Origin of the sequence: Lentzea sokolovensis (assembly GCF_033949975.1) — a bacterium.
In the GTDB taxonomy this organism is placed as follows: domain Bacteria; phylum Actinomycetota; class Actinomycetes; order Mycobacteriales; family Pseudonocardiaceae; genus Lentzea; species Lentzea sokolovensis.
Genome location: NZ_JAXAVU010000003.1, coordinates 1 through 54,147 on the forward strand (window position 1 = coordinate 1; position 54,147 = coordinate 54,147).

39 protein-coding genes and 2 pseudogenes are annotated in these 54,147 nt (G+C 66.8%); 18 read left to right on the plus strand and 23 right to left on the minus strand.

Going from position 1 to position 54,147, the window contains the following annotated elements:
• Both SK854_RS05300 and SK854_RS05305 read right to left on the minus strand, forming a co-directional pair.
• On the minus strand, window positions 1-570 hold a 570-nt coding region (locus SK854_RS05300; protein ID WP_319973845.1), incomplete at its 3' end, for an MFS transporter.
• The gene (locus tag SK854_RS05305; RefSeq protein WP_319973846.1) at window positions 554-1,885 is read right to left on the minus strand and encodes an FAD-dependent oxidoreductase; all 1,332 of its coding nucleotides are present in this window, start codon (window positions 1,883-1,885) and stop codon (window positions 554-556) included. The genes SK854_RS05300 and SK854_RS05305, both read right to left, overlap by 17 nt.
• 98 nt (window positions 1,886-1,983) lie before the next feature.
• Between SK854_RS05305 and SK854_RS05310 the strand changes: the two genes are divergently transcribed.
• Both SK854_RS05310 and SK854_RS05315 read left to right on the plus strand, forming a co-directional pair.
• Entirely contained in the window at window positions 1,984-2,820 is an 837-nt protein-coding gene (locus SK854_RS05310; RefSeq protein WP_319973847.1) for a helix-turn-helix domain-containing GNAT family N-acetyltransferase, read from the plus strand.
• 57 nt (window positions 2,821-2,877) lie between these two features.
• Window positions 2,878-3,894: a flavin-containing monooxygenase gene (locus SK854_RS05315; protein WP_319973848.1), complete on the plus strand. Its 1,017-nt coding sequence runs from the start codon at window positions 2,878-2,880 to the stop codon at window positions 3,892-3,894.
• A 173-nt stretch (window positions 3,895-4,067) separates the two neighbouring features.
• On the opposite strand, the gene SK854_RS05320 is transcribed toward SK854_RS05315, so the two are convergent.
• Both SK854_RS05320 and SK854_RS05325 read right to left on the minus strand, forming a co-directional pair.
• The gene (locus SK854_RS05320; protein WP_319973849.1) at window positions 4,068-4,283 is read right to left on the minus strand and encodes a hypothetical protein; all 216 of its coding nucleotides are present in this window, start codon (window positions 4,281-4,283) and stop codon (window positions 4,068-4,070) included.
• A 154-nt stretch (window positions 4,284-4,437) separates the two neighbouring features.
• Entirely contained in the window at window positions 4,438-5,166 is a 729-nt protein-coding gene (locus SK854_RS05325) for an ankyrin repeat domain-containing protein (protein ID WP_319973850.1), read from the minus strand.
• A 179-nt stretch (window positions 5,167-5,345) separates the two neighbouring features.
• On the opposite strand from SK854_RS05325, the gene SK854_RS05330 reads away from it, so the two are divergent.
• Entirely contained in the window at window positions 5,346-6,230 is an 885-nt protein-coding gene (locus SK854_RS05330) for a ClpX C4-type zinc finger protein (protein ID WP_319973851.1), read from the plus strand.
• 359 nt (window positions 6,231-6,589) lie between these two features.
• Here the strand turns inward: SK854_RS05330 and SK854_RS05335 are convergent, their stop codons facing one another.
• From SK854_RS05335 to SK854_RS05355, 5 genes are all read right to left on the minus strand, one after another.
• On the minus strand, window positions 6,590-6,706 hold the full coding sequence (locus tag SK854_RS05335) for a bacteriocin (protein WP_319973852.1): 117 nt from the start codon (window positions 6,704-6,706) through the stop codon (window positions 6,590-6,592).
• 5 nt (window positions 6,707-6,711) lie between these two features.
• Window positions 6,712-9,009: a peptidase domain-containing ABC transporter gene (locus tag SK854_RS05340; protein WP_319973853.1), complete on the minus strand. Its 2,298-nt coding sequence runs from the start codon at window positions 9,007-9,009 to the stop codon at window positions 6,712-6,714.
• Window positions 9,006-9,194, minus strand: coding sequence for a hypothetical protein (locus tag SK854_RS05345; protein WP_319973854.1), 189 nt, complete (start codon window positions 9,192-9,194; stop codon window positions 9,006-9,008). Before SK854_RS05345 ends, SK854_RS05340 begins: the two co-directional genes overlap by 4 nt.
• A gap of 53 nt (window positions 9,195-9,247) precedes the next feature.
• Window positions 9,248-9,619, minus strand: a complete 372-nt coding sequence (locus SK854_RS05350; protein ID WP_319973855.1) for an ArsR/SmtB family transcription factor — start codon at window positions 9,617-9,619, stop codon at window positions 9,248-9,250.
• A 145-nt stretch (window positions 9,620-9,764) separates the two neighbouring features.
• Window positions 9,765-10,469 (minus strand): DUF169 domain-containing protein, encoded by a 705-nt coding sequence (locus tag SK854_RS05355; protein WP_319973856.1) that lies wholly within the window; start codon window positions 10,467-10,469, stop codon window positions 9,765-9,767.
• 654 nt (window positions 10,470-11,123) lie between these two features.
• Between SK854_RS05355 and SK854_RS05360 the strand changes: the two genes are divergently transcribed.
• The gene (locus SK854_RS05360; protein WP_319973857.1) at window positions 11,124-11,531 is read left to right on the plus strand and encodes a MerR family transcriptional regulator; all 408 of its coding nucleotides are present in this window, start codon (window positions 11,124-11,126) and stop codon (window positions 11,529-11,531) included.
• A 143-nt stretch (window positions 11,532-11,674) separates the two neighbouring features.
• Entirely contained in the window at window positions 11,675-12,538 is an 864-nt protein-coding gene (locus SK854_RS05365; protein WP_319973886.1) for an alkylmercury lyase family protein, read from the plus strand.
• A 382-nt stretch (window positions 12,539-12,920) separates the two neighbouring features.
• Here SK854_RS05365 and SK854_RS05370 read toward each other — a convergent pair.
• Window positions 12,921-13,639, minus strand: a pseudogene (locus SK854_RS05370) (SidA/IucD/PvdA family monooxygenase); the annotation flags it as partial.
• 537 nt (window positions 13,640-14,176) lie between these two features.
• On the opposite strand from SK854_RS05370, the gene SK854_RS05380 reads away from it, so the two are divergent.
• From SK854_RS05380 to SK854_RS05405, 6 genes are all read left to right on the plus strand, one after another.
• Complete coding sequence (locus tag SK854_RS05380) at window positions 14,177-17,206, plus strand: DEAD/DEAH box helicase (protein ID WP_319973860.1); 3,030 nt, start codon at window positions 14,177-14,179, stop codon at window positions 17,204-17,206.
• A gap of 166 nt (window positions 17,207-17,372) precedes the next feature.
• Entirely contained in the window at window positions 17,373-22,310 is a 4,938-nt protein-coding gene (locus SK854_RS05385; protein ID WP_319973861.1) for a hypothetical protein, read from the plus strand.
• A 139-nt stretch (window positions 22,311-22,449) separates the two neighbouring features.
• Window positions 22,450-27,255 (plus strand): NACHT domain-containing protein, encoded by a 4,806-nt coding sequence (locus SK854_RS05390; protein ID WP_319973862.1) that lies wholly within the window; start codon window positions 22,450-22,452, stop codon window positions 27,253-27,255.
• Window positions 27,252-28,262 carry a PDDEXK family nuclease gene (locus tag SK854_RS05395; protein ID WP_319973863.1) on the plus strand — a complete coding sequence of 337 codons (1,011 nt, stop codon included), beginning with the start codon at window positions 27,252-27,254 and terminating at the stop codon, window positions 28,260-28,262. The genes SK854_RS05390 and SK854_RS05395 overlap by 4 nt, the downstream gene beginning before the upstream one ends.
• Before the next feature lie 362 nt (window positions 28,263-28,624).
• Window positions 28,625-32,242, plus strand: a complete 3,618-nt coding sequence (locus SK854_RS05400; protein WP_319973864.1) for a DUF4365 domain-containing protein — start codon at window positions 28,625-28,627, stop codon at window positions 32,240-32,242.
• A 512-nt stretch (window positions 32,243-32,754) separates the two neighbouring features.
• Entirely contained in the window at window positions 32,755-33,027 is a 273-nt protein-coding gene (locus tag SK854_RS05405; RefSeq protein ID WP_319973865.1) for a hypothetical protein, read from the plus strand.
• A 336-nt stretch (window positions 33,028-33,363) separates the two neighbouring features.
• Here SK854_RS05405 and SK854_RS05410 read toward each other — a convergent pair whose 3' ends face one another.
• The 4 genes from SK854_RS05410 to SK854_RS05425 are packed head-to-tail and all read right to left on the minus strand — an operon-like array spanning window position 33,364 to window position 37,878.
• Window positions 33,364-34,260 (minus strand): carbamate kinase, encoded by an 897-nt coding sequence (locus tag SK854_RS05410; protein WP_319973866.1) that lies wholly within the window; start codon window positions 34,258-34,260, stop codon window positions 33,364-33,366.
• Window positions 34,260-35,252 (minus strand): ornithine carbamoyltransferase, encoded by a 993-nt coding sequence (gene argF / locus SK854_RS05415; RefSeq protein ID WP_319973867.1) that lies wholly within the window; start codon window positions 35,250-35,252, stop codon window positions 34,260-34,262. Before argF ends, SK854_RS05410 begins: the two co-directional genes overlap by 1 nt.
• An 11-nt stretch (window positions 35,253-35,263) precedes the next feature.
• On the minus strand, window positions 35,264-36,508 hold the full coding sequence (locus tag SK854_RS05420; protein ID WP_319973868.1) for an arginine deiminase: 1,245 nt from the start codon (window positions 36,506-36,508) through the stop codon (window positions 35,264-35,266).
• The gene (locus tag SK854_RS05425) at window positions 36,505-37,878 is read right to left on the minus strand and encodes an amino acid permease (RefSeq protein ID WP_319973869.1); all 1,374 of its coding nucleotides are present in this window, start codon (window positions 37,876-37,878) and stop codon (window positions 36,505-36,507) included. Before SK854_RS05425 ends, SK854_RS05420 begins: the two co-directional genes overlap by 4 nt.
• A 188-nt stretch (window positions 37,879-38,066) precedes the next feature.
• Between SK854_RS05425 and SK854_RS05430 the strand changes: the two genes are divergently transcribed.
• Window positions 38,067-39,104, plus strand: coding sequence for a zinc-dependent alcohol dehydrogenase family protein (locus SK854_RS05430; RefSeq protein WP_319973870.1), 1,038 nt, complete (start codon window positions 38,067-38,069; stop codon window positions 39,102-39,104).
• 50 nt (window positions 39,105-39,154) lie between these two features.
• On the opposite strand, the gene SK854_RS05435 is transcribed toward SK854_RS05430, so the two are convergent.
• From SK854_RS05435 to SK854_RS05445, 3 genes are read right to left on the minus strand one after another with little or no spacing between them, the layout of a single operon-like run.
• Window positions 39,155-39,370 (minus strand): PLDc N-terminal domain-containing protein, encoded by a 216-nt coding sequence (locus SK854_RS05435; RefSeq protein ID WP_319973871.1) that lies wholly within the window; start codon window positions 39,368-39,370, stop codon window positions 39,155-39,157.
• Between the two features lie 2 nt (window positions 39,371-39,372).
• Window positions 39,373-39,981, minus strand: a complete 609-nt coding sequence (locus SK854_RS05440; protein ID WP_319973872.1) for a CBS domain-containing protein — start codon at window positions 39,979-39,981, stop codon at window positions 39,373-39,375.
• Window positions 39,982-39,991: 10 nt separating this feature from the next.
• Entirely contained in the window at window positions 39,992-40,678 is a 687-nt protein-coding gene (locus tag SK854_RS05445; protein ID WP_319973873.1) for a CBS domain-containing protein, read from the minus strand.
• A gap of 190 nt (window positions 40,679-40,868) precedes the next feature.
• Between SK854_RS05445 and SK854_RS05450 the strand changes: the two genes are divergently transcribed.
• From SK854_RS05450 to SK854_RS05465, 4 genes are read left to right on the plus strand one after another with little or no spacing between them, the layout of a single operon-like run.
• Window positions 40,869-41,864, plus strand: coding sequence for an Acg family FMN-binding oxidoreductase (locus SK854_RS05450; RefSeq protein ID WP_319973874.1), 996 nt, complete (start codon window positions 40,869-40,871; stop codon window positions 41,862-41,864).
• Window positions 41,861-44,107 (plus strand): phosphoenolpyruvate synthase, encoded by a 2,247-nt coding sequence (gene ppsA, locus SK854_RS05455; protein WP_319973875.1) that lies wholly within the window; start codon window positions 41,861-41,863, stop codon window positions 44,105-44,107. Before SK854_RS05450 ends, ppsA begins: the two co-directional genes overlap by 4 nt.
• Before the next feature lie 26 nt (window positions 44,108-44,133).
• The gene (gene gap, locus SK854_RS05460) at window positions 44,134-45,144 is read left to right on the plus strand and encodes a type I glyceraldehyde-3-phosphate dehydrogenase (protein ID WP_319973876.1); all 1,011 of its coding nucleotides are present in this window, start codon (window positions 44,134-44,136) and stop codon (window positions 45,142-45,144) included.
• 43 nt (window positions 45,145-45,187) lie between these two features.
• Window positions 45,188-45,742 (plus strand): DoxX family membrane protein, encoded by a 555-nt coding sequence (locus tag SK854_RS05465; RefSeq protein ID WP_319973877.1) that lies wholly within the window; start codon window positions 45,188-45,190, stop codon window positions 45,740-45,742.
• A gap of 51 nt (window positions 45,743-45,793) precedes the next feature.
• Here SK854_RS05465 and SK854_RS05470 read toward each other — a convergent pair whose 3' ends face one another.
• The 6 genes and pseudogenes from SK854_RS05470 to SK854_RS05495 all read right to left on the minus strand — a co-directional run bounded on the left by SK854_RS05470 (window position 45,794) and on the right by SK854_RS05495 (window position 53,076).
• Window positions 45,794-46,696, minus strand: a complete 903-nt coding sequence (locus SK854_RS05470) for a universal stress protein (protein ID WP_319973878.1) — start codon at window positions 46,694-46,696, stop codon at window positions 45,794-45,796.
• A gap of 5 nt (window positions 46,697-46,701) precedes the next feature.
• Window positions 46,702-47,295, minus strand: coding sequence for an Rv1733c family protein (locus tag SK854_RS05475; RefSeq protein WP_319973879.1), 594 nt, complete (start codon window positions 47,293-47,295; stop codon window positions 46,702-46,704).
• 199 nt (window positions 47,296-47,494) lie between these two features.
• Complete coding sequence (locus tag SK854_RS48200) at window positions 47,495-47,932, minus strand: hemerythrin domain-containing protein (RefSeq protein WP_406601734.1); 438 nt, start codon at window positions 47,930-47,932, stop codon at window positions 47,495-47,497.
• A gap of 81 nt (window positions 47,933-48,013) precedes the next feature.
• A pseudogene (locus SK854_RS05480) lies at window positions 48,014-49,499 on the minus strand (heavy metal translocating P-type ATPase); the annotation flags it as partial.
• Between the two features lie 274 nt (window positions 49,500-49,773).
• The gene (locus SK854_RS05490; protein ID WP_319973882.1) at window positions 49,774-50,256 is read right to left on the minus strand and encodes a universal stress protein; all 483 of its coding nucleotides are present in this window, start codon (window positions 50,254-50,256) and stop codon (window positions 49,774-49,776) included.
• Between the two features lie 240 nt (window positions 50,257-50,496).
• Window positions 50,497-53,076, minus strand: a complete 2,580-nt coding sequence (locus SK854_RS05495; protein ID WP_319973883.1) for a cation-translocating P-type ATPase — start codon at window positions 53,074-53,076, stop codon at window positions 50,497-50,499.
• Between the two features lie 132 nt (window positions 53,077-53,208).
• On the opposite strand from SK854_RS05495, the gene SK854_RS05500 reads away from it, so the two are divergent.
• Together SK854_RS05500 and SK854_RS05505 are read left to right on the plus strand one after the other, a co-directional pair.
• Window positions 53,209-53,634, plus strand: coding sequence for a hypothetical protein (locus SK854_RS05500; RefSeq protein WP_319973884.1), 426 nt, complete (start codon window positions 53,209-53,211; stop codon window positions 53,632-53,634).
• 18 nt (window positions 53,635-53,652) lie between these two features.
• Window positions 53,653-54,120 carry a Crp/Fnr family transcriptional regulator gene (locus SK854_RS05505; protein WP_319973885.1) on the plus strand — a complete coding sequence of 156 codons (468 nt, stop codon included), beginning with the start codon at window positions 53,653-53,655 and terminating at the stop codon, window positions 54,118-54,120.
• The last annotated feature ends 27 nt before the right edge of the window (window positions 54,121-54,147 follow it).

A 54,147-nucleotide genomic window follows, 5' to 3' on the forward strand; every position in this document is an offset into this window, starting at 1 on the left:
CGGAACCGTGGTGACAGCCAGGATTCCGGCCAGCACCAGGTACGTTCCGCGCCAGTCCAGATGCGTGTTCAGCACGGCCGTCAGCGGCGCGAACACCGTGCTGGCCAGCCCCGCCACCAACGTGAGCGCGGTCAGCGCCGACACCCGCCTCGCCCCGAACCAGCGGGTCAGTGCCGCGAACGCGGGAGCGTAGAACACCCCGGCCATCGCGACACCGATCAGCAACCATGCCGCCGTGAACCACGCCAACGACTGCGCGGTCGCCACCATGACGAGCGCGGGGACCGCGATGATCGAACCGGCGGTCATGACGGCGCGAGGACCACGACGATCGAGCAGCTTGCCCACCGGTACTCCGACGAGTCCCGCCACGATCTGGCTCGCGGAGAAACCCGCGGTGATCGCGGCCAACGACCACCCCGTCCGCGCGCCGATCGTCGGCAGCAGCACGGGGAACGCGTAGTAGAGGATCCAACAGCTGATGATCTCGGTGCCGCACAACACGATCAGCACGCGGCGCAGCCCGGCGTCGATGCCGGGCTGCGCCGTTGTTTCAACGTGCGCTGGCAACGAGCCCGATCGTCACGTCGACAGTCTCGGGCGCACTGCAGCATCCGCCGCTGTTCTTCTGCTCCGCCGGCGCATCGAACACACCCGCACCGCCGCACACGCCGGTCTCGGGCAGCACGAGCTCCACTCGTCCCGCCGACTCGTGGTCACCCGCGATCGCCGCCACGACTGATCGCGCCTGCTCGTAGCCGGTCAGCGACAGGAACGTCGGCGCGCGCCCGTAGCTCTTCATGCCGACCAGGTAGACGCCCGGCTCGGGGTGACGCAGCTCGGCTTCCCCGTGCGGGTAGACGGTGCCGCAGGAGTGGACGTTCGGGTCGATCAGCGGTGCGAGCTTCGTCGGCGCCTGCAGCACCGGGTCGAGGTCGAGCCGGATCTCCGACAGCCACGACAGGTCCGGCCGGAACCCGGTCAGCACCACGACCTCGTCGATGCCCTCGACGGTCTGGCCGTCGAACGACTCCAGCGTCAGGCTGCCGTCCGCGGCCCGTTCGACGGATGCTGTGCGGAACCCCGTTACGGTCGCGATGTGACCGGCCTTGGCGGCCTTCTTCGCCCGCAGCCCGAGCGCGCCGCGCGCCGGCAGCTGGTCCGCTTCGCCACCCCCGAAGGCGTTGCCGACCACGCCCCGTCGCAGCAGCCACACGACCTTCGTGCCGGGTTCCTGCTCGGCCAGCTCCCCCAGCGCCACCAGCGCGGTCAGCGCCGAGTGCCCGCTTCCGGCGACCGCGATCCGCTTGCCCGCGTACCGCCCCCGTTCGGCCGCGAGGTCCGGCACCCGGTAGTTGATCCGCACGGCCGCCGCCTTCTCCCCCACCGCAGGCAGGCCGTCACCGCCCAACGGGTTCGGCGATCCCCAGGTGCCAGACGCGTCGATCACCGCACGCGCCGAGATCCGCTCCTCACCGTCGGCGGTCTGCACGTGCACCGTCAACGGCTCGTCCTCACGTCCGGCGTCAACCACCCGGTCCCTGCCGCGCCGCGCGACGCCCACTACCCGTGCACCGAGCCGCACGCGGTCACCGAGCACTTCGGCCAGGGGCCGCAAGTACGAATCCGCCCACTCCGCACCGGTCGGGTACGTGGCACCGTCGGGACGCGCCCAGCCGGTCGGCGTCAGCAGTCGCTCAGCCGCCGGGTCGACCAGTTCACTCCACCGCGAGAACAGTCGGACGTAGTTCCACTGCGCCACGGCAGCACCGGGCCGATCCCCGGCCTCCAGCACCAGCACCTGCTCGCCCCGCTCGACCAGGTGCGCTGCCGCCGACAAACCCGCAGGTCCCGCACCCACCACGACGACTGGCAACTCGTTCACGACATGCCCCTTGTATTGACGGATTTCGAATCAATACCAGGGACTGTATCGACCGGGATCGATTGACGCAACCATCGATCTGTGTCGATACTTTAGGCATGACGACGACAGCGGCATCGCCGGCAGTGCTGCCCCTCGACGACGCCGCGACCTACGCCGACTGGTTCGCGTGTCTCGCCGAACCGACCCGCGTACGGCTGCTCCACGCCATCGCGACCTCGGGACGCGCGATGACCGTCGGCGAACTGACCGACCTTCTCGGCATCAGCCAGTCCACCTGCTCGCACCACGTGCGCAAGCTCGCCGACATCGGCTTCGTGTTGATGCACAAGGAAGGCACCGCCACACATGTCAGCGTGAACCCGTCGTGCTGCACCGGTCTCCCCCACGCCGCCGACATCGTCATGGGCGTGCTTGCGCCCCAACCGTGCTGCCCGGTCAACCTGCCAAAAGACGTGACAGTCCGTGCCATGCGCAGCGACGACTGGACCGCCGTCCGCCGCATCTACGCCGAAGGCATCGCGACCGGCGATGCGACGTTCGAAACCGAAGTCCCCCAACGCAGAACGCTCGACGCCAAGTGGCTGCCCAAGCACCGCTGGATCGCCGAGATCGACGGCGCGGTGTCAGGCTGGGCAGCGGCCACACCGGTGTCCGCACGGGACTGCTACGCGGGTGTCGCCGAGCATTCCGTCTACGTCGGCACCGACTTCCGCGGCCGAGGCGTCGGCAAAGCCTTGCTGCACAAGCTGGTCACCGCCGCCGACACCGCAGGACTCTGGACGTTGCAGACCTCGATCTTCCCCGAGAACCGCGCAAGCCTCGCCCTGCACCACTCGATGGGCTTCCGCACCCTCGGTGTCCGGGAACGCATCGCGCAACACCACGGCGTGTGGCGCGACACCGTCTTCCTCGAACGCCGCACAGCCAACTAACACCCATCTGACCACTCATCCGTCGCCGTACTCGGCGACGGCTACTTCGAGGTGCCCATGAACAGCCACGACGCCATCGTCATCGGCGCCGGCCAATCCGGCCTCGCCGCAGCCCACGCCCTCATCGCACGAGGCCTGCGCCCGCTCGTGCTCGAAGCAGGAGACGAGCCGGTCGGCTCCTGGCCGCACTACTACGACAGCCTCACGCTCTTCTCCCCCGCCCGGTACAGCGCACTGCCCGGGCTGCCGTTCCCCGGCGACCCCGAGCACTACCCGCACCGCGATGAAGTCGTCGACTACCTCCGCAATTACGCCGCACACCTCGACACCGAGATCCGCACCGGCCAGCGCGTCGCCGAGATTGTGAGTGACAACGGCTTTCGAGTCACCACGACGGATGGCACCAGCTTCACCACACCGATCGTCATCGCCGCCACTGGCGGCTTCGGCAACCCGCACCGGCCAGCCGTGCCCGGTCTCGACAACTTCCCCGGTACCGTCCTGCACGCCGCGCAATATCGCTCGCCTGAACCGTTCCACGGACAGCGCGTCATCGTGGTCGGCGCCGGCAACTCCGCCGTCCAGATCGCCGCGGAACTCGCCGACCACGCCCACGTGACCCTCGCGACCCGCAAGCCGGTCAAGTTCTCCGCGCAACGCCCGTTCGGCCACGACCTGCACTTCTGGCTCGACCGCACCGGCCTCGACTATCTCCCGATTGGTCCCTGGCTACCTGATGGCTTCACGACGCCCGTGCTCGACACCGGTCGCTACCGCACTGCCCTCGACCAACGGCGCCCGGACCGCCAGCAGGTGTTCATCGCACTGGAGGACTCGAAGGTCATCTGGCCTGACGAACAGCGCGAACACGTCGACGCGATCATCCTCGCCACCGGGTACCGCCCTGACCTGCCGTACCTGAGCACGCTGGGCACCGCGCATGACCGCGGCGTTTCTCGCCACCACCGCGGACTCGGCTTCGCAGGCCTCGAATGGCAGCGCAGCCTCTCTTCCGCCACCTTGCGAGGCGTCGGACGCGACGCCGCCCACGTGGTGCGCCGCCTGCTCAGGTGAACGAAAGCTGATCGTGGTGGAAGTCAAAGTGCGGCACAGGGAAGTGGTACAGATCCGCCAGAGGACCTGAACTTACGGAAGCAGCAATCCCACCGCCTCTGGGACAGCATTCCGGCCGAAGGCTGCTTTCACTCTCACAATCAAGGTACCGGTGCAATTCTGCGATGGTGCGGTCACACAGAACCACCATCGGCCCGCAGGACATGACGCTCACACTGAGCCAGGAACTCACGAAGTTGACGACCATCGAACAGCTTCGTGCCGGCGTTGAGCAACCTCGAGCAAAACCCCGGTCCGAGATCGCTGGCAACATAAAGTTCTTGTGACACAAGAACTTTGCCATCACCGATCTCTCCCCCACAAAATGCCGCGCCCTTCAGCCTGATCATGACGACGTCGCTGTGACGGGACACGATGGTTGGCACTAGTAGAACCCGTGACCTCCCGTTCGGCAGCAGTGATCCGCCGCATCTGGCACCGGCTGGCCAGGTTGATTGGTGCCAATCACGACTGAGGGGGTTCGTTGTCCGACCCGAGGTTGTGTCAAGCGGGCAGTTCAGGGGCTGACAACCCGCCCTGATCACGTAGCCAGGTCACCAACGTGGTGGCATCGCTGCGGCTTGCCGCGTCCAGGGGCGTGAGGTCTTCCCAGGGCGGAATCCAGTTCACTTCTGCACCGTGGTCGAGTAGGTATTCAGCGCACGTGTGTTGCCCGCCATGGCACGCGCCCCAGAACGCGTGGTTGAGATCGGCTTGGCTCGGCGTGGATGTGGTGAAGAACAGTTCGAGGCGGTCTTGCAGTCCGAGTGTCGCGGCATCGACGAGCGTGGTGTGAGCGCCGCGTTCGACCAGGCGGTGTGCGGCGCTCCATTGTCCGAAGGCTCTGGCGTCCGCGAGCGGGGTACCGCCGCCGATGACCGCGCCGGGTGCGTCGATGTCGGCCCCGGCGTCAAGGAGGGCATCCAGTACAGCAACGTCGTTGCTGCTCGCCGCCCAGTGCAGTGGGGTCTCGGTGTGGCCACCGTGGAATCGGGCATTGACGTCGGCGCCTGCTGACACGAGGGCGGCAACGGTTTCGGGGCCATGCGGGAAATGTCCTGGCCAGTCGGTGGCGACGTGCAGCAGTGTGCGGGACATGTCGCAGTCGCCGAGACGGACGGTGGCCAGAACTGGGTGTTCCGCGAGCAGGTCGACAAGGGCTTGGACGTCGCCGGTGTGGATCGCCTCGACTGCTGTGACAGCGAGCGGGTCCTCGGTGCTGAGCGAGTTCACGGTGGTCCTCCTCGTCCGCCGCCATTCTTGCGCGAACGGCGACGTCGTGGTGGTGGACAGGGTTAGGCAGCACACCGTCCGGGTGGCGGTTCAGCCGCAGTGTCGAGGCCTGGGGACTACTCGACTCCAAGGACAATCGGGGGTTGTCGGCCAATAGTCGACAACCTACCGTTGTCGGCATGGCTGTGGTGAGCGTGCGGGCGCTGGTGGATGCCGTGCAGGAGCGGGCGGGCAGTGACGACCCGCTGGTGTTGCTGGAGGCCGCGGTCGTCGTGGCCGGCGAGACCAGCGAGGCCGCCGACGGCCTCGTCGAGCACTACGTCGGAGCGGCCAGGGCGGTGAACGTGTCGTGGACGGTCATCGGCGAGCGTCTCGGGGTGTCCAAGCAGGCGGCCCGGCAGAAGTTCGCGCACCGTCTGGGGGCTGGCGACCTTGTGGGTGAGGGGGCCGAGTCGATGGTCATGGCGCCGCGGCTGTCGGCATGTCTGCAGGCGGCGCAGGCCGCGGCGGATACCGACGACAGTGTGGTCGGCACACAGCATCTGCTGCTGGGCCTGCTGCAGGTCGGGGCGGCCGCCACCATCCTGGATCGGCTCGGCGTCACCCGTGACCGGGTCCGTGAAGCGGGTGTCCGGCTGTTCGAGCCCGCAGTGCTTGTCGACGGTGAGGGGCTGGAACGCCGAGTTGTGGGAGATGGCGAGGCGGAGTATGCGATCGCCCAGGCGCGGCGGTTGGCGGCGCGGCGTGGGCAGAGCCAGTTCCGGACCGAGCACCTGCTGTTCTGCCTGGCGGTCGATCCGGGTTCGTCGGCCCGTCGGGTTCTCAACGATCTCGGCGTCGATGTCGCCAGGGTGAAGAAGGAGCTCGAGGAGTGGCTCGGTCCCGTTCAGCGTCGGCACCGCCGTTTCGGCAAGGGCAAGGCTGCCGACCGGGCCTGCTCGTTCTGCGGTTGCCAGGACGCGGGCCCGTTGGTCGCCGGACCTGGTGTGTGGATCTGCGGCGACTGCGTCCAGACCAGTGCGGAGATCCTGCGCAGCGACCGAACCGGTCTGCGCACCGGATGAAGGACACAACGAGGCGCCAAGTCGTTCAGCGGTGATCAGGAAGGGCTGGTCCCGGCGACGGGTGCGCTGCGCTGTGTTTTGCGACCTTCTGATCGCGGTCCTCGGACCGCGATCAGAAGTCTCCAAGGGTGTGACGGGGTGCCCACGGTGGCGTTGAGGATCGGCGGGCGCGAAGCCGGACGGTAGCGTGGGCACGCGACATCGCCGCGCGGTGCGCGAACGATGTCGTGCGCCGGGCTGTGGACCCGTGAGGGCCCAACTGCCCGGTGTTGAAGGTGGTGGTGAGCGGGTCAGGTTCAGGCTGACCCGCTCACCACCGCGTCACATCAGCAGGTGATGACCACTAAAGCGGTCCTCTCCTAGCAGAAACAGACGCCGTCGGGCGTGGTCGCGCAAACCGGCTGCACGGCCGCACCGCCGTAGATCTCGTCGAGTTCGGTCTCGGTGAGTTCGATCGTGGTGGTGGTCTCTTCCATGGGAATCACCTCCTTTCCTCGGTCGATGGGACCGGCCTGCGAGGGCCGGGAGCTGTGGGTGGGCCGGCGCCGAGATCACCGAAGTCGCCGTCGCCGTTGTGGTCGGCGCCGCTCATCTGCGCGGCCACGAGTCGCGCGTAGTGCCCGTGAAGGGCCACCAGGTGGGTGTGGGTGCCGGATTCGACGAGCCGCCCCTGGTCCAGGACGACGATGGTGTGGGCGTCCTGGACGGTGCTCAACCGGTGCGCGATGACGACCTGCACGCAGTCCAGCCCGGCGAGGTTGTGGCTGATCCGTGCTTCGGTGGCGGCGTCGAGATGGCTGGTCGCCTCGTCTAGCAGCAGGATCGCGGGTCGGCGCACCAAGGCCCGTGCCAGCGCCAGACGTTGACGTTGGCCGCCTGACAGTCCCACGCCGCGTTGTGCCAGTTGGGTGGCGTACCCGTTGGGCATCGCCAGGATCTCGTCGTGCAGGCAAGCCAGACCGGCGGCCCACGCGACGTCCTGCGCGGTGATGGCTGGGTCGTGCAGGGTGATGTTGTCGTGGATGCTGCCGCTGAACACAAACGGCTCCTGCAGCACGACACCGATCTGGCTGCGCACCACTCGCGCGCTCACCGCGTCCAAGGTGAGGCCGTCGAAGCGGATCTCGCCGTCGGTCGGCGCGTACAGGCCCAGCAGCAGCATGCCCAGGGTGGTCTTGCCCGACCCGGTCGTGCCCACGATCGCGATCCGTTGGCCCGGCTCGATGTGCAGGGACACCGCGTCGAGGACCAGCGGGTTGTAGGTGTCGTAGCGGAAGCTCACCTGTTCCAGGTCGATGCGACCCAGCAAGCGGTGCCCGGTGTGCGGGGACGCCTCGGCTGGTTCGGGTTCGCGGGGCGTGTCCAAGACGTCGGACAGCCGCTGCAATTGCGCCCCGGCCATCTGCAGTCGCTGCCCGTTGGACACCACGGCCGCCAACGGGGTCACGATGGCCGCGGCCAGCCAGGTGATCGCGAGCATCGTCCCCGGTGTCATGGCGTTCGCGAGCACGCGAGTCGCGCACAGCCACAGCACGAGCAGCGGGGTCAGCATCCGCAGTGCGGTCGTGATCGCCTCGATCAACGCGGCCAGGTAGCTGCGGCGCAGCGTGGTGGTCATCCATGCTCGCATCAGCTCAGCCAGGCGGCCCTGGACTCGATCCTCGGCTGCCGCGGCCTTCAGTGTGGTGATGCCTTCGAGGGTTTCCACCAGATGCCCTTGCATCTCCGCTTGAGTGGCCAGGTCGGTGGCCATGCGTTCGCGGACCTGGCGGGTGGTGGCCCACAACAGAGCCACCACGACGGCGAGGACCCCGGCCACGGCCAGCGCCACCGGCACATCCAGGAACGCGAGCACGACCAGGTAGGACAGCACGAGCACGGCGTCGAGCAGGGAACCGAGTGTCTGGCCGGTCATCAGGTCGCGGACCACGGCGATGCTGCCGAAGCGGTTCATGATGTCGCCGGTGCTGCGCTGCTCGAAGTACCGCAACGGCAACCGCAGCAGGTGCGCGGTGAACGCAAGCAGCGCGGTGGTGTCCAACCGGCCTTGCAGGTACACCAGCAAGGAGGATCGCAGGAGACCTGTCGCCAGTTGGGCCAGGGCGACCACGCCGATGCCAATGCCGAGCAGAGTCAGCAGGGACGACGTCCGCAGTGCCACCGTCTCGTCGACCACAGTTCGGGTCGCCAGTGGCATCGCGAGCACCAAGCCTTGCGCCACGATCGTCACGGCAAGCAGTTGCAGCAAGAGCCGGGTGACGCCCGGCAGCCGCAACAAGGAACGTGCATAGCTGTGCCAGAACGGTTCCCGCGTGTTCGCGGCGGGAGCGAACCCGGTGCCAGGGGTCATTGTCAGGGCGACTTTGCCCAGCCCGTCGCGGAAGGCGGTGGGGCTCAGGCGGCGGCGGCCCTGGCTGGGGTCGACGATGTCGACGTGGCGGGCGGTCATGTGCTCGACGACGACGAAGTGGTTGTCGCCCCAGTGGGCGATCAGCGGCAGCGGCAGCTTGGCGATCGCCTCGGGTGTGGCCCGGTATCCGGCCGCCTGCAGGCCCATGGATTTGGCGGCACGTACCAGCGAGCCCGCGCTGACCCCGTCACGGCCGGGCGGGCACACCTCACGCAGTTCGCGCACCGTCGTGGAGTGGCCGTGGTAGCCCAGCACCATCGCCAGGCTGGCCATGCCGCACTCGGCGGTGCTGGCCTGCAGCACCAACGGAAGGCGTCGCCATCGTCGCCGCGCCACGGCGACGAGCGCGGAGATCGGCCCGGTACTCACAGGGTCCGCCCGATGGCGACGGCGAGGACCAGCAGGGCGACGAGTACGAGGCCCAACCCCAGCCATAACAGCCGCAACGCGGCCGGCCGCACCGCGACCGGGAACATGCCGTGGTCGGTTGCGAGGGAATGAGCGGTGTCCTCGGTGAACACCACCCGCTTCTCCGATTGCCGTTTCCTGGTCACCGCTCACCCCCTCCCCGTGGTGCCGCGAACGCCGTACCGTGCGGGCCGTCGCGTCAGCCGATGCCTTCGGCGACCGTCTCGCCCAACTCCACGACGACACCGAGGTTGCGCATGGCGTCGCGGTTCACCGAGTAGTACGCCCAGATCCCGCGTTGCTCGCGGTTGAGCAGCCCCGACCCGACGAGCTGCTTGAGGTGATGACTCACAGTGGACTGGGCCAGGCCCATGGCCATGGTCAGGTCGTAGACGCACACTTCGTGTTCGCTGCCGACCAGCAGGTTCATCAGCTGCACCCGAGCGGGGTGCGCCAACGCCTTGAACAGCGTGGCGATCTGGCCCGCCTCGTCGCTGGACAGCCTCGGGGTGGTCAGCGGCACGCTGCAGTGCGGTGGCCGTGCCGGGTCCACGTACGCCTGCTCGTTCACGCCCCACCCCTCGGATCGATGATCGGCGATCTAATAGATCGAGCCTTCTCGATGTGACCGACGGTAGTGAGGCCGGGCCTATTGCGCAACCCCTTCGTGGGGCGTCGAGCCGGACCGGCCGGCTCGACGCCCCACGACAGGCCGGTCAGGCCAGAGCGGCCTTCTTCGACTGGTAGTAATCGCTCATCGCGGCGTTGGAATCGGCAATGGCCGACAGGGCAGTCACGAACTCGTCGACCTTCGCGCCGGGCAGGACCGCGAGCAGGCGGTCACCGGAGATCTCGGTGAAGGTTCGCATTCCCTTGCACCCCAACGACAGTCGCGGCTCCTGCGCGTTGAGGGCCAACGGCAGCGCGGCGCACCCCGGGCGACCCGAGACCGTCATGGAGTCACCGGTCCAGGCCGCCGTGCCCGCGGCCTCGCTGTAGAGCATCGCCTGGTCCGGGGTCAGCCACATCAGCACGACGTCCGGCGCCACTGGCACATCGGCCAACGGCCCGTACACCGCGCCCTTGCTGCCCGTGGGCACCGAGGGCAGCGACGCGGCCTCAGCCGGGTCGAAGTACCCGACCTGGCTCATCGTCCCCACCGCCGCGCCCAGTTCGCCCTGGGTCTGCTCGGGCAGTTCGAAGCCCATGACCATCGCGCCGACCGGGCAATTGAAGTGCTGCTCCGCGGTGGCGTAGAAGACGCTCTTCTCCCCCGCCCGCCAGAACGAGCAACTCGACGGCACTACCTGGTCGGCATCCGCCACGCCGTCAGGCGCCTGGTCACGGAAGGCCACCGCCACGGGCGGAATGGTCAACGACAACAATTCCACGAGCTTGGCGGCAGATTCATGCTGTTCCACTGTTCATATCCCCTGTCAAGATCATCAGTTCGGGAATGTGAGCGATCGTCGGAGTTCAGGTCCGACGAGCACACGGAGCGGGCACGCGATACCGCGTCCGTGACCTCCGTCCTGTCGGCGCGCACCCGGTGGTGGACCTGTGCGGTGGAGTGAGGGGCACGGGCTGTGTCGACCCGCAGATCGACATGGCCGAGATGACCTCGGCAGTGAGGCAGTGCGGTAGCGCGGCACGCGCACGGAAACGATCAATGTGAGCCCCCTACCCCAGAACGCCCCGAAAGTCTGCCGCCCGCCACGCTCCTGACGCACTCGACCATTTGAGTGCACTTGGACGATTTTCAGGTCGAATTGCTTTTCTGTTCGACTACCCGCATTTCGGGACCGGAACGGCCGCGAAATGCGCACGGCCGCGGTTTCACGATGCCTCCGGATCCGCTGTCGACGAGGGGATACCGGCGGTGACGACCGGCATAGCTCCGCTGCTCCGGCCGTGCGCCACGAGTCTGGGCGGATCGACCCAGGGTCGGCGTCTTTGCGTCACATCGCAATCGGATCCAGCGGATGGCTGGGGTGTGCCGCTGCCGCGCCAGACGAGGTTGGCCACTGTTCGGCACGCTTGACCCTGTACCGCGGTACAGGGTTGAGAATGGGGGCATGCGCAGCGGTGAGGTGGCAACCCACGCGGGGGTGAACCTGCAGACGTTGCGGTACTACGAACGACGCGGCCTGGTCGAGGACCCGCCGCGATCGGCATCGGGGTACCGCTCCTATCCGGCCGAGACGGTCGACATCGTCCGCTTCGTGAAACGAGCCCAAGGGCTGGGTTTCACCCTCGACGCCGTGGCGGAGTTGCTGCACCTGGCCTCGGGCGGCCCCGAGGGCTGCGACGCCGCGCTGACATTGGCCCAGACCAGGAAAACGGAGTTGGACCGAAGGATCGACGACCTGACGCGGATGCGGGACTCTCTCGCCGAACTGGTCGCCACCTGCGATCGCCCACGCACCGACCGGCAATGCCCACTGCTGCAGAGCCTGCACATCGATCGAGACGAGTCCCGATGAAACTGCGGATACTCCACGTACCGGACTGCCCGAACCTCGCACGGCTGGAGGACGCGATCGGCGAAGCCTTGACCGGCACAAGGGGTGACGTCGAACTGGTCCGCCACGTCGTCAACACGCCTGAGGAAGCAGCCGCAGTGGGCATGACCGGTTCGCCAACGCTCCTCGTGGACGGGGTCGATCCGTTCGCCGAACGCGGCGCGGTACCGAGCCTGTCATGTCGCCTGTTCCGCGACGAGCACGGCCGCGTGCGCAACGTCCCGTCGGTCTCCGAACTCCGACGCGGCCTAGGCATCGCCACCGACAAGCTTCCGTCCCTCAGCGACTCGGGTCGTCACCCGCTCGATGAGCGCGGTGCGGAGGTCACGCCCGGCCCTGCGGCGGTCTTGATCACCTGGCGGGAGCGCACGACTCCGACCGATCCTGCCGAACGAGCGGTGCACCATGCCATCCTGCGGGCGTTCGCCACGAACGGCGCACCACCGTCGCCTGCGGAGCTTGACCAGGTCGCCGCACCGTTCGACGTACTCGCCGACAGCGTGCTGGCCCGGTTGCACACGACCGACGTGATCCGACTCGACCCGGACGGGCATATCCAGGTCGCCTACCCTTTCTCAGGAATTCCCACCCGCCACCGGGTCCGCCTCGCCGACGTGGTGGACACCTTCGCGATGTGCGCGATCGACGCCCTGGGCATGCCCGCGATGCTCGACGTCGACGCGGTGATCACCACCTCCGAACCGGCCACCGGCCACCTGATCACCGTGACAGTCACCGACGCGCGGTCTAGGTGGGAACCGGAGACGGTTGTGGCCTTCGTCGGCGCGCGACCGGGCGACGGCCCGTCTGCGGACTCCTGTTGCGACTACCTCAACCTGTTCACCGACCGCCTAACCGCGCAGGCATGGGCAACGGCGCACCCCGGCGTCGCCGGAGAGATCCTGGACGGCACCGACGCCGAAATCCTAGGCCGGAAGATCTTCGGCGAACTGCTCAACGACCGATGACACCATCGGGCGTGCGGCCCGCACCGGTCACGATCTAGCGTTCGACAACATCCCGCTGCGGCCAGCCGGCCACATCACCTCCGTGTATTCCTCGACGTGGTGCACGCGGCCCCTCGCCGAGTCGCGCCGCGAGTCCACAATCTTCAACTTCGCAGGCTCGCCACGTCCGATGCTGTCGCCGAGTTGCATTGGTCCAGCGTCGCGCCAACGCTCACACACGACGGCCTCAGGCCGTTACCTCCGAAGAGCATCGCACACAGATCAACCTGCGGTGATATACCCCGCTGGGGTATTCTGCACGCGCCTTGACTGGACGATGTGAGGTGCAGCGATGGTGTCGGAACTAGCTCACGACAAGGGTGTGGCGGTTCTGTTGGTGGGTCTGCAGCACCGGGTCCAGGTCGAGGCGAACCTCCGACAGCCACGACAGATCCGGCCGGAACCCGGTCAGCACCACGATCTCGTCGACGCCCCTCGACCAGGTGACCGTCGAACGACTCCAGCGTGAGGCTGCCGTCCGCCGCACGTTCGATCGCAGCGGTGCGGAACCGGTGGCGGTCTCGATGTGGCCCGCTTCAACAGCCGTCTTGGCTCGCAGCCCCAACGCGCCGCGCGCCGGCAGTTGATCGGCCTCCACTCCACCAAACGCGTTGCCGACGGCACCGCGGCGCAACAGCCACACGACCTTCGTGCCGGGCTCCTGCTCCGCGAGCTCTGCCAGCACGACCAACGCGGTCAGCGCCGAGTGCCCGCTACCGGCGACCGCGATCCGCTTGCCCGCGTAGCGAGCGCGCTCGGCCACGAGATCCGGCACGCGATAGGTGATCTTCTCTGCGGCAGCCCGCTCGCCCACCGCGGGAAGCCCGTCCCCGCCCAGAGGGTTCGGCGAACCCCACGTACCGGAAGCGTCGATCACCGCGCGCGCCGTGATCCGCTCTTCCCTCTCAGCGGTCTGCACGTGCACGGTCAGCGGCTGGTCCTCACGCCCGGCATCCACGATCCGGTCCCGCCACGCCGTGCCACACCCACCACGCGTGCGCCGAACCGCACCCGGTCACCCAGGACCTCGTCGAGCGGTCGCAGGTAGCTCTCCACCCACTCGATCATCACCCTGCGGGGCACGACGCTCCCGCCCAGCCGCGAACCAAGGAAGTTGAGGAGATCGAACGACTTCGTGGCCGCGTTGAGCAACCTCGCCCAGCCGCGATCTACCGGGCTCGGCAGCCGCGCGACAAGCCGTGCCAGCGCCAGCAACGCACGCATGATCAGGAAACCGAGCAGCATGTGGAACAGCAACTGTCGGTTGCTCCACCGCGTGCCGTTCGAACGGCGCCGAAGCGCAGCACCAGCGGCATCATCCAGCAGCGCGCGGAACGTCGCACGCGCACGCTCGAGGCCTTCGTGAACCGGCTGTCTGTCCACGGTTCCAGTGTGCACCTGCGACAACCACCGCCGCCGCTGAATGCATCTAGCGCAGCTGGTCGGTGGCAAGCACTGTGCTCGAAACGTTGCACCTATTCCTCCTAATAGGTGAACTTGGACTAGCCCGGTTAACGAAAAGACCTGTTCAGATCGATGGCTCGCACACAGGGGGCAAGCGGGGTTCTCCTGTAGCGCGGCCGAACTGGAGGGGCCACGGTGACGGAACTGCAGTCGAACCTCTGGTCGTTCGAGAACATCCGATTCACCCTGTACGAATCGGCGACCACACCTCGATGGCGCAACCCTCAACGCGGCGCCTTGGCGGCTTTGCTCGCCCACTGGTCCCTTCCAAGAACCACACCCGCCTTGATCTCGTTGCCCACCGGCACCGGAAAGTCCGCCATCGCCTTGGCCGCACCGTTTTTGATGTCCGCGAAACGAGTACTTGCCGTTGTCCCTTCGATAGAACTGCGTCAGCAGCTCAGCAGCGCCTTCTGCGATCTCTCCCTGCTGCAACGCATCGGCGCCATCGATGGCGGCGCACCGCGAGTTCTCGAGCTCAAGGCTCGCGTCCAGGACTGGACAGACATCGACCAGTACGAGGTCGTCGTCGCTTCACCTGGAACCATCAGCCCTGTTCACTACATCGACTCGCCGCCACCTGCCGACCTCTTCGACCTGATCATCGTTGACGAGGCACATCACAGCACCGCTCCCACGTGGCGCGCGATCCTCGAGCACTTCGACCAAGCGAAGTCCGTCCTCCTCACGGCAACGCCACGGCGACTTGACGGTCAAAGACTTCCTGGCGAGCACGTCTACCACTACCCCCTGCGACAGGCACTCGAAGAGCACATTTTCAAACCGATCAAGCCGGTCATCGTCGACCAGGCCCACTGGGGAACCCGCGACGAGACCGATCAGGCCGTGTTGGAAGCCATGGTCGAACTTCTCAGAACCGACGAGCACAAGACCAGCACACTGCTGGTACGCGCAGCGTCCAGGCAACGAGCGGCCCAGCTCGCAGAGGTCTACCGGGCCGCCGGCGTCGACATCGAAGTGCTCCACTCAGGACTGTCCGCCGCCCGCCAGAGACAGATCACTTCAGACCTTCGGTCCGGCCGACTACGAGCTGTATCAGTGGTCGGCATGCTGATCGAGGGTTTCGACCTGCCAAGCCTGAGACTCCTCGCTTATCACGACAAGCACCGGTCGTTGCCCGCCACAGCACAACTGATCGGAAGGCTCGCCCGAGTCGACGACAGGTACCCACAACCCTCCGTCCTCGTCACCGCCAAGGACATCGACGTCTTCCCCGAGCTGCAGGGCGTCGTTCGCAACCTGTATGGAGAGGATCAAGACTGGGCAACCGTGCTGCCCGGCATCATCGACGACGAGATCCAAAACCACCGCGAGAACCGTGAGTACGCAAGGCAGTTCGGTGATGCTCCCCCCGACCTCGCTCTCGACGCGGTGCAACCACTTCGCCGAGCCGTGATCCGCGAACTACGCCCACGAATCGACACGACACCCCGCGCGTTCGAGGACGGCGTCATCCACGAAGATCTGCGCGTGGGCAAAGCTCTCAGAGGAAAGCTGATCCTCTACTCGGGCTTGAACCCTGCCGGCACCACCCTCATGGTGATCACGGAGTCCGTCGAGCGGCCGGCATGGCACAACGCACCCGGCCTTGATGCGCCTCGATACCAGCTGCACCTGGTGTCCCGCCGAGACGCCACCAGAACTGACCGTCCCGATCTTCTGTTCGTCAACGTCGAAGACAACGGGCTCGGCCGCGACCTTCTCGACCTCATCGACGTCCGAAAGCGCAGCGACCTCGCCGACCCAGGCACGCTGCAAGCCGCGTTCGACAGCTTGACCAGGCAATCCGTCTCATCCGTCGGCCTACGCAACAACTACGGCGGCTCCACAGGTACAACCAGCTACCGGATGTTCGCCGGCAAAGGCGTCGACCGCGGCCTGCGCGAAGTCGACACCGCCTACGGCTCCCTAGGCCACGCAATGATTCAGGTAGCCGACGACGAAGGCACCTTCACCGCAGGTGTTGCCACAGCCAAAGGCAAGTACTGGGAGACCCGGTACAGCGCACTGCTGCGCTATGAGGCGTTCCTAGACGAACTCGCTGAGCGCTATTGGTTCCCGCCAGGTGCCCAGACAGGCCAGTTGCTCCCCCAGGTCAACCGCGGAACAAGGCTGACGGCATGGCCGATCGAGCTACCGATCGCGGTCGAGCTCGATCCCGCGCTGATCGGGATGGGCTGGACGATCGAAGACGTCGGGCCCCTGGACGCGCTCGATTTCGAAGCAGACATGGTCCAGCCCGGCCGAGACCGTCTCGTACTCCGCGCCCTGATCGCATCGGAGGACACTCGCCGCGTGGTGTGGACCGGAGAGCTCGACCTCACAGCAGAAGCCACCGCTGTTGGAGATGACCTCCTGGTCAGCCGTGGGTACGGCGTGGCCGTCAGCTTGAGCGACCTGCTGACGGATAGGCCTCCCACGATCTTCTTCGGCAATGGCGACACCGTCCACGGCAGCGTCATCGTCAACAGCAGGTCGACGACCCGACCGCTGCCGAACATGGAGTACAGCTCGCTCAGCTGGACTGGAGTGGACCTTGAGGCTGAGACTCGTAAAAAGGCCGCAGAGAACGGCAAAGGGCGGTCCATCCACGAGGAGTTGGAGACCTACCTCAACGGCCAACCGAGACGGGGTCGACACCGATGGATCGTGCACAACGACGGCGGTGGCGAGTTCGCCGACTACGTCGTCATCGAGATCGACGGCACAGCGGTTTCAGTGGGGCTATGGCACGCCAAGTACGCCGGCGGTAAGAAGGCGTCGGTGCGCGTCATAGACCTTCAGGAAGTCGTGGCGCAGGCCATCAAGAGCCGGCGCTGGATCACCGATCCTGGCTTCTGGACCGAGCTCGGCAAACGCCTCACCGGAGCATCAAAGCCAAAGGCGACCGTTGTGCACGGCCGAATCAGTCAACTGCTCGTGATCTGCGGCGCCGCAGACAGGGCAGATCACCTGTCCTTCGCACGAAGCCGCCCACTCGTCCAAGGCACTGTCGCGATAGTCCAACCTGGGCTCAGTTACAAAAAGCACCGCGCTCAGTTGACCGCAGAGAAGTTGTCAGCCGTGCAGGTCCGCGACCTGCTGACGGTCTTCCATGACAGCGTCTTGCAGGTCGCGCGACCTGTGATGCTCTGCTCGTCCTAGAGCTCAACTGTTCATCGAACCAACTAACTGAGCAGCGCGCGGATCGCGAGGACGTACTCTTCGGCACATCGCCAGAGGAAGGTACGTGAATGCAGCGACAACCGAAGGTCTAGCCATACGCAGTATAGGATCCTCAGACCAGAACTCGTGATCGAGGTAGCCGCCGATGGTCAGCAGCAAGGCCGCATCCACTGTGTCGCCAGAAGCCACGGGCGGCGCTGGCACGATCGACGAGTACCGGTTCGCAGCCGTCAACCTGGTGAAGCTCCTACGCGGGGACATAGCCCCGGGACTGCCGGCTCCCATTATGGCTGTCGGGCTGCAACGACGGGAAGCAGGTAACATTCTCGACGACGTCGTCCTTCAGGCGGCACCGGAGAGCAATGCACTACGGATCGAGTACCAGGTCAAGCGAGCCATGTCTCCAGTGCAGTCAGACACCGCATTCATCGACTCACTGAAGCAATGTCTCCAATCATTGGAAGATAATGCGGAGGAGATCGAGTCGGGGCAGCTGCGTCTTGGGTTGGCAACTAGCCCCTCACAGCAACTTAATCAGTTGCGCAAATTGACTGAAATAGCTTGGCAACATCTCACCTTGGAGTCGTTCGAAGCGATTGTCAGGCCCGGTGTAACCGATCGGAAGGTCTGCGACCGTTTCGAGCGCGTTGTCGAATCCGTTGCCGTAGCCCAGCTCAGCCGGGGCAGGTTGCTCAAAACGCTTGACTGCCGATCGCTGGCGCTGACAGTGCTTCGCTCCTTGCAAATCTGGCAATTCGAGATTGGTCAGGACGGCCGGGATACGATCGATGCCGTGGGCCGCCTGGCCGACGTGCTGCCCTCGGACGGACACTCGGCCCTCTCTGTCTTCACGTACCTGGCTGAAATCGCACACGAGGTGGGTCCTAAAGCCGGCCTGATCGACCGGGCGATGCTGCGGGCGAAGCTGATGCGCCGTGAGGTGGCGTTGACGGTCGAACCGAAGCAGCGCGTTGCGTTGGCAAAACTGGCGGCAGCGACGCAGCGGGAGCTCGGCGCCACGACTTGGGCCATCGCTGACCGTCTTGAACTGCCGCGGAAGAAGGCACTCGACCGTATAAAGGCCGCCGTCGAAGCGAACTCCTTTGTCCTGGTCTCCGGCTCGGCCGGTGTCGGTAAGTCCGTCCTGGCCCGACGCGTGATCCACGGTATGACAGCAACAGCGAGCACCGTCATCGTCAACCTAACGGGCCGTAGCCAAGAGACTCTGGCCGATCTCCAAGCCGAACTCGATGTAGAGCTGGCTCCTGCACTGCAGGCGGCTGCCACCACGGGCCCTCGAGTGATGCTCATCGACGGTGCGGAACACGCACTCACCGATAACGCCCGCTTGCTGACCGCCGTGCTTCAGGCCGTGCCGGTCGACCTGGAGAAGGCACCTCCGTGGACCGTCATCGTGACAGCCCGTACGGAGGCTGCAGCAGCGGTAAGCCGCCGCCTTCCGTCCCCGCCGGTGCGGATCGATGTCGGTAGCGCCGATACTGATGAAGTGGACGCGATCGTTAACGCGTTTCCACAGCTGACACCATTGACACGGCACCCGCGAAGCAATCGGCTTCTTCAGCTGCCCTATCTGGTGGATCTGTTGGTCCGGGTCGACGCTGGACTCGATGACCGCCCTCTCGGCGAAGAGGACGTGATGGACCACGTGTGGGAACAGGTGGTCCGCCGCGGTAACGGCGAGCGGCCAGGCGCCGGTACACCTCACGGCAGGGCCGCAGCTTGCTTGGTACTGGCCGAGGCGTCCCTGGACGCGGACGCCGGCTCGACACTGGTTTCCTGCGAAGGTGATGCAGTCAGCGGGTTGATCAGCGACGAGGTACTGATCAGACACCGCAGCCGTCATCGCTTCGCGCACGACATCCTGTTGGACTACGCGGTGGCCAACAGACTGCTGGAGAACGATCATCAACATCGGCTGACCGGGGTTGACGAGCCGCGTCGTCTCATGCGTGCCATCCGGTTGGCGATGCAGCGTCGGCTGGGGGACGCAAAGGTCGGCGGCCCGGCGGTGGTCTGTCAGCAGTGGAGCGAAGTCGTCGAACTCGCCCGGCAGTTGGAGGAACAGGACGGGCCGCGCTGGCGCAACATTCCCTACGAGGCGCTGCTCGCGATGAGCGATCCCCGGCCGTTGCTCGATGCCCTTCGCTCCACCCTATTGACCAACGACGGCGAGCAGCTTCGTCAGCTCCTCAAGGTGACACGCAGTTTTGCGGCAACCCTCGTCAGAGAACCCGAGATCGACGGCTTGCAACTCGATGTCGTACTCGCCGCCCCTATAGCAGACTTCGTCTGCACAGCAGGTCAAGCCTTGCCACAGAAGGCGACCTACCTTGCCGCGGACGTGGTCCATAGGTGGCTACTCGCCGCGTGGCGTGCCTGTGTTCCGATCGAGGTCCACATCACCGACCCACAACAGCTCGCCCAGGTCACTGCTCTGTGGTCAGAGGATGACATCTACGGGGACCGGCTGAAAGCCGTCCTGCCTGCCCTGGCAATGCTCGGCCGGTACCCAACGCCGGAAGCCCAGGCGGTGTTCGACCGTCTGTCCGACCGCAACAGCGAGCTGTCCGTGATCGTCGAGATGTCCGATGTGGCCGCAGCAACGGCGCGAGCAAATCCCGGACTGCTCCTTCTGCTCGCAGGCCGCTATTACCTAGATCAGGATCTCCGTCTCGACCCGGCGGAAACTCCACCTGCTGCAAGGCGCAGACGTGGTCGGCGCAGGCCCAGGTTCGACTCCAGCGAGGAGTTCGAAGGCGGAGTGCGCGACCACACGCCCACCTACTTCAAAGCGCGGAACACTGGCTTCGCGGCACCGCACTACGGTCCCTTCCAAGCGCTGCTGACGATCTCGCCAGAACACGGCCTCCGCCTAATCGGCGCGGTCGTCGACAGCGCCACCGCAGCCAGAACCGCCGTAGAGCGCTCGTTCGAGGACCGCTCGGACCCCAGCTTGACGTTGACGATCCACCGCCCGGCGTGGGCCGAGCCAGTCTCCTACAGCGGCACCGCAGCGACGTGGGGCTGGCTCCGTGGAACAACCAGCGGCGCTTATCCGGCGATGTCGGCCCTCATGGCACTGGGGCAGTGGGCGTTGCAGGAATCGTCTCAGCGTCCCCTCGGTGACGTCCTGGACCAGGTACTGGGAATCAGTCGCAGTTTGGCGATCCCGGCCGTCGCCATGTCGCTGATCACCGCCCGTTTTGAAGCGGTCACCGATGAGTTGGATCCGTTCCTCGTACAGCCGCTTGTGTGGGATTTCGAAGGGGATCCACGGTTGCAGAAAGCCGCAGTCATCCTCGTCGGCCGCGGCGATCTCAAACGTCGGAACCAGCTTCGTGCACTCGGCCATGAACTTGTCGAGCTGACTCGCCGTGAGCTCACGGTGCTTCTGGGCCAGCCGGCAACCGATGATCACCCCAAGATGCTTGTCGCCGCGAAGCGGGCGCGAAGTCTGGACGTCGACGCCTACCGACTGGAGCGGTCATCGGAACGAGAAGGAACGCTGGAGGTGTCCCTCGACTACCCCGAGGAACTCGAACGCGGTCTGAGGCAGCACGGACTGCCGTTCCGACTCCAGCTCCGAGTCGCCAACATCACCACTCGCGCCGTGCAGGCTCGTGACGAGCACCAGGATGCGGATCCGGTCGCCTTGTGGCACGAGCTCATGGACATCTTTCGGCAACTCGATGAGCTTGACAACCCTCATCTCGGGGCCATCCATCCTCGAGGTGAGGTGGCGTCCACCGTTGCCTCAGCGGTGCTGCTGGCGGCCGCTCGCGACGGTGATACCACAGACCGGCAGGTGGTCGAGGACACCGTGCTGACACTTCTTGATGCCGTCGAGCATTCACCTGTCGACGATCGCGACCAGCACGTCGAGGACCGAAGTTCGCAATGGCCGATGGGTGCCGACCGCGCTGCGGCTACAGCCCTTCCCGGTGTGCTTGCGAACGCGGAATTGCGCGATCGATGCGCCCACCTCATTGATCGTATTGAGGCCGCGATCTTGGCCCTGGCCGAGTTCCGTCCCTTCGAAGTGAGGCGGCGGCTTGCCGACGCACTAACCGACGTGCTCACGCTCTCCTGCGACGACGAGCACGAAGCCCGTATCCACTCGCTCACCGTCGCCGTCCTGAAGAAGATCGTCCTCAACGCTGGCATCGGACCCTCGATTGACTACCAACGAAACCGGTTTGAACTGGCGGAGCCCTTGGCAGAGGTTCTCGGGTCAGGTGAGGATCTCCTTCACATCGGCGAGGCCTCGGATGCCCTGTCTGCTCTCAAGTGCACCATCCGCCTAACGTGCGTGCACGGACAGGCTGCAGTGGAGGTGCTGCGAGCGCTAGTGGACTATGACATTCTCGTGTGGCCAAGGCACTACGCCCGACGCCTCTACTCCGACATCAGGCACTGGCGCAGCGAACTTGATCACTATGTCGCCGCACAGGCTCTCGACGGCGACAGTGAACTGCTCGACCGCTACCTCGGCGGTTTCGCCCCTGTCGGAGAAGAACTCCGCGGTCTGCTGACCGAACTCGCGAAGCAGGCCACGACACCCGAACGCGGCGCGCTCCTGCTGGAAACCTACTGGCCGCGCATCCTCGATCACCTGCTCCCGGCCAACCGGAACCTCTGCAGCGACGACGACCGCGAGCATCCGCACCACAGTCACGAGGAGGACCTCGATCGGGCTCTGCTACCTGAGTCTCCAGTGGACAGAGGCTGGCCACTATGGCCACTCGGCACCATTCTGAAGCGTTGGGCGCAGGCGTTCAAAGGTAAGCCCCACGTCGCGGATCACGCCGTCACATGTCTGGCGCAGTACCGCCTGCTCGGCTCACCTACTTCCACGGGCATGGTCCTGGACATTCTGGGCGACAACGTCCGCATGATCCGTCAGGACTGCCGAGCTGTCACCGCTTGGCTGTACGTCATCCTCATCGCCAACAAGGACGCAAGCGTTGGCCATAGGCGCCGACTGCTCAGGCTGCTTGACGAGCTCGCAGATGTCGGAGATACGGACGCCATCGAGCTGCAGCGAGAGCTGGAACTCCAGTAGCCGGAGCCGAGATACCCCTCGGGCATCAAGAGCAATCCTCCCCAAGATCCGTTAATACAAGAGGTTCGGACACATGGTCAGTCGGCACGACGACGGAGCCGGCGCCGCTTCCGCAGGTGGATCCCGTGCCGCCGGAGGCATGCGCTTCCAGGCCGAGGTCTTCGCCTGGTGGGCCGCTCTCGCGGTGTCCGACCAGGGCCCTGGGTTCGACTTGGATCCGGCAAGCCGAATGCAGGCTGTCGGCTGCGAGACGGGCCTGCCCGTCGATGACGTCGGGATCGCGTTGCACGACGGGGGCTTCATCCTCATTCAGGCCAAGCGCGGAATGACTCGTCTCGACGCCGGCTCCAGCGACCTGTGCAAAGCCGTCGACCAGTTGATCGACGCCTTCCGCAGCGGTCTACGCACCAGGGTCGAGGTTCGCGGAGTCGACCTGACGCGAGATCGCCTGGTGATCGCAACCGATGCCACGTCGAGCGGCGCATTCGATGATCTCGCAATGGTCCTTGCCCGTCTGCGGGGCCATCCGGACACGTTGCCATTGAAGGGCGCCGCAAGCACTGACAAACAGCTCACCGTTTGGACGCGTTTCCACAGCATCGTCGAGCAGCGATGGACGGGGGCATCGGGGACAGCGCCCACACAGGAGGAGCTGCGCCGGTTCTACCGCGTCTTGGAGGTCCAGCGGCTTGACTTCAACCCTGACACCGGAATGCACCGCAGGCAGGCAGCTCACCTGCTGGACCGCGCCAATGCCGCGGACGGCACGCTCGACCGCCTGATCAGCCTAGGATTGAAGCTCGCTCATCAACGGTCCTGGCGACTCACCCATCAACTCAGAGCGGCAATGGGCATCCCCTTCGACCCTCTGGCGAATACGCCGAACCAGCCGAGAGGACATGCTTCGTTCGAGTGGTTGCATCACCGCCTCGACGAGGCGGTAGACAACCTAGGTCCCCGGTACAACCGCGAGTTGACCGTCGACGTGCCCGTGGGACGTGTGATGGCCGGATTCGCGCGCTGGGAGGACGCATTGTCGCCGCTGCGCGCCCAATTGCACCAAGCGCACACCGCACTCGGGCGGGCGGCAGCCATGGAACCCGGACAAGGGCGCCTTCACGACCTGCTGGTAGACCTCAAGGCTCTACGTGAGCTGGTCGACGCTCCTGCCGGACCCGACGCTCTACCGGTTGATCTGTGGCGTTCCCGGTGCTCAGCGATGCTCGACTCACTCCGACAAGTACCGGATGATCCCACCCTCCAAAGCCGGGAATCGTCCGACTTTCGCGACACCGTCGACTCCGGCTGGGAAAATCTGGAACAAGCCATCAGGTCGTTGGACGGACCGGCCTTGAAGGCGTGGAACGCACCTACTCTGCTCATCACAGGGGAACACGGCCGAGGCAAGAGCCACCTCCTGGCCGACACGGCCGTCTCCGCGATCAACGACGGCCAACCCGCTGTGCTGCTGCTGGGACAGCACTTCCTCATCACGACGGAACCGTGGGCCCAAGCGACAGCCAACCTAAGATGGCCGGGCACCAGCGACGATTTCCTCGCCGCGATCAACGCTCTGGCCAAGTCCGCGGGTCGCCGGGCACTGCTGATGGTGGACGCCCTCAACGAAGGTGATGGCAGGAGAATCTGGCCAGCACACCTGGCAGGCTTCCTGAAGCAAGTACGTCGGCACGACTGGATCGGCGTGGTTCTGAGCGTGCGGACCATTGCCCAGGATGCCTGCGTTCCCGCCTATGTTCGTGAGGAAGCGCTGGTCGTCCCGCACCTCGGGTTCAACGGTGTGGAATTCGACGCCGTACGGGAGTTCTTCCGCTACTACAAGCTCATCGGCCCAGCCACACCGTTGCTACTGCAAGAGTTTCGGGAACCTTTGTTCCTGGAGCTGTTCTGCCGCACGGCTCAACGACACCCCAGCCTGCTAACCGGCGTCGCACCGGGCCTGAGCTCCGTTCTCGACGAGTACCTCGCCACCAGGGACGAGGTCGTTTCCGAGCGACTGGACACCGACCCGCACGATCGCGTGGTCGTCACCGCCTGCCGTGAGCTGGCCAAGGTCATGCACAGCCAGGGCAGGCGCTGGCTGAGCAGGCAAGAGGCCAAGGAAATCACCGAACGGGTGTGGCCGACCACAGGTGGACACTCCCGCTCGCTGTTCCTGGCACTGCTGACCGAACGAGTTCTCATCGAGAGCTTTATCGGCTGGCGCCAGCAGACACCCGACGAGCAGCCGGTGCAGTTCGCCTACGAGCGCCTTGCCGACCACCTGGTCGCCACCAACCTCATCGACTCGGTGCGGCACAACGGCCGCTACGACCATGACGTATTCACTCGGATCTTGGCAGACCTGAACGCCGGCGACACGACACTCGATGCGCTTACCCTGCTTCTGCCTGAACGCGTCGGAATCGAGCTGACCGACTTCACCGACGTCCTGGCGCCGGAGATGAGCACGATGCTGCCGGACCGGGTGATCACCTCACTACCGCTGCGAGCCCCCGACGCGATCACCGACACCGCGGCCAAACTGCTGGAGCGACGGCTCTTGGGCGATGACCGACAAGCCGCCCGAGCCGCCGCACACATCGCCGTGTCATTGGCGTGCCATCCAAACCACCGCCTCGATCACCAGTGGTTGCACACGACATTGGCAGCGATGCCGATGTGGCGACGGGACATGACCTGGACCGCAGCCACCGCCGGACGACGAGCACAACCAAGCCCTTACGCAAGACTGCTCACGTGGGTCGACGCCGAGGATGACCGCATCCTGGCCGGGCTGAGCGGGGAGTCGGCCCTCGCAAGTGCCGTAACCCTGACATGGGCATTCACCAACTCCGACCGGTTCGTGCGCGACACCGCCACCCGCCGCCTAGTCAAGATCGCCTCAATTCATCCGACCGTGCTGCCCACACTGATCCACCATGCCGCGGAGGTGGACGACCTCTACGTCTTGGAGCGGGTCTGCGCGGCCGCCTACGGCGTCGCACTACGCCGCCTCCCCGACGCCTTCCTGCTCGAGATTGCCACGGCGACCCTTGACACCGTGTTCAGCCAGGATGATCCGCCGCCCCACATCCTGATCCGCGATTACGCGCAGGGCATCGTCCGGCTCGCCCGCCAGCGCGGTCTGCTCACCGACGCCCACTGGGCCCGAGCAGCAGGCCCCTGGTCGAGCCCATGGCCCGGCAGAGACATCCCTGACCAGGACGAGTTGGAACGTCTCTATCCCCTATTCGCCGATGAAAAGCCCGCCCGAGATGGAACGCTGTGGGCCTCGATCCACCTAAGCGCTGGCGAGGGCGGCGACTTCGGCCGCTACATCATCGGAACCAACCATCCCTACAGTTTCCCCTTCACCACCCGGCTTTGTAACGCCCCCGAACAAGAGATCGCCACGGACGAAACTGCGGCATCAGATGACACCGAACCTCCACGTCCCAGCTTGCTGGAGCAGCTCGCCGACGCCCTACCCGAAGATCACCCACTCCACGAAAGCATCACCGACCTACTCGCCTACGCCGAAGGCCTAGCGGAGGACGAGCCACATCAAGAGTCGACCCCTGTTGACGCCAGCCTCGTATGCCGCTTCGTCGTCCTCGGAGTCGCCGACCGCGGCTGGACACCCCAACGCTTCCGCGAACTCGACTACGAACTCGACGAAGAACAGGACGTCGGACGCGCCTCACGCAAGCGGGAACGAATCGGCAAGAAATATCAGTGGCAGGCATGGCACGAAGCCCTCGCCCGGCTCGCCGATACCCATCTGCCTAGCGAGAACAAGAACCGCCAACCCGTTACAGCCGCGCGAATCTCCTTCACCCGCGACATCGATCCCTCGCACCTACTCACAGGAAATCCCGCCAGCCCGGCCAACGACCAGTACATCCCTACAGACGCCTGGTGGCTGCCACTGTCCAGGCCGGAGACACCCAACCTATCCAGCTTCGACCTCCAGTGCGCCTGGGTCGCCGACGACACAGCACTGCTGGACACCAGCGCCCTCGTCGTCGTCCCCGGCGCCACAGCCGCCGACTCACTCGCCGGCCGCACTCTGCGCCTGCGCCACAGCGACGAGTGGATCCTGCTCCACAGCACCGCTGCCTGGTACTGGAACGCCTACGGCCCGGCTCCACGCCTGGACAGCAAGGGCGTCTGGGCAGACCAGGCCGTCGTGTATCACACGGTCCTCATCCGCCGAACCGACGTGGCCGACGTTCTGAGATCTCCGCTCCGGCCCTACGGTCCACACCACTACAACCAGAGCTTCACTGACGGACCGTTCCTCGGCGAGTTTCCCGACCAACCCGCGTTCAACGAACTGCTCGACGACCGCGGACACGAGCATGGGTGGATCACGGATACCAACATCTCCGCACCGGTCCTGCTCACCACGGACCACTACCTGTGGGAAGGCAACATCTACGACTGCTCCCTCACCGACTCGGTGTCCGTGTCCCTTCCCTCAGCGCACCTGCTCAGGCTCCTAGCCCCTGATGCCTTCGCCCGCGACGCTGCCGTGTACGGGGAAGACGGTGAGGTCATCGCCTTCGCTCCCAACGTCTTCGAGCCTGGAAACTCCACACTGCTCATCCGCGCCGACATCCTCCACACCCGCCTTAAGGCCGCCGACCTGACGCTCGGTCAAGTCACCTACCAGGAACGTCGCTCAGCAATAGCCCTGGAGCACGATGTCTGGCCCGGCCAGATCACCCGTACCAGTCTCCATATCCACCAAACCACCTCAGATGGATGGATCGTCGCCGGCACCGTTAATTACGATCACAAGTACCCGCCACGTCGACCACGCAGGGAAGCAAAGCCCAGATATGACAGCGATAGTTTGGGCGGCATCCAGGTGGCTGATCTTGGTAGCGTCCCGTCTTCGAACATCGCATTGCGAGACGATCCGGGAGCCGACCGCCCATGAGACCACCGGGCCACCAGCTGATCACCGAGTCCGAACTCATTGACCTGCTGGCAGAGATATTCGACGCCGAAGGCCTAGATGTAGAGTCAGACCATACGGTGGGACCTCGGATCAGGGTGGATCTACTCGGCCGCGGCGACGGACGCGGGCGTCCGGACATATTGTTCGAGGTCAAGAACATCCCGCCACAAACACGAACACGGCTTGCGGACGCCGTGGAACAGCTTCGCCACTATGGCAAGGAATACGCTGAACGGACAGGGCGGCGGCCTGTGTTGGCGCTTGCCACACCCGGCACGTTGTCAGCCGCCGCGCTGGACTATCTGAAGCAGCAGGGCGTTGAGGGCTACGACCGGCAGCGGCTGGTGGAGCGGGCGGCCCAAGTCGGGCTCAGGGACCGTGCGATGGACCTGCTCGGCCCCGTTGACGTCTACCCCGACGAGGACAAAGACGAAAACACCCGGCGCGGCGTCCTCCGGCACGTCGAACAGGAGTTGGCCGCTCGGCTCCGGAACATCTTGCCGGGGAGGGCTCACTGGAACCCCTATCAGCGCGTGTGCCTGGAGATCCTCGACCATCTGTTCAGCCCTCCGCTGAACCAGGGCAAGTGGGAGCGCCCCAACGCCTCGCGAATCAACAGGCGCGACATCATCATGCCGAACTACAGCACCGAAGGTTTCTGGTACCACCTCCGCCAGGCATACCAAGCCGACCACATCGTCGTTGAGGCGAAGAACTACGCAGGCAACGTAGGCAAAGACCAGGTGGTGCAGATGGCCAACTATCTGTCACGCCACGGCACCGGCCTCTTCGGAATCATCGTGACGCGTACCGGCGGAGACAAGTCCGCACTTGCCATCCGTCGTGAACAATGGATCCTCTACAACAAGCTGATCCTGGTGCTCAACGACGACGATCTCGTCCAGATGCTCACGGACCTTTCGCAAGGCGACTCCCCTGAACTGCTGATACAACAGAAAATCGAAGACTTCCGCCTGGATATCTGATCAACAGCGACTGTAGCTCGCGTGCAACATTCATGCCCGCCCCACACTCGATCATCCCCATCAACCCAGTTGGGTGAGGCTAGCCACCACGACAGCCCCACGCTCGGCGACACGGGGCGATCTCCTATGGGTGCCGCGCGGCATCCGCGTCAACGCCCACGAACCTGAACCACCCGCGACGACCACGGACGACCCCGAAACTGATCCGGCATGCCGGGCGCCACCCGGTGGCGCCGGAGGGATCACGTAGCCTTCTACGACCGGTGCCCTGGGCAGGCACAGAAGTTGGACGGCGGTGTAATGCGACAAGCAGCTCGCGCATGGAATACGCGGCGCGCTGAACCGGGGTTCCTCTGTCGACCATGCACGGGCTTGAGATTCTGGCGAGAAGCCGCGAGCAGCAGCATCAACAAGCGACATCGGCACCAGTGCGGGTTGGCATGACCGACAGCTCAGACATCGAACGGCTTGGCGTCGGCCTCACCGATACCGCATTCACGAGGTGGGGATGGGTATTTCGCAACCAGCCCATCGGTGACTACGGCATCGATGCACACGTGGAGCCCAAGACGGACGGCGTGCCGTCGGGGCGCCCTGTGGCCTTGCAGATCAAGACCGGAAAGTCCTACTTCGAACCGACTTCCGAGGGGTGGCGGTATCGCGCGAAGGGGAACGAACGGCACCTGCACTACTGGTTGGGGCACACCCTCCCCGTCTTGATCATCTTCTGTGATCCGGACACGGAAACCTTGTACTGGCAGCACGTCACCGCCGAGCGAATCAGCTACACACCGAACGACTGGACGATCGTCATCCCACGCGATCAGACGATCACCTCTGGCGCCAAAGACGCGATCGCCGCCATCGCCTGCGCGGCAGTCGGTGCGACGGAAGACCCTCTGGATGAGACGATGCCGCACTTGCCGCCATCGGTGGCGGAGGCCGTTCGTCGCGTCGCGGCTAGCGAAGCGCGCGGGGCGTTGCGGCTCGCCGTCGCGTTGGCGCGCGGACGTCATGAACCGCGATTGGCGGTCGAGACAATCCTGGCCAGCCAGCCAAGCTGGTTGGTCCGCGGCGGTGGACAGTTCGAAGCGATCCTGGGTGCGTATTCGGTGGAGCACGGCCACCCCGACCTGGCGGCTCGGGCGTTCACGCTAGCCGCCAGCCAGGTCAATGCAATCGCAGGGCGGCTATACGCCCTTGCCGCAGTTTTCACCGCCGGCGCCGGCGACATGCCAAGGGCAGCTGACCTGCTGAGGAACTCTGAGGCCGCTGGTGGATCGTCTCTGCTCCTGGAGGCCGTCCGTTGGCACGTGCGGCGGCTGAGCGAAACCGGCCAGGTGCCGGTTCCGGAAGCCCTCAGGACTGCGTCGCCACACGAACTGGCCAGCGAAGAAATGTGCCTGCAGATTCTCGGCGAGGATGCGCGCAACCGCCGTGACATCAGCGGAGTGGTGTCCTACGCCGAGCAGGCACTGGCCGCTGGATCGGACAACAGCGGTTTGCAACTGCGGCTGGCAGAGGCGCTGTTGTGGCGCGTGACGGATGGCTCTGCGGCGGTGCCGGCGGAAGATCTACGCCGCGCTGAGGACCTGGCTACAACCGCGTGGCAGCAGCGACGCCGCTGGTCCGGACCCAGCGAGCAGGCGCTGACGGTGCTGCTGCGCAAGCACCTCCTTGTCGGCGCGTACACAACCATGATCAACCTCGCCACGCCCTCGCCCGAGGGACATGCCAGCGAACACGAAGCAAGCGAAGAGAACGTCGCCTACCTCGCCACCATCGCAGCTCTCTCCCAAGGCCAACGGGACAAGGCCACCGAGTTCGTCGACCGGGTTGAGGGAAAGCCGATTGCCGCAGGTCTACGCGCGTTGATCGCCGACCCTGCTCTTCCACGCGACGAGCAGATCGAGTTGTGGCGACAGGCACTGCCGACCATCGAGCAGCACGACTTGCTCTTGCGCGGCCTCTACCTGATGGCGACGTTGGGTGCCTGGCCGTATCCCGAACTCGATCAGGCTCGCGAATCCGGGATAATCGATCCGGTCACAGCCGATCTCCTGGGTGCTCGCAGTGAAGCCGGCCGCGGCAACGTTCAGACCGCCGTGATGCAATTGCGTCGGTACGTCGCTACGTCGGCCGCTGCGGTGGAGCTACTGGTCGAGGTGTTGGAGAACGACGGCCAATACGATCAAGCACTGCAGGAATGTGCGCGGGGAATCGCTCGCTTCGGAGACGTCGCACTGGACGCGATGCGGTTGAACCTGCTGCTGCGGAGCGACCAGCCTGATGCCGCTGCGGAGTCGGCTGTCCAGCTCCTGTCTCGCCCCGATCTTCCAGCTGAGCGGCGGCTGGCGCTGCGTCGCGGGTTGATCGGGTTCTACTCGATGCGCGGGGACTGGATGAACGTCGAAACCCAGAGTCGAGCGGCGCTTGGCGAGCATCCACAAGAGACCGACCTTCAATGGGTGCTGATCGGCGCAACCATCAACCAAGGTCGTCTCGCCGATGCATGGGCACGCTTGCAGCAACTCAATCCGCCGATCATCCATCGCGCTGCTCTGGGCGGGTGGATGGGGTTGCATGCGCAGTTCGGGTTCACCGAGGCCGACATCGCCACTGCTCTGGACAGCCTGGACCGCTGGTCCGACGATTTCGAGGTTTGTGCGCAGGTCCTTGCCACGTTGATGCACGCGAGCGGCCGACGCACCCCGGATGGCCGACCGATCCTGCCCGAACTTGACGAGGCTGGGCAGCAGAGACTTCAGGACGCCCTCCTCTTGCACACCACCCGCCATCCCGACGGCCCGATCCGCGCGATCAACATCGACGGACTGAACTTCGCCGAGATGATCCGCGCCCATCTGGCGCCGCGCGCTGAGCAGGATCGGCTGTTGCTAAGCCTGGTGAGGCAGGGACGGCTGCCGCTCGGATTGGTTGCCGCATCCCGCGCACGGCCTTATGCCCAGGCGCTGATCCAACGCGCCTGCGGGCCACTAGTGGCAATGACCGTGGACCCCAGCCGCTTCCATTGGGAAATCGCCGCCGCGACGGCCTCACTCAATCAGTCCGTCGTGGTGGAGACCAGCGCGTTGACCACTGCCACATTGCTTCCTGACCGGTGGCCCTCCCTGCGAGCTGCGTTCGCCGAACTCGTGGCGCCGCGCAACGTGCTACATGACATCCAGGCAACCGGTGCCGAACTGCGCCGCGATCCTGACAGCGTGAGCTGGATCGGATTCGACCCCGACCAGAGCACTCTGACGGTGACCGAGCATTCCGAGCAGCAAGCCGGTGAGTTCATCGCCCGGATTGCCGATGTCGACGCTGCAGCGCGTGATCTTGTCGCTGTGGATACTCCTGCTCGCGATGTCTTTCCTGACCGGGGTGGTTTGGGCGATCGAGAAGTTTGGGTCAGTTCGCTCGAAACGGCTGCGCAGACGGGCAAAGCGTTGTGGAGCGATGATGTCGTAGTGCGCGAACTGGCTGTAGAGCGTGGAATACCCTCGTTCAGCACTCTCGCCCTGCTGCACGTGCTGATCGAGGAGGAACTGGTCGAGGACACGCTGCGCGCCGACGTGCAGACATTGGCCCGCGCCCACGTCGTCGATCTGACCCTGACCGCCGAGGAACTCCTTGGCCTTGCTCGCGACGAGAACTGGTCGGTCGGCGCGGCGGCTACCTACGTGCAGCGCGGCGGCTTCTGGTCCGACTACGACAGCGCACTCACCGACTGCCTGCCCATCCTCGAGAACGTTCACGCACACGAATCTGACCTACTCGTCGCATGGTTGGCCAACGTCTGCATGGGCGTCGCCGAGCACGTAGCGAACAGCGCATTGGAAGACGCGCTAGGCATGGTCACCGACACAATCGCTGATCATCTAGCCGTCGACACACCAACTCGCGACGTCTTGCACGACGCTGCGCGCGGTGCCGCCGAAACCATTCGGCGTCACCGGGACGAGCGTCGTCAATGATCTGGTTGGTTCTGCCGACGAAATCGGAGAGCACTTCTCTGTGAAGCTCGGCAGGTTCTGCGCAAGAAAGAAGACCCCCGAGCCTTAACGGACCCTGCCGTCTGGCGCTTCGCGAACCAGCCGCAACACCTCTGGCTTCAAAGTTAAGTGACGAAAGATTGAATCGTGCCGACTGGCCCTCTATACTAGGTTCGAGCTATCCAATAGCGCATGAGCACACAAACTGCGCAAGCTTGCTACATGTGGGGGTTCATGTCCCCCCTCGGACACGAAAATGTCGCAAATTTGCGACGTCTACGTGGCAGGTGCTCAAGTCCACTTGAGCACCTGTTTTGCGTTTCGGTGCTACCTGCGGGTGGCGTTCGATGACGCTTTCGTACATCCGCCCCATCGTCCCTGACACCGCACCAGGGAATGCACCGGGCGCGTCAGCCCGTGCCATTGGCCAGCCGCTCCCGCTTATCGTCGTCCCGGCGTCACGACCGGCCCGGCAGACGAACGTTCTGTACCGGATGGCCGCCGTCGACCACCGCGGCCGAGTCGCGGACCGTCACATCACGGCCGCACTGGCGTGGGACGCAGCCACCCGTCTGAGCATCCGCGAACACGACGGCCTCCTGGTCGTGACCGCCGACCCACATGGCGTCTTCAAGCTCACCAAGGAGGGCTACCTCCGGCTGCCGGCAGACGCCCTGCGCGTGCCGAAAATTACGTCCGCACAGGTCAAGCGGCATGCCGGTACTCATGAAGGACTCCACCGAGACGGTCCCGCTGAGTACCGCTAGGCGTTCGATCCGTTCAGTCTCAAGGGGTTGAAGTCGGGCTCGCAAGGGTGCTGCGGCGGCGAGGGTGTGCCTGGCAGCTGGGAGACTTCGACCGCTGCTCACGGGAGGAGGCGCGCGAGCTTCGCCGGGGCGAGCTCGCGGTAGCTCTCGGTCAGCAGCTCCTTGATCTCGGTTCAGTCGCATGGCTACCTCCGCCGGCCGGCTAGGACGATGTGCTACATCCGTCGAGGGCACCTCCGAACGCGTTAACGGATTACGGTTGGTTCATCCGTTCGGGCGATACTTCATGACGGCCGCACGCCGCATCCAGCGGTGATAGCTAGGTCTGAGAAGTAGTCAGCAAACCGTCGTGCCTGCTGAGCCCTCCAGGATCGCCCCCGCCTCTGTGAGTGCGCCGATGGCTGCCACCGCCCCTGTTGCCTTCACGAACCGGCGACAGGCCTCTATCTTCGGTCCCATCGATCCGGCGGGGAACGTCAGCTCCTCCAGCTCCGCCAACTCCAAGCGCCGCAGCGGCACGGCGTCAGGCATGCCGAAGTCGGTCATCACAGCGGGTACGTCGGTCAGCAGGAGCAGGCGGTCGGCGTTCAGCGCGATCGCGAGCTCGGCCGAGGTGAGATCCTTGTCGACGACCGCCTCGACACCGTGCAGCCGACCGTCGTCGACCACGGGTGCTCCTCCCCCTCCAGCACAGACCACGATGGTCCCGCCGCTCACGAGCTGCTCGATGGAGTCCTGTTCGACCAGCCGGAGCGGCTCCGGCGAGGGCACGACGCGGCGCCAGTGGGAGCCGTCTGCCGCGACGGTCCAGCCGTTCTGCTCGGACAGCCGGGCGGCCTGGACGCGGTCGTAGAGCGGGCCGATGAACTTGGTCGGCGCGGCGAACGCCGGGTCGGAGGCATCGACCACCGTCTGCGTCACGACGGCGAGCACCGGTTTGCGCACGCCGGCGTTGCGCAGGGACTGGGCAAGCCAGTAGCCGATCATGCCCTGAGTTTCGGCGCCGAGGGTGTCGAGCGGGTACGGGCGGCTCAACGACGGGTCTGCTTCGCTTTCGAGTGCGAGTAGGCCGATCTGGGGGCCGTTGCCGTGGCACACCACGAGTTCGTGTTCGGCGGCCAGCGGCGCGAGTGCTCGCGCCGCTGCTTCGACGTGGTGGAGCTGGACGGAGGCGTCAGCGTGTTCGCCGCGCATGAGCAGGGCGTTGCCTCCGAGTGCGACGACGATGCGCATCAGGAGGCCAGTCCGGCGACGATGACCGCCTTGATGGTGTGGAGGCGGTTCTCGGCCTGGTCGAAGACGACCGAAGCGGGAGACGAGAACACCTCGTCGGTGACTTCGGCGCCGTCGAGGCCGTACTGGTCGTGGACCCGGCGGCCAACGATCGTGGTGCGGTCGTGGATGGACGGCAGGCAGTGCAGGAACTTCGTGGTGGGCTTGCCGGTGGCCTTCATCAGCTCGGCGGTGACGCGGTAGGGCGTCAGCAGAGGCACGCGGTCGTCCCAGGCTTCGGGTGAGTCGCCCATGCTGACCCAGACGTCGGTGTAGATGAAGTCGACGCCGGCCACGGCCTGTTCGGGGTCGCCGGTGACGAGCACGCGGGCGCCGCTCGTCGCGGCCAGTTCCTGGGCCTTGGCGATCACGCCGGCGGGCGGCTGCAACGTGGAGGGGGCGGCGATGCGAACGTCCATGCCGAGCAGGGCGCCGGTGATGAGCAGGGAGCGGGCGACGTTGTTGTGGCCGTCGCCGACGAACGCGAAGCTGATGTCCTCGATCTGGCCGTCGAAGTTCTCGGTCATGGTGAGGATGTCGGCGAGCATCTGGGTGGGATGCCAGGAGTCGGTCAGGCCGTTCCACACGGGCACGCCGGCATGCTCCGCGAGCGTTTCGACGGTGTCCTGGGCGAAACCGCGGAACTCGATGGCGTCGAACATGCGGCCCAGCACTTTGGCGGTGTCCGAGACGGACTCCTCGCGGCCCATGTGGGAGCCGGTCGGGTCGAGGTAGGTGACGTGGGCGCCCTGGTCGTGGGCGGCGACTTCGAACGCGCAGCGGGTGCGGGTCGAGCTCTTCTCGAAGACGAGGGCGATGTTCTTGCCCGTCAGCAGCGGGTGCTCGGTGTGGGATGCCTTGGCGCGCTTCAGTCCGCGGGCATGGGAGACGAGGTCGAGGAACTTCTCCTTGGTGAGGTCGAGTTCCTTGAGCAACGAGCCGGGGTGGCGCATCAGATGTCCTTTCAGATTCCGTCGCGCTGGATCGGGCAGGTCATGCAGCGGGCGCCGCCTCGGCCGCGGCCGAGTTCGTTGCCGGGGATGGAGATGACCTCGATGCCGTGGTCGGCGAGCATGGTGTTGGTGACGGTGTTGCGTTCGTAGCCGACGACGACGCCGGGTGCGAGTGCGAGGAAGTTGTTGGCGTCGTCCCACTGTTCACGTTCGGCAGCGCGGGCATCTTCGTCCGCGCACAGCACGCGCAGCTGGTCGACGCCGAGCAGGTCGGCGATCGTGGCGAACAGCGAAGTCCGCTCCTGCACGCGCAGGCCGGCCGAGCTGCGCTCGATGACCTCTTCCGCGTCGGCAGGGGTGATGACCCACGTTCTGAGGGACTCGGGATCGAGGCCGGGATAGCGGATGAACGTGTCCAGGTCGAGCATCGTCATGACGGTGTCGAGGTGCATGAGCGCGTGCGAGCGGGGCAACTGCACGGCGATCACGGAACTCGCCTGGCCCGTGCGGAACAGTTCGCGGGCCAGGATTTCCACGCCCATCGGGGTGGTCCGCTCCCCCATGCCGATCAGCACGGTGCCGCGGCCCAGGACGAGGATGTCGCCGCCTTCCAACGTGGCGGGCTGGTGGTTGGCGTCGTCGGCGCCGTAGTAGATCGGGAACGTGGCGTTGGCGAACAGCGGGTGGAAGCGGTAGATGGCCTGGCAGTGCAGGGATTCGCGGCGGCGGGCGGCCTTCGCCATCGGGTTGATCGTGACACCGCCGTAGATCCACGCGGAGCTGTCGCGCGGGAAGAGCGTGTTGGGCAGCGGTGGCAGGACGAAGTCGTCCAGGCCGAGGCTGTTCCAGCGCAGGCTCGGCACGCTGAGCGGCGACAGGTCAGCGCGCGTGACACCGCCGACGAGCAGTTCGGCGAGTTGCGGGGCGTCAACCTTCTCCGCGAACTCGCGGACGGGCACGGCCAGCGTGGGTCCGAGCAACTCCGGCGTGCAGACGCGGTCCAGGACGAAAGCCCGTGCTTCCGGCAGGGCCAGTGTCTCGGCGAGCAGCGTGCCGGTGTGGTGCACGGCGATCCCGCGGCCGCGCAGCACCGAGGCGAAGACGTCGTGTTCTTCCTGAGCCTTGGCGGCCCACAGCACGTCGTCGAACAGCAGCTCGTCGCAGTTGCGCGGGGTGAGCCTGCTCAGCTCGAGACCTGGGCGATGCACGATCACCTGCCGGAGCGTGCCGACCTCCGATCCGACGCCGAGGTTCACAACCTCACCTCGCCGTACTCGTCACGGCTGACCTTGAGCCAGATGTAGAGCGGCACGCCCAGCAGCAGGCAGATGACGCCGTAGTACACGGCCTGGTAGCCACTGCCGGCCAGCGCCCAGAACGCGAACACCAGGGCCAGAACCGAGACCGTGCAGTCACGCACGAGGTGCGGCCATTCGGCGCGGCGGCCGCGGACCAGCAGCCAGTACAGCTGTGCGGCGGCGCTGAACAGGTACGGGACGACGGCGGTGAACACCGACAGCAGCACGAGCGTGGTGAAGACCTGCTCGAAGTTGGTGTAGCTGACGATCACCAGGGCTGAGGCGAGCACGGTGGAACTGATGATGCCGAAGCTCGGGATGTCGCGGCGGGTGCGCAGGAACGCTTTGGGGAACAGGTTGTCCTTCGCGGCGGCCATCGGCATCTCGCCGATGATGAGGGTCCAGCCGATGAGGCAGCCGAGGCCGGAGACGACGGCGGCGATCGCGATGGTCTGCCCGGCCCACTGGCCGCCGAAGATGGCGTTGGCGGCGTCGGTGAACGGGGCCTTGGTGTCGCGCAGCGCCGCGTTCGGCACGGTGCCGAAGACGGTGAGCGTGCCGAGGATGTAGACGACCGCGCAGCCGATCGTGCCGAACACCGTGGCGCGGCTGACGTTGCGCTCGGGATCACGCACCCGGCCGGCGGCGACCGAGGCGGTCTCGATGCCGATGTAGCTGAACAACGCGATCGCGCCGGCGGCCGAGATGGCGCCCCACACCGAGGTGCCGCTCGCGTTGAATGGACCGAAGTTCGCGGACTTCACGAAGACCAGGCCGACGGTCGCCATGAACAGCAACGGAACGATCTTCAGCACGACGGAGAGGATCTGCGTGACGGCCATGTTCCGCAGGCCGGACAGGTTGATGAGTGCCGGAATCCAGAGGCCCGCCAAGGCGATCGCGATCGACCAGACCACCTCGTGGTCGGTGTTGACGAACACTTCGACGTATCCGACCAGCGCGACGACGATCGCCGCGTTTCCCGCCCAGGCGGTGATCCAGTAGCACCAGGCGTTGAGGAAGCCGGCGAAGTCGCCGAACGCGTCGCGCGCGTAGACGTAAGGGCCGCCGGAACCGCTGATGCGTTTCGACAGCGCGCCGAACGTCAGCGCGAGTGCCAGCGCCCCGATGCTGACGAGCACGAACGCGACGAGGCTGATCGGGCCGAACGCCGCGAGTGCCGTGGGCAGACCGAACACTCCGGTGCCGATCACGGATCCGACCACCAGCGCGGTCGCGGTGGGCAGGCCGAATCTGGACGGTCGCGGCTGGTCGCTGCCCGGTCCTGGAGGCGCGGTGGCCTCCGGTCCGGCGGTCTCTGTGCTCACGGCGCACTCCTCACTCCGATGTGGACTGTTCAGCACTGAGAAGCCTGCGCCAGGCGAAGAAGATCCCCCACCTCCCCAGGTCTCGCGAGCACCGGGCACTAGGTCCCCAGTCGTGCGGGACCCCGGTCTCTGCGCGCTGGCCAGCGCGCAGAGCAGCCTGGAACGGACGACTCGACAGAGGAGGCCCGATGAAGGCGCTGGTGTACCACGGTCCTGGTCGACGCGCGTGGGAAGAAGTGCCCAAGCCCGAGGTCAACGAGCCGACGGACGCGATCGTGCGCGTCACCGCGGTCACGATCTGCGGCACCGATCTGCACATCCTCAAAGGCGATGTGCCCGAGGTCGAGCCTGGGCGGATCCTCGGTCACGAAGCGGTCGGCGTTGTCGAGGAGGTCGGTGCGTCGGTCACCGGACTGAAGGCCGGCGACCGAGTGCTGATCTCGTGCATCACCACGTGCGGGCGTTGCCAGTACTGCCGCACCGGCAGCTACGGGCAGTGCCTCGGCGGGGGTGGCTGGATTCTCGGGCACACGGTCGACGGGGTGCAGGCCGAGTACGTGCGGGTGCCTTTCGCCGACACCTCGACGCACCTGCTGCCCGCCGAGGTCAGCGACACCGCCGCGGTGGTGCTCGCGGACATCCTGCCCACTGCGTACGAGGTCGGTGTGCTCAACGGGCAGGTCAAGCCCGCGGACACCGTGGTCATCGTCGGCGCCGGGCCGATCGGGCTGGCGGCGATCCTGACCGCGCAGCTCTACAGCCCCAGTCACATCGTCGCGGTGGATCTCGCGCAGTCGCGGCTCGACGCCGCGAAGCAGTTCGGCGCCGACGTCACGGTGGCGAGTGCCGAGGAAGCCGAGCGGGTGGTGCGGGAGCTCACGAACGGGCTCGGCGCCGATGTCGCGATCGAGGCGGTCGGGGTGCCGGCGACGTTCGAACTGTGCACGAAGCTGGTGCGGCCGGGCGGGCACGTGGCGAACGTCGGCGTGCACGGCAAGCCCGTGACGTTGCACCTGGAGGACCTGTGGATCCGCAACGTCACCATCACCACGGGCTTGGTCGACACGGTCTCCACGCCGACACTGCTGCGGATGGTCGCGGCCGGCCGGATCGACGGCGAGCGGTTCATCACGCACAGGTTCGCGCTCGGCGAGATGAAGCAGGCGTACGAGGTGTTCGAGAACGCGGGTGACAGCGGGGCGTTGAAGGTCGTCCTGCAGGCCTGACCGGACACGCGAAAGCCGCCGGGGTGGATCCCCCGGCGGCTTTCGCGTGGTCAGATCTTCCTGCCCCAGCGGAAGTAGGTCAGCGGGCCGGCGAAGCTCACCAGGATCGCGAGCGCCCACCAGAGTTTGCGGCCCCGGACGAACTCGTCCGGCCGCATCGCCAGATCGGTCCATGCCGCACCGGCGAGCAGCAACTGCACGACACCTGCCGCTATCAGGCCTTTGTGCTGTGCCGCGGTCAGGTCGCTCCACTTCTTCTTCGCCATGGTCAGATCCGTTCTGGCGCGGCGACGCGCACGTCGGTCACGCCGGCGACAGCGCGGGCGAGCACCTCCGCCACGTGCCGGTCGGTGTCGTTGTCCATCTTGTCCACAATGGACACCCTGCCGTCGCTGACCTCGACCGTCCATCGGTGGGCGTCACCCACGATCGCGAGCCGGTGACGGATCTCCGCTTCGATGATCCAGTCCGCGCGGCTGATGGACCGCAACAGGTCCCGGCGGGTCACGATGCCCGCGAGGTGGCCTTCGTACACGACCGGCACGCTGCGCACGCCGCGTTCGAGCATCAGATCGGCGACTTCGGCGAGGTCGGTGTTCGGGGTGACCGTGGCAGGTGTCCGCATCACCTGGCTGACCAGGTCGGCGGGAGCCTTCCTGGCTTCCACAGGTTCCCCGTGCACCAGCGACCGCGGGTCCTGCGGCAGCCTGTCCCTCAGCAGTTCGGTCTCGCTGACGATGCCGACGAGTTCACCGGAGTCGTCGACCACCGGCAACGCGGTGAAGCCGTGTTCCGCGAGCAACCGCGCCGCGTCGCGCGCCGCCGTCTTCGGGCCGACCACCACGACGTCCGTCGTCATCACATCTCGGGTCCTCATGGGCGCTCCTTCAGCCGAGGATCGTGGTCTGACGGGTGCGCGTGGTGTCGTTCCACTCCGGCCGCAGCTGGTTGTGCACGTCGACCACGCCCGGCAGTGCGCGCACGAGATGCTCGGCGATCTCGACCTCGCTCTGGCGCTCGAGCTGTCCCTGCAGGGTGACCACGCCTTCGGACACCTCGACCTCGACGCTGAACGGGTCGACCCACAGCATCCGGCCGAAGATCTCGTCGCGGATGATCGTCTTCAGTTCGTCGTCCTCGCGCAGGAAGAGCTTCAGCAGGTCCCGCCGGGACAGCACGCCGACGAGCGCGCCGTCGTCGTCCATGACGAAGAGCCTGCGCACACCGGCCGAGGCGAGTTCTCGTGCTGCCGCACTGGCGGCGAGGTCCGGAGCCAGACTCTTCACCGGCGTGGTCATGACGTCGCGAGCGGTCAGTCCGCTCGCCTGTTCCCACCTGTGTTTCACAGCGCTTCGTGCGAAGACGCCGGGCGCCTCCTCGGTGCCGCCGCGGAACTCCTCCTTCGGCAGCAGGTCCGCCTCCGACACGACGCCGACCGGATAGCCGCCATCGAGCACAGGTAGAGCGCTGATCCCGTTGTCCTCCAGCAGGCGCACGAGGTCCTTGAACGGGCTGTCGACGTCGGCGCTGATCACCTCACGCGTCATCAGCGAGGCAACTGTCGGTTCACGCATGACACACACCCTCCGGTGATCGGTGGTCGGTACCCCTCCAGCGTTCTAGCGGGCCGTCCCGCCGGACACCTCCTTAAGGCGCTCCTGGGCAAGGACAGCTGTCCCGATACGCCGGTGACCTAGGCCCCTCACCTCCGGTCGCCGGGGCTGCGAGGTTCGACCTGGGGACTTCTACCTGGAGGTGAGCCGGATGGACCGCGGTCGGCCGGACGAGAACACGCTGAGGGCAGCGGTGGCACTCGCGTGCCGCGCACCGTCAGTGCACAACTCCCAGCCGTGGCGCTGGGAACTCGGTGAACACAGCCTGCACCTGTACGCCGACCGCGCGCGCAACCTGCCGGCGGTGGACCCGCTGGGCGCGGACCTGACGGTCAGCTGCGGAGCGGCCCTGCACCACCTGCGTGTGGGACTCGCGGCCCTCGGCTGGCGGACCGTCGTGCACCGCCTGCCCAATCCCGGGATGCCCGACCACCTCGCCGCGATCGAGTTCGAAGCGCACGAGCCCACGGAGTCGCAGGTGGCTCACGCGGCGGCGATTCCGCGCAGGCGCACAGATCGCCGGGCGTTCTCGTCGTGGTCGGTGCCTGACGGCATTCTTGATCAGCTCGTGGCGTGCGCGCGTGCCGAGGGAGTGGACGCTCGGGTCGTCACAGGCCGCGCACGCGACGAGCTGCTGATCGCGATCGGCAAGGCCGCCGCCGCACAGGAGGCCGATCCGCAGTACCGGGCCGAGATCCGCGAGTGGAGCGGCGTCTACCCCGGTGCTTCCGCGGGTGTGCCCGCGGCGAACATCCCGGCTGGGTCGCGGCAGTACGGAGACCTCCGCATGCGTGAGTTCGCGCCAGGCGAGCTTCTGCAGTCCGGCCAGAAACTCCTCAGCGAGGACGCCGGGTCGCTGCTGGTGCTGAACACCTCGTCGGACGACGAGCTGTCGCGCCTGCGCGCCGGGGAGGCAACGAGCGCGGTGCTGCTGGAGGCCACCGCGGCGGGCCTCGCGACCTGTCCGATCAGCCAGCCGCTGGAGGTCGTGGAGACCAGGGAACTGGTCCGCGACCAGGTGCTCGGTGGCTCGACCTGCCCGCAACTCGTCATCCGCGTCGGCTGGGCGGCGTTCAACGCCGACCCACTGCCCGCAACGCCCCGCCGTCCCGTCATCGATGTTCTCAGCCACCAGGAGCAGCCGTGACCACGTACATCCGCGACTTCAGCACACTCGGCAAGAACGACACCGACGTCGCCGGCGGCAAAGGGGCCAACCTCGGCGAACTGACCCAGGCGGGACTGCCGGTGCCCCCAGGCTTCGTGGTGACCGCGGAGGCGTTCCTCACCTCGATGAGCCAGGTCCGTGACGACCTGGCCACCGAGCTCGCGATCGCGCTCGACCGCTCTGCGACACCGCAAGCGCTCGAAGAGTCCGCCGAGCGCATGCGGGAACTGGTGCGCAAGGCAGGGGTCTCCGACGAGGTGCGGCACGCGGTGCTGCAGGCATACCGCGGCCTCGGCCAGGACGAGTCCGTGGCGGTCCGGTCCTCGGCCACCTCCGAGGACACCGCCGGTTCGTCGTTCGCGGGGATGAACAGCACGTTCACCAACACCCGAGGCGCGCACGGCGTGCTGGACCGGCTGCTGGACTGCTGGGTGTCGTTGTTCGGCACGCGCTCGATCGCCTACCGCGCCGAACAAGGCATCACCGGCGAGCCCGCGATCGCCGTGGTGGTGCAGAGGATGGTGAACTCCGAACGCTCCGGTGTCATGTTCACCGCCGATCCGTCCACCGGTGACCGGGACAAGCTCGTCGTCGAAGCGTCGTTCGGGCTGGGCGAGGTGGTGGTGAGCGGATCGGTCGAGCCGGACACGTACGTTTTGCGTCGCAACGGTGACGCGGTCTCCCTTGTGGACACTCGCGTCGGCCGCAAGACGCACAAGATCGTGCGTGGCGCGGACGGAGCCGACGAGCGGATCGAGCTCACCACCGAGCAGTCGCACGCGCAGGTGCTGACGGAGTCCGAAGCGATCGCGATCGGGCAGTTGGGCGTGCGGGTGCAGCGGCACTACGGCGAGCCGCAGGACACCGAGTGGGCCATCGCCGGCGGCAAGACCTGGTTGGTGCAGTCCCGCCCCATCACCACTCTGCCCGCGCAGGAAACACCGTCGAGCGGCCCGCTGGTGTCCGGATTGGGTGCGTCGCCGGGCATTTCCTCCGGCCGGGTGCGCGTGCTGCGTTCCCCGGATGAGGGTGGCCGGTTGCGGGACGGCGAGGTGCTGGTCGCGGAGATGACCAATCCCGACTGGGTGCCGACGATGCGCCGGGCGTCCGCGGTCGTCACCGACGGCGGCGGCATCACCTGCCACGCCGCCATCGTGGCCCGCGAACTGCGCGTGCCGTGCGTCGTGGGAACCGGTTCGGCCACCACGGTGTTGAAGGAAGGCCAGCAGGTCACCGTCGACGGTAGTGCTGGAGAGGTGCGTGCCGGTGCCGCGGCGATCACCACCGCGCAGCGCATCGTCGCGCCTGCCGCACCGTCGACCGAGGCACTCGGCACCCGCGTGTACGTCAACCTGGCACTCCCCGAGCACGCCGCCGAAGTGGCCGCCATGCCGGTGGACGGTGTGGGCCTGTTGCGGGCAGAGTTCATGCTCACCGAAGCACTCGGCGCGGAACACCCGCGCAGGTTCCTCGCGCAGCACGGCACCGAAGACTTCCTCAACGCCATGGCGTCCGCGTTGCTGCAGATCACTCACGCGTTCGCGCCGCGTCCGGTCGTTTACCGGACGATGGACTTCCGCACCAACGAGTTCCGCGAACTCAAGGGTGGCGACGAGTTCGAGAAGCACGAGCACAACCCGATGATCGGTTACCGCGGCTGTTACAGGTACGTCGACGACCCGATGCTGTTCGGCCTCGAACTCGAAGCTCTGGCGCGCGTCCGGGAGCAGACGCCGAACCTGCATCTGATGATCCCGTTCGTGCGCACCAAGTGGGAACTTGAAGCCTGCCTGGAGCAGATCGACCGCAGCCCGCTCGGCCGCCACCGCGGCCTGCACCGGTGGGTCATGGCCGAGGTTCCCTCGGTGGCGTACTGGATCCCCGAGTACGCGCGGTCCGGCATCGACGGGGTCTCCATCGGCAGCAACGACCTCACGCAGTTGATGCTCGGGGTCGACCGCGACTCCGAACTGTGCGCGGACCTGTTCGACGAGTCCGACCCCGCCGTGCTCGACATGATCGGCCGCATCGTCGGCGCCGCCCGCGACGCTGGCATCACCTCGTCGCTGTGCGGACAGGCACCGTCCAACAAACCGGAGTTCGCCGAGAAGCTCGTCGAGTTCGGGATCACCTCCATCTCGGTCAACCCGGACGCCGTTCCTGCCGCCCGCGCCGCCATCGGCTCCGCCGAACGACGCCTGCTGCTGCGCCACGCCCACTGACACCGCACTCATCAGGGAGAACCACCATGGCTGTACGGGTAGGGATCAACGGCTTCGGCCGCATCGGCCGCGACGTGCTGCGTGCCGCCTTCGACCGCCAGGACGCCGCGTTCGAGATCGTGGCCGTCAACGACGTCACCGACGCGGAGACCTTGGCGCACCTGCTCGCCTTCGACTCCACCTACGGGCCGTGGCGCAGGAGCATCACGACGGAGCACGACACGATCACCGTGGACGACCGCAGCATCCTCGTGTCGAGCCACGCCGATCCCAGCGACCTCAACTGGGGATTGCTGGGCGTGGACATCGTCATCGAGGCGACCGGACGGTTCCGCACCCGTGAGGCGGCGGGAATCCACCTCGAACGCGGCGCCAGGAAGGTGCTCATCACCGCTCCGGGCAAGGACGTCGACGCCACCATCGTCATGGGTGTCAACGACGACACGTACGAACCGGGCAAGCATCACGTCATCTCGAACGCATCGTGCACGACCAACTGCGCGGCACCCATGGCCGCGGTGCTGGACGAGGCGTTCGGGATCGTCGAGGGCCTGATGACGACGATCCACAGCTACACCGGCGATCAGGCACTGCTCGACCGCCCGCACAAGGATCTGCGGCGAGCGCGCTCCGCGGCGGTGAACATCATCCCGACGTCCACCGGAGCCGCCAAGGCCATCGGGCAGGTGATTCCTTCGCTGGACGGCAAGCTCGACGGCCTGGCCGTGCGCGTGCCCGTCGAGGACGGTTCCCTCACCGACCTCACCGTCCGGCTCGCCGAGCCGGCGACGGCCGACCAGGTCAACCGCGCGTTCGCGGAGGCGGCCGACCGGCAGCTGAAAGGAATCCTTCGCTACACCACGGACCCTGTCGTGTCGCGGGACATCATCGGCGATCCGGCGTCGTGCGTCTTCGACGCCTCGCTCACCAAAGCGCAGGGCCACGTCGTGAAGGTGATGGGTTGGTACGACAACGAATGGGGTTACGCCAACCGCACGCTCGATCTCACCGACCGCATCGCGCGGGCGCTGCCCTGATCCTCACCCGCTTCGCTTCATCAGAAACTATTGGGAGGCAACGATGTCTGCTGCTGTGCACACCCCTGCCCGCACCCGTGCGGACGCGGGTGCCATCTCACTCGCGGTGCTCCGCATCGCGACGGGCCTGCTGTTCCTGTGGGCGTTCTTCGACAAGGCCTTCGGGCTCGGTTACGCCACGCAGAGCAAGAACGCGTGGTTCAGCGGAGGCTCGCCCACCAAGGGCTTCCTGGGCCGGGTCGACGTGGGCCCGTTCCAGTCGGCGTTCCACGCCATGGCCGGCACCTGGTGGGCCGACACGCTCTTCATGCTGGGACTACTGGCGATCGGCGTCGCGCTGGTGCTCGGCATCGGCCTGCGCATCGCCGCCGCCGCAGGCACGGTCATGATGCTGCTGATGTGGGCCGCGGAATGGCCGCCCGCACAGCACAACGCGGCAGGCGAGGCGACGATGTCGACCAACCCGCTCATCGACTACCACGTCGTGTACGCGTTGGTGCTGATCGCACTGGCGGCCACGGCCTCCGGCACCGCCTGGGGTCTGGCCCGCTGGTGGTCGGGTCTGCCACTCGTGCAGCACAACTCCTGGCTGCGTTGAAACGACAGGGAAATGGGGCGCCGCGATCGCGGCGCCCCATTTCGTTCCGGCTCATCCTGTTTCTTCCATCTGCTCGGCCAGACCAGGCCTCACGAGCAGGACGGGGCACGGAGCGTGCCGAATGACCGCCTGGCTCGTCGAGCCGAGCACCATCCCCCGAAGCCCTCCCGTGCCGCGCGAGCCCACCACGAGCAGAGAGGCGCCTGCGGCGAACTCCAGGAGCCGGTGGGCGGCGGAACCGTGCACCACGTGCCGCTCGACCCGCACACCGGGATGCCGTCCCGCACAGGAGGCCAGCCGCTGCTCCACGCGTGCCTCACGAGCGGCGTCGAGCTCCGGCCACGCGATGCCGACGGCGGCCGCGATCTCCTCGGTCCCCAACGGCGGGTGCCAGGCGTGCACGGCCACCAATGCGGTGCCGCGGGCCTCGGCCTCCTCGAACGCGCGGTCCAGGACCAGCCAGTTCTCCGGGGCACCGTTCACTCCCACGACCACCGGACCGTCAGAATCCGACTCTCCTCCCCTGACCACGAACACCGGGCACATGGCGTGGCACGACAACGCGAGAGCGATCGAGCCGAGCAGCAGTCCCGTAAAACCCCCGAGACCGCGTGATCCGACCACGACGAGTGCGGCGGTCCGTGACTCCTGCTCGAGCAACCAGGCCGGAGTGTTCACCTCGACGCGCACCTGGATGTCGATGCCGGGCGCGATCTCCTTCGCAGCCGCGAAGGCCTCGCGCACCCACCCCATCGCCTCGTCGTGCAACGCGCTGCGCGCCATGCCCGTCATGTCCAGTGCGTCGGCGGGCAGCGGCAGTTCCGCATGCACCAAACGCAGCTGTGCCTCTCTCCTGGCAGCTTCGCGGGCGGCCCAGCGGACCGCCCGCTGCGCGGACTCGGAGCCGTCCACGCCGGCCACCACCACGTTCGAATGTCCGATCGGGACGGTCATCCGGCTCACCTCCCAGTCCACTCGGGAGCGATTCGCGCCCATTCGTCCGCCCAGCGGCCCATGCGGATCCTCTGATGCGTGAACCTCGCCGCCAGGTACAGCAGAGCCGCCGTGCCGGCGACCGCGCTCCACAACAGGAGGGCGAGGAGAATCGCGTTGAAAGCGGCGCCTTCCTCCGTGGTCGGGGCTTCGGTCATGGCGCCGTCCTGGTCGATCCAGATCGGTACGACGGCGCCGGCCTCCGCGTCGTGGTGCGCCTGCACCACGCCTTGCCGGGCTGAGCCGTCGGGTAGCCGCCACCGCGCGAGCACGGGAGTCGACTCCACCACTCCGCCACGTTCGGTGGATCCGATCGTCGGCGGCGCGTCTTCGACCAGAACAGCGTCGACCTCGTGCCTGGCGGCCTGGTGAACCGGGATCTGCGCCCGGCGCGTCGCATAGCTCTCAGAGGCCGCCGCACCGGCGATCGGGATGGCGAGCAACGTCACCGCGATCGCCAGCGCGAGCACCGCCCCCTCGATGCGGTCGCCCGCCGTGGCGAGTGGGTTGCGACCTGGAAAGACGTGATGAACAAGTCTGGACACCGGCTTGACGGTCATGGTCCACCTCCGCCCCCAAGATTTCCGGGTCCGCGCGGTGGACCCCAGGGTCCTTCGTCCGGTCGCCGACGGGCCCGCGGACTCAACGGAAGTGGAGTCCCCCTGCCGTGTTCGCGACGATTGCGCGAAAGCAGCCTGGACACAGCCACACCAGGCGGACGCGGTGACCACGCCACTTCACGTCCATGTCGGTTCTTTCTCAGCGTGGCTGGGCGAGCACGAAGTAGCCTTCTTCCTCCTGCGCGAAATGCAGGCGCAGCACCGCGTCCAGTCCGTAGAGGGTGGCGCGCAGGTCGTCGACCTGGTCACCGGTCATGCCGGAGGGCTCGGCGAGATGCCTGCCCAGTCGGCGCACCAGCCGTTCGATTTCGGCATGGCCGCGGCTCATCGTCACCGTGGCGTTCTGGTCGCCGAACTCCGCTGACAACGCCGGATAAAGCTCGGTCTCCTCGGCGCGCTCGTGCGGCAGCAACCGCTCGGTGACAAGCTGGTGAGCGCGCCGCACCGTGTGCGCCGCCTCGGTCGTCATGCCGGAGCGCAGTGCGTCCGCGGCCACACGCACCGCCTCTCGCGCGTCACTCAGTTCGGCGTGCTCAGCGTCGAACCGCTCCAGCAACCTGGTCGTGTCTGCCCGCATACTTCCGTGCCGCAACGGAAGAAGCGCGCGCAACGCGTAGAGGATCACCGCGACGTCGATGGCCTCCTGGACCACCGCGCCTCCTACCGCAGGCAGCAAGCCGAATGCAGCGAAGCCCATCGCCACCAGCGCGAGGCCCATGCCCGATGCCGCACTCTGCACGGCGATCCGCCTGGCCCGTGCCGCGATCTCCACGCCGTCCGCGAGCCGGTCGATCCGATCGTCCAGAATGATCGCGTCCGCCGCTTGTGCCGCCGCCGCGCTACCGCGGTTTCCCAGGGCGACACCCACGTCGGCGGCGGCGAGCGCCGGTGCGTCGTTGATGCCGTCTCCGACCATCACCGTGATGCCGCCGGTCTGTTCGGCGCGGACCCGCGCGACCTTGTCCTCAGGCGCGCACTGCGCCACCACCTCGTCCAGCCCCAGCAGTCCCGCGACCTCCTCGGCGGCCTGCTGCCGGTCCCCGGTCAGCATGACCAGCCGGCGGAGCCCCGCCGCGCGCAGCCGCCGCATGGTTCTGGCCGCCTCCCGGCGCACCGGGTCGCGCAGCAGCAGCGCACCGACGAACTTCTCGTCGGCTTTCACCCACACCGTCGTCGCCGCGTCCAGCCGTGCCTTCCCGGCGGCAGCCCGTTCCCAGTCCTCGGTCAGCTCCTCATCGCGACTGCCCACGAAGACCCGAACACCTTCGACGTGACCCCAGGCTCCGTGGCCAGGCTGTTCATGCACCTCGCGCGCCGGCTCCAAGTGCAATCCCGCTGCCCGTGCGGCCCCCAGCACCGCCGACGCCAGGGCGTGTGTGGAGAGTTGTTCCACCGAGGCGGCGACGGCCAGCACGCCTGGAGCCGTCCACCCACGAGCGGGAATCACGTCGACCACAGCTGGTCGCCCAACAGTGACGGTGCCGGTCTTGTCGAGCACCGCGATCTGCGCGCCGCCCAGCGTCTCCAGCGCTTGGCCGTCGCGCAGCACGACACCGGCTCTGGCCGCACGCGACATCCCGGCGGTGATCGCGACGGGCACCGCCAGAAGTAGTGGGCAGGGGGTCGCGGTCACGAGCACGGCGACCGCTCTCGTCAGTTCGCCGGTCACCACGGCGGCGGCGCCTGCCATCGCGACGGCCACAGGCAGGAACACCGCCGCGATCCGATCGGCGACCCGGACGATCGGCGCACCCGTGGCCGATGCTTCCTGGGCCAGTCGCACCAGCCCGGCGTAGGTGCTCTCCTGCGCTGTCGCAGTAGCTCTCACGTCGACGACAGCCCCTGTCGCCACGACACCGCTACGCACCCGTTCGCCGCGCGACCGCGTCACCGGTTCCGGTTCGCCGGTGAGAGCGGACTCGTCGAAGGTCGCGTCCCCGAGCCAGAACCCCGTCCACCGGCACCACCTCACCGGGCCGCACCACCACCTGGTCACCAGGCTTGACCGCGTCCACTTCGACCCGGCGCAGCCCGTCGTGCTCCCGCAGATGCGTCTCCCTGGGCGCGCGGTCGAGCAACGCGCTCAGGTCACGCCGCGCCCGGCGACGGGCGTAGTCGTCCAGGGCGTGCCCCGTGCCCACCATCACCGCGACGACCGCGCCCGCGAGGTACTCCCCCACCGCGAGCGTTCCGACCAGGGCGAGCACGGCAAGCACGTCGGCGCCGAACCTCCTGGCCCGCAGGTCGTCCACCACCCACCGCACAGCGGGAACCACAGCTGTCGCGGTGGCAACGGCCCACAAGATCCGCGCGTTGTGCGGATCTTGGAGCCACACAACACCTCCAGCGGCGGCGACGAGCACCACCGCGATCAGGAACAGATGGTCGAAACGCGGTTTCACAACAGTGGCCCAGGCGTCAGCGGTACGGCCGGCCTGGGCATGGATCGTCGTGTGCTGCCTTCGCCTCCCTGATCACGACGACCGGGCACGAGGCGTGATGCACGCAGTGCGAACTGACCGAACCGAGGATCGCCTCGATGATCGGCCCGTGTCCGCGGTTGCCCACCACGAGCAGTTCAGCGGACGTGGACGCCTCGGCGAGCGCCGTCCTGGGGTCGCCCTCGAAGAGGATCCGGCGGATCTCCACGCCGTCGAACTCCTCGACCGCCTGGTCGAGCATCCTCTGCTGCTCGGCGCGCAGGTACTCCGGCGACAACCGCATGCCGACCTCCGCGGGCATCGGCCCGATCACCATGCCTCGGTCCGAGTGCCAGGCCGAGATCGCGTCCACTCGGCATCCACGCCGCCGCGCGTCCTCCACGGCCCATCGCAGTGCCGCCTGCGCGGCGGCTGATCCGTCCACGCCGACTACGACGGGCCGGGACTCGCTCTCGCTCATGCAGTTCAGCCTTGCGGCCTCCTTCGCGATCGGTGAGTGCCCGCGGTCCCGCTCGGCTCAGGACTTTCGTCCTCGGCCACCAGGCATCCACTCCGGCGTTCTTCCCGGCAGGCAGGAAAGGTCGTCTGGTCCTCCGGTGCACAGGACTCGTCGGAACTCGTCCTCGCGGTCCGCAGTTCGGCGGCGAGCGCATCGAAGATCGGCGTACTCGTCATGCCAGCCACTCTGTGGCATCCGTCCTCACCGCGTAAGGGGCCGCTGCGCAGGGTGGAGGGAGCGCAGCCGCCGTGCCAGCACGCCCTTCACCGCGGCATCGGCCAGCACCACGACCGGCACCGTCGCGGCGGCGAGTGCCCAGCCGAGCGCCGACGGACCGTGCCCGCCGAGCAGTTCCGGCAGAGGTGGCACGAACAGGAACACCACGAGCACGGCGAGCTCGAACGCGACCGCCCACAGCAGCAACCTGTTGCCGCGCAAGCCTGTTCGCCACACGGGCCGACTCACGCTGCGGCACGCGTAGGCGTTCGCCAGCTGGCCGAACACGATGGCGGCGAACGCGGTGCCCGACGCGGTCGCGAGCAGCGCGGCGTCCGGGGCTTCTCCGAGCCGCCAGCCGCCGGCGACCAGCACGATCAGGAAGGCGAGCATCGACATCAACGCCTCGGCAGGACCTAGCACGCCGAAAGCCCGGCGCAGCAGGGATCCGTCGACGAGTGAGCCGGTGCGCAGCTTGCCGCGCATGGTGTGCTTGTTCGGCGGCTCGGCGCCCAGTGCGAGGGCGGGCAGCAGGTCGGTGCCGATGTCGAGCGCCAGGACCTGGAGCACGGTGATCGCCAGCGGGATCGAACCGCCGGACAACGCCCACACCACGAAGGGAGTGAGCTCGGCGACGTTGTCGGTCAGGTGGTAGGTGAGAAAGCGGCGGATGTTCGCGAACGTGGCACGGCCCTGCTCGACCGCGGCGACGATCGTGCCGAAGTGGTCGTCCAGCAGCACCAGATCCGCCGCCTCGCGGGCCACGTCGGTGCCCGACGAGCCCATGGCGATCCCGACGTCGGCGGCTCGTAGCGCAGGGCCGTCGTTCACGCCGTCACCGGTCATCGCGACGACGTGTCCTCTGCGCTGCAACGCCATCGCGATGCGCAGCTTGTCCGCCGGCGTGACGCGGGCGACCACGACGCCGTCGTGGTCCAGCAACGCGCCCAACTCGTCCGGGTCGGCCGGCAGCGCCGCGCCTTCCACCACCAGCCGGTCGGGACCGAGCAGGCCCACCTGTTCGGCGATGGCGCGGGCGGTGGACGGGTGGTCGCCGGTGATCATGGCGATGCGGATGCCCGCGGACCGGCACGACGCAATCGCCTCCTTCACGTCGTCACGGGGCGGGTCCTGCAGTCCGACCAGGCCGAGGAGCTCGAGGTCCTGTTCGGCGTGCTGCCAGGACTCCTCGTCGCCCGGCCGCGCCGGCCTGCGCGCGACCGCGAGCACGCGCAACCCGCGCTGAGCCAGTGCCGCGATGGCGTCCTCAGCACCCTGCGCCGACACGCACAACGGCAGGACCGTTTCCGGTGCACCGGTCACATGCACGCCATCGGGGTCCACAATGGACGATCGGCGGCGCCTGGGGTCGAACGGGAACCGCACGGAGTCCGCAGACGGGTTGTCCACACCTACACGTGCGGCGAGCACGTGCAGGGCGACCTCCATCGGGTCGCCGACCGGGAGCCACCTGTCGTCCTGGTGGAGCACGTGGGCCACAGGCGAGCAGCGCTTCGCGCTGGAGGCGAGTTCACGCACCTGCTCGATCGCCTGCGGAGATCCGCTCACGGTGGCGGTCGGCTCGTAGCCGGTGCCGTGCACGGTCACCTCACCACGGGTCGTCCACACGTGCACGACCGACATCTCGTTGCGGGTCAACGTGCCGGTCTTGTCGGTGCAGATGAAGGTCGTCGCTCCCAGCGTCTCCACCGCGTCGAGCTTGCGCACCAGCGCGTTGCGAGCCGCCATGTTCTGCGCCGCACGGGCCAGCGACAGCGTGACGGTCGGCAGCAGCCCTTCCGGCACGAGCGCCACCGTGACGCCGATCGCGAACAGGAACCCTTCCGCGAGCGGGAGCCCGAGCAGGACAGCGATGCCGAAGAAGACCGCGCCCATCACGACGGCGAGTACCGCGACGACCACCACTACCTTGTGCAGCTGGGTCGCAAGGGGGCTGCGCGGCGGCTTGGCCTCCTGGGTCAGCGCCGCGATGCCCGCGAGCTTCGTGTGCCCGCCGGTCGCGGTCACCAGCACCGCCGCCTCGCCTTCCGTGACGTAGGTGCCCGCGTAGACCTGTTGTCCGGCAACAGGTCTCGTCGGCACGCTCTCGCCGGTCAGCATCGACTCGTCGACGGCCAGCCCCGCCGCGGTCAGCACCTCGCCGTCGGCACAGACCCGTGCGCCGGGTTCCAGCAGCAGCTCGTCACCGGCGACCAGCTCGGAGGCGTCGATCTGGCGAAGGTGGCCGTCCCGGTGCACGGTTGCGCGCAGCGGCATCAGGTCGCGCAGGCGCTGGGCAGCGCGGTCGGCCCGGTATTCCTGCGCGAACGCGAAGGCGCCGTTGAGCACGACCACCACTGCGATCGCCACGGCCAATGCCGGCATGCCCGCGATGTACGCCAGCACCGCGGCCGCCCACAGCATCAGGGCGAAGAAGTGCACCAGCTGCTCGACCAGCAGCAACAGCGGGTGCCGCCGACGGGCCTGCGGCAACTCGTTCGGCCCGTCGTCGTGCAGTCGCCTCGCCGCTTCGGCTGAGGAAAGTCCCGTTGTCGCGACAGTCATGAGTGCATCCCAGCGCGGACGGCGAGCAGCAGACAGGGCACGACGTCCCGCCGGGCCGGGACCGTTGCGCACCGTCCCCGACCGGGCACACGACCCTGTTCCCGCAGTCGTGCCGCCTCGACGCTGGACGGTATGGACAACGACAGCTACATCGCCTTCCTCCTCATCAGCACGCTGCTGGTCGTCGTCGACGCCGCGATCATCACCATCAGCGGCCGCAAGTACCTCGGCAACGCCGCGAACCGCGGCATGAGCGTGGCCGCGAGCTGGCTGACCACCACGTTGTTCATCCTGATCGTGCTCGGCCTCGTCGCCCTGGTCTCCACGGTCGACCTGCCGGTCGCCGGCGAGTTGCAGAAGCTCGTGACCAAGCTCGGCCTCGTGCTGCTCCTGCTGGCGGTGGCCCACGCGATCACGATGAGCGTCCTCGCCCGTTACCGCGGCGAGGAGCGCCAGGAACAGTTCGCCGAGGAACTGACCGAACAGCGTCGCGGCCACACCCACCCACCCGAGGTGACGCAGTCCATCGAGCGCCACGAGCCGTATTCGACGACGTAGAAGCAGAGGTGAGCGGTGATGACAAAGCCGATGACCGAGCTCGATTCAGTTCCGCTGTTCGCGAAGCTGTCGCACACCCAACGTGCGGCGATCGCGGGAGTGAGCCGGGTCGTGACCTACCCGCCGGAGACCCGGCTGTTCGACGAGGGTGGACTGGCCGACCAGTGCTGGGTGGTGGTGTCCGGGTGCATCGTGGTGGACGCCGCCGCGCCGGGGTCGGGACGCGATCGGGTCGGAGTGCAGAGCATCGGGCCGGGTGAGCTCGTCGGATGGTCGTGGCTGGTGCCGCCGTACCGGTGGCACTTCGGCGCGACGGTCGTGTCGCCCACACGGGCGGTGGTGGTGGACACCGCGGCGCTGCGCGACCTCGCGGACGAAGACCCGTCGTTCGGCTACCAGCTGTCCCTGATCCTGATCGACGCTCTGCTGAACCGCTTGCAGGCCACCAGAATACGGATGCTCGACCTCTCCAGGAACCCGTTGTGAGGACCAGACGAGAACGTGTGGTGGTGC

Bases quoted from the DNA above. Each gene is read 5' to 3' on its own strand.
- SK854_RS05365 (WP_319973886.1), top strand. From the start codon at position 11,675: ATGACCGGTTCGCCAACGCTCCTCGTGGACGGGGTCGATCCGTTCGCC.
- SK854_RS05505 (WP_319973885.1), top strand. From the start codon at position 53,653: ATGACAAAGCCGATGACCGAGCTCGATTCAGTTCCGCTGTTCGCGAAG.
- SK854_RS05440 (WP_319973872.1), bottom strand. From the start codon at position 39,981: ATGAGGACCCGAGATGTGATGACGACGGACGTCGTGGTGGTCGGCCCG.
- SK854_RS05445 (WP_319973873.1), bottom strand. From the start codon at position 40,678: ATGCGTGAACCGACAGTTGCCTCGCTGATGACGCGTGAGGTGATCAGC.
- SK854_RS05385 (WP_319973861.1), top strand. From the start codon at position 17,373: ATGGTCAGCAGCAAGGCCGCATCCACTGTGTCGCCAGAAGCCACGGGC.
- gap (WP_319973876.1), top strand. From the start codon at position 44,134: ATGGCTGTACGGGTAGGGATCAACGGCTTCGGCCGCATCGGCCGCGAC.
- SK854_RS05310 (WP_319973847.1), top strand. From the start codon at position 1,984: ATGACGACGACAGCGGCATCGCCGGCAGTGCTGCCCCTCGACGACGCC.
- SK854_RS05450 (WP_319973874.1), top strand. From the start codon at position 40,869: ATGGACCGCGGTCGGCCGGACGAGAACACGCTGAGGGCAGCGGTGGCA.
- SK854_RS05400 (WP_319973864.1), top strand. From the start codon at position 28,625: ATGCACGGGCTTGAGATTCTGGCGAGAAGCCGCGAGCAGCAGCATCAA.
- argF (WP_319973867.1), bottom strand. From the start codon at position 35,252: ATGCGCCACCCCGGCTCGTTGCTCAAGGAACTCGACCTCACCAAGGAG.
- SK854_RS05390 (WP_319973862.1), top strand. From the start codon at position 22,450: ATGCGCTTCCAGGCCGAGGTCTTCGCCTGGTGGGCCGCTCTCGCGGTG.
- SK854_RS05495 (WP_319973883.1), bottom strand. From the start codon at position 53,076: ATGACTGTCGCGACAACGGGACTTTCCTCAGCCGAAGCGGCGAGGCGA.
- SK854_RS05315 (WP_319973848.1), top strand. From the start codon at position 2,878: ATGAACAGCCACGACGCCATCGTCATCGGCGCCGGCCAATCCGGCCTC.
- SK854_RS05475 (WP_319973879.1), bottom strand. From the start codon at position 47,295: ATGACCGTCAAGCCGGTGTCCAGACTTGTTCATCACGTCTTTCCAGGT.
- SK854_RS05320 (WP_319973849.1), bottom strand. From the start codon at position 4,283: ATGATCAGGCTGAAGGGCGCGGCATTTTGTGGGGGAGAGATCGGTGAT.
- SK854_RS05500 (WP_319973884.1), top strand. From the start codon at position 53,209: ATGGACAACGACAGCTACATCGCCTTCCTCCTCATCAGCACGCTGCTG.
- SK854_RS05405 (WP_319973865.1), top strand. From the start codon at position 32,755: ATGGCCGCCGTCGACCACCGCGGCCGAGTCGCGGACCGTCACATCACG.
- SK854_RS05490 (WP_319973882.1), bottom strand. From the start codon at position 50,256: ATGAGCGAGAGCGAGTCCCGGCCCGTCGTAGTCGGCGTGGACGGATCA.
- SK854_RS05410 (WP_319973866.1), bottom strand. From the start codon at position 34,260: ATGCGCATCGTCGTCGCACTCGGAGGCAACGCCCTGCTCATGCGCGGC.
- SK854_RS05435 (WP_319973871.1), bottom strand. From the start codon at position 39,370: ATGGCGAAGAAGAAGTGGAGCGACCTGACCGCGGCACAGCACAAAGGC.
- SK854_RS48200 (WP_406601734.1), bottom strand. From the start codon at position 47,932: ATGCGGGCAGACACGACCAGGTTGCTGGAGCGGTTCGACGCTGAGCAC.
- SK854_RS05395 (WP_319973863.1), top strand. From the start codon at position 27,252: ATGAGACCACCGGGCCACCAGCTGATCACCGAGTCCGAACTCATTGAC.
- SK854_RS05470 (WP_319973878.1), bottom strand. From the start codon at position 46,696: ATGACCGTCCCGATCGGACATTCGAACGTGGTGGTGGCCGGCGTGGAC.
- SK854_RS05465 (WP_319973877.1), top strand. From the start codon at position 45,188: ATGTCTGCTGCTGTGCACACCCCTGCCCGCACCCGTGCGGACGCGGGT.
- SK854_RS05360 (WP_319973857.1), top strand. From the start codon at position 11,124: ATGCGCAGCGGTGAGGTGGCAACCCACGCGGGGGTGAACCTGCAGACG.
- SK854_RS05430 (WP_319973870.1), top strand. From the start codon at position 38,067: ATGAAGGCGCTGGTGTACCACGGTCCTGGTCGACGCGCGTGGGAAGAA.
- SK854_RS05335 (WP_319973852.1), bottom strand. From the start codon at position 6,706: ATGGAAGAGACCACCACCACGATCGAACTCACCGAGACCGAACTCGAC.
- SK854_RS05330 (WP_319973851.1), top strand. From the start codon at position 5,346: ATGGCTGTGGTGAGCGTGCGGGCGCTGGTGGATGCCGTGCAGGAGCGG.